This is a genomic window from Flavobacterium sp. WG21 (assembly GCF_000335775.1).
In the GTDB taxonomy this organism is placed as follows: domain Bacteria; phylum Bacteroidota; class Bacteroidia; order Flavobacteriales; family Flavobacteriaceae; genus Flavobacterium; species Flavobacterium tructae.
Map to the genome: position 1 here is coordinate 172,662 of NZ_AMYW01000005.1, position 57,671 is coordinate 230,332.

General features: G+C 36.8%; 38 protein-coding genes (2 of these 38 cut by a window edge). 26 read left to right on the forward strand and 12 right to left on the reverse strand.

The window, feature by feature from the left end; all coding sequences use genetic code 11:
- The 6 genes from C245_RS0106120 to C245_RS0106145 all read left to right on the forward strand — a co-directional run.
- A protein-coding gene (locus C245_RS0106120; RefSeq protein WP_017495702.1) for an efflux RND transporter periplasmic adaptor subunit crosses the window boundary here: on the forward strand, positions 1 to 842 show its 3' portion. Its footprint begins 289 nt before the window's first position; 842 of the gene's 1,131 nt are visible here — the last part of the coding sequence; the start codon falls outside the window, past its left edge; its stop codon occupies positions 840 to 842.
- 183 nt (positions 843 to 1,025) lie between these two features.
- Positions 1,026 to 3,014 (forward strand): GAF domain-containing hybrid sensor histidine kinase/response regulator, encoded by a 1,989-nt coding sequence (locus tag C245_RS0106125; RefSeq protein ID WP_017495703.1) that lies wholly within the window; start codon positions 1,026 to 1,028, stop codon positions 3,012 to 3,014.
- 88 nt (positions 3,015 to 3,102) lie between these two features.
- Positions 3,103 to 3,468, forward strand: a complete 366-nt coding sequence (locus C245_RS0106130; protein ID WP_017495704.1) for a response regulator transcription factor — start codon at positions 3,103 to 3,105, stop codon at positions 3,466 to 3,468.
- Positions 3,468 to 4,682, forward strand: coding sequence for a YaiO family outer membrane beta-barrel protein (locus tag C245_RS0106135; RefSeq protein WP_017495705.1), 1,215 nt, complete (start codon positions 3,468 to 3,470; stop codon positions 4,680 to 4,682). Before C245_RS0106130 ends, C245_RS0106135 begins: the two co-directional genes overlap by 1 nt.
- A 1-nt stretch (position 4,683) precedes the next feature.
- On the forward strand, positions 4,684 to 5,505 hold the full coding sequence (locus tag C245_RS0106140; protein WP_017495706.1) for a hypothetical protein: 822 nt from the start codon (positions 4,684 to 4,686) through the stop codon (positions 5,503 to 5,505).
- Positions 5,506 to 5,517: 12 nt separating this feature from the next.
- Positions 5,518 to 6,951: a glycosyltransferase family 2 protein gene (locus C245_RS0106145; RefSeq protein WP_017495707.1), complete on the forward strand. Its 1,434-nt coding sequence runs from the start codon at positions 5,518 to 5,520 to the stop codon at positions 6,949 to 6,951.
- Positions 6,952 to 7,381: 430 nt separating this feature from the next.
- Here C245_RS0106145 and C245_RS0106150 read toward each other — a convergent pair whose 3' ends face one another.
- The 6 genes from C245_RS0106150 to C245_RS24215 form a co-directional block, all read right to left on the reverse strand.
- The gene (locus C245_RS0106150) at positions 7,382 to 10,597 is read right to left on the reverse strand and encodes a TonB-dependent receptor (RefSeq protein ID WP_017495708.1); all 3,216 of its coding nucleotides are present in this window, start codon (positions 10,595 to 10,597) and stop codon (positions 7,382 to 7,384) included.
- 294 nt (positions 10,598 to 10,891) lie between these two features.
- Positions 10,892 to 12,193 (reverse strand): ATP-binding protein, encoded by a 1,302-nt coding sequence (locus C245_RS0106160; RefSeq protein ID WP_017495709.1) that lies wholly within the window; start codon positions 12,191 to 12,193, stop codon positions 10,892 to 10,894.
- A 208-nt stretch (positions 12,194 to 12,401) separates the two neighbouring features.
- Complete coding sequence (locus C245_RS0106165; protein ID WP_017495710.1) at positions 12,402 to 13,085, reverse strand: response regulator transcription factor; 684 nt, start codon at positions 13,083 to 13,085, stop codon at positions 12,402 to 12,404.
- 30 nt (positions 13,086 to 13,115) lie between these two features.
- A complete protein-coding gene (locus tag C245_RS0106170) occupies positions 13,116 to 14,033 on the reverse strand; it encodes a bestrophin family protein (RefSeq protein ID WP_017495711.1) in 918 nt (305 codons plus the stop codon).
- 368 nt (positions 14,034 to 14,401) lie between these two features.
- Positions 14,402 to 15,253 (reverse strand): outer membrane beta-barrel protein, encoded by an 852-nt coding sequence (locus C245_RS0106180; RefSeq protein ID WP_017495713.1) that lies wholly within the window; start codon positions 15,251 to 15,253, stop codon positions 14,402 to 14,404.
- Between the two features lie 53 nt (positions 15,254 to 15,306).
- Positions 15,307 to 21,399: a T9SS type A sorting domain-containing protein gene (locus C245_RS24215; RefSeq protein ID WP_157495785.1), complete on the reverse strand. Its 6,093-nt coding sequence runs from the start codon at positions 21,397 to 21,399 to the stop codon at positions 15,307 to 15,309.
- Between the two features lie 87 nt (positions 21,400 to 21,486).
- On the opposite strand from C245_RS24215, the gene C245_RS0106190 reads away from it, so the two are divergent.
- Positions 21,487 to 22,506: a hypothetical protein gene (locus tag C245_RS0106190; RefSeq protein WP_017495715.1), complete on the forward strand. Its 1,020-nt coding sequence runs from the start codon at positions 21,487 to 21,489 to the stop codon at positions 22,504 to 22,506.
- Position 22,507: 1 nt separating this feature from the next.
- Here the strand turns inward: C245_RS0106190 and C245_RS0106195 are convergent, their stop codons facing one another.
- Positions 22,508 to 23,062: a phage tail protein gene (locus tag C245_RS0106195; RefSeq protein WP_017495716.1), complete on the reverse strand. Its 555-nt coding sequence runs from the start codon at positions 23,060 to 23,062 to the stop codon at positions 22,508 to 22,510.
- Between the two features lie 757 nt (positions 23,063 to 23,819).
- Here C245_RS0106195 and C245_RS0106200 point away from each other — a divergent pair.
- The 11 genes from C245_RS0106200 (at position 23,820) to C245_RS0106245 (ending at position 38,433) form a co-directional block, all read left to right on the forward strand.
- On the forward strand, positions 23,820 to 24,377 hold the full coding sequence (locus C245_RS0106200) for an RNA polymerase sigma-70 factor (RefSeq protein ID WP_026109910.1): 558 nt from the start codon (positions 23,820 to 23,822) through the stop codon (positions 24,375 to 24,377).
- A gap of 114 nt (positions 24,378 to 24,491) precedes the next feature.
- Positions 24,492 to 25,412: a FecR family protein gene (locus C245_RS0106205; RefSeq protein WP_017495718.1), complete on the forward strand. Its 921-nt coding sequence runs from the start codon at positions 24,492 to 24,494 to the stop codon at positions 25,410 to 25,412.
- 188 nt (positions 25,413 to 25,600) lie between these two features.
- The gene (locus C245_RS0106210; protein WP_017495719.1) at positions 25,601 to 28,990 is read left to right on the forward strand and encodes a SusC/RagA family TonB-linked outer membrane protein; all 3,390 of its coding nucleotides are present in this window, start codon (positions 25,601 to 25,603) and stop codon (positions 28,988 to 28,990) included.
- Between the two features lie 20 nt (positions 28,991 to 29,010).
- Complete coding sequence (locus tag C245_RS0106215) at positions 29,011 to 30,546, forward strand: RagB/SusD family nutrient uptake outer membrane protein (protein WP_017495720.1); 1,536 nt, start codon at positions 29,011 to 29,013, stop codon at positions 30,544 to 30,546.
- 154 nt (positions 30,547 to 30,700) lie between these two features.
- Positions 30,701 to 32,527, forward strand: coding sequence for an alkaline phosphatase (locus C245_RS0106220; protein ID WP_026109911.1), 1,827 nt, complete (start codon positions 30,701 to 30,703; stop codon positions 32,525 to 32,527).
- Between the two features lie 399 nt (positions 32,528 to 32,926).
- Positions 32,927 to 33,448, forward strand: coding sequence for an RNA polymerase sigma factor (locus C245_RS0106225; protein ID WP_017495722.1), 522 nt, complete (start codon positions 32,927 to 32,929; stop codon positions 33,446 to 33,448).
- 46 nt (positions 33,449 to 33,494) lie between these two features.
- Positions 33,495 to 33,704, forward strand: a complete 210-nt coding sequence (locus C245_RS0106230; RefSeq protein WP_017495723.1) for a hypothetical protein — start codon at positions 33,495 to 33,497, stop codon at positions 33,702 to 33,704.
- A gap of 12 nt (positions 33,705 to 33,716) precedes the next feature.
- The gene (locus tag C245_RS0106235) at positions 33,717 to 34,559 is read left to right on the forward strand and encodes a FecR family protein (protein ID WP_017495724.1); all 843 of its coding nucleotides are present in this window, start codon (positions 33,717 to 33,719) and stop codon (positions 34,557 to 34,559) included.
- Between the two features lie 387 nt (positions 34,560 to 34,946).
- Positions 34,947 to 35,270, forward strand: coding sequence for a hypothetical protein (locus C245_RS24510; protein ID WP_232424333.1), 324 nt, complete (start codon positions 34,947 to 34,949; stop codon positions 35,268 to 35,270).
- Positions 35,271 to 35,323: 53 nt separating this feature from the next.
- Positions 35,324 to 37,558, forward strand: a complete 2,235-nt coding sequence (locus C245_RS22760; RefSeq protein WP_232424335.1) for a TonB-dependent receptor — start codon at positions 35,324 to 35,326, stop codon at positions 37,556 to 37,558.
- A 5-nt stretch (positions 37,559 to 37,563) separates the two neighbouring features.
- Positions 37,564 to 38,433, forward strand: a complete 870-nt coding sequence (locus C245_RS0106245) for a DUF4249 domain-containing protein (RefSeq protein WP_035746333.1) — start codon at positions 37,564 to 37,566, stop codon at positions 38,431 to 38,433.
- A 179-nt stretch (positions 38,434 to 38,612) separates the two neighbouring features.
- On the opposite strand, the gene C245_RS0106250 is transcribed toward C245_RS0106245, so the two are convergent.
- Both C245_RS0106250 and C245_RS0106255 read right to left on the reverse strand, forming a co-directional pair.
- A complete protein-coding gene (locus C245_RS0106250; RefSeq protein ID WP_017495726.1) occupies positions 38,613 to 39,041 on the reverse strand; it encodes an META domain-containing protein in 429 nt (142 codons plus the stop codon).
- A 142-nt stretch (positions 39,042 to 39,183) separates the two neighbouring features.
- A complete protein-coding gene (locus C245_RS0106255; RefSeq protein WP_017495727.1) occupies positions 39,184 to 39,969 on the reverse strand; it encodes a hypothetical protein in 786 nt (261 codons plus the stop codon).
- Positions 39,970 to 40,462: 493 nt separating this feature from the next.
- Here C245_RS0106255 and C245_RS0106265 point away from each other — a divergent pair, with 493 nt between their 5' ends.
- From C245_RS0106265 to C245_RS0106300, 8 genes are all read left to right on the forward strand, one after another.
- Positions 40,463 to 41,098, forward strand: coding sequence for a hypothetical protein (locus tag C245_RS0106265; protein WP_017495729.1), 636 nt, complete (start codon positions 40,463 to 40,465; stop codon positions 41,096 to 41,098).
- 217 nt (positions 41,099 to 41,315) lie between these two features.
- The gene (locus C245_RS0106270; protein WP_017495730.1) at positions 41,316 to 41,765 is read left to right on the forward strand and encodes a hypothetical protein; all 450 of its coding nucleotides are present in this window, start codon (positions 41,316 to 41,318) and stop codon (positions 41,763 to 41,765) included.
- 166 nt (positions 41,766 to 41,931) lie between these two features.
- Positions 41,932 to 43,479, forward strand: a complete 1,548-nt coding sequence (locus tag C245_RS0106275) for a peroxidase, FMP-type (protein WP_017495731.1) — start codon at positions 41,932 to 41,934, stop codon at positions 43,477 to 43,479.
- A 389-nt stretch (positions 43,480 to 43,868) separates the two neighbouring features.
- Positions 43,869 to 45,533, forward strand: coding sequence for a T9SS type A sorting domain-containing protein (locus tag C245_RS0106280; RefSeq protein ID WP_017495732.1), 1,665 nt, complete (start codon positions 43,869 to 43,871; stop codon positions 45,531 to 45,533).
- A 13-nt stretch (positions 45,534 to 45,546) separates the two neighbouring features.
- On the forward strand, positions 45,547 to 50,232 hold the full coding sequence (locus tag C245_RS0106285; RefSeq protein WP_017495733.1) for a DUF5977 domain-containing protein: 4,686 nt from the start codon (positions 45,547 to 45,549) through the stop codon (positions 50,230 to 50,232).
- 179 nt (positions 50,233 to 50,411) lie between these two features.
- On the forward strand, positions 50,412 to 53,987 hold the full coding sequence (locus C245_RS24515; protein WP_017495734.1) for a DUF6443 domain-containing protein: 3,576 nt from the start codon (positions 50,412 to 50,414) through the stop codon (positions 53,985 to 53,987).
- 11 nt (positions 53,988 to 53,998) lie between these two features.
- On the forward strand, positions 53,999 to 54,394 hold the full coding sequence (locus C245_RS0106295; RefSeq protein WP_017495735.1) for a hypothetical protein: 396 nt from the start codon (positions 53,999 to 54,001) through the stop codon (positions 54,392 to 54,394).
- Positions 54,395 to 54,609: 215 nt separating this feature from the next.
- On the forward strand, positions 54,610 to 55,029 hold the full coding sequence (locus C245_RS0106300; protein WP_035746320.1) for a hypothetical protein: 420 nt from the start codon (positions 54,610 to 54,612) through the stop codon (positions 55,027 to 55,029).
- Positions 55,030 to 55,166: 137 nt separating this feature from the next.
- On the opposite strand, the gene C245_RS0106305 is transcribed toward C245_RS0106300, so the two are convergent.
- From C245_RS0106305 to C245_RS0106320, 3 genes are all read right to left on the reverse strand, one after another.
- Positions 55,167 to 56,051: a DUF4238 domain-containing protein gene (locus C245_RS0106305; protein WP_017495737.1), complete on the reverse strand. Its 885-nt coding sequence runs from the start codon at positions 56,049 to 56,051 to the stop codon at positions 55,167 to 55,169.
- 332 nt (positions 56,052 to 56,383) lie between these two features.
- Positions 56,384 to 57,142, reverse strand: coding sequence for a phospholipase D family protein (locus tag C245_RS23625; RefSeq protein ID WP_017495739.1), 759 nt, complete (start codon positions 57,140 to 57,142; stop codon positions 56,384 to 56,386).
- 180 nt (positions 57,143 to 57,322) lie between these two features.
- A protein-coding gene (locus C245_RS0106320; protein ID WP_017495740.1) for an RES domain-containing protein crosses the window boundary here: on the reverse strand, positions 57,323 to 57,671 show its end. 509 nt of this gene lie beyond the right edge of the window; 349 of the gene's 858 nt are visible here — the last part of the coding sequence; the start codon falls outside the window, past its right edge — the gene reads right to left on this strand; its stop codon occupies positions 57,323 to 57,325.

Sequence of the window (57,671 nt, forward strand, 5' to 3'; positions counted from 1 at the left end):
TTAGAAAGGGACAAGTATTGGCGGTAGTCGAGGACATGCAATACATACAATTGCAACAGGATTATCTTACCGCGAAAGAAAAATTTCAGTTGGCCCAAAGTGAGTTTAACCGACAAAAGGAACTTAATGCCAAGAAGGCAAGTAGTGATAAGTTGTTTGAACAGACAGCAACTGAGATGCAGACACAACACATTTATATGTCATCGTTAGCCCAAAAGCTGGGGTTGTTAGGGATTAATGTCAAAAAACTCACCGCTTCAACGATAAGCAAAACGGTTGTGATTCGTTCACCAATAAATGGGTTGGTGGCTAAGATTAATGTGAATGTGGGAAAATACATTTCAGCAACCGACATGCTTTTTGAGCTGATTGAAATGAGGGATATTGTTTTGACCATGAATGTTTTTGAAAAAGACATACAGCAACTTTCGGTAGGGCAAATCGTTACGGCTTTTACCAATGCTAATCCGTCTAAAAAGTACAAGGCAAAAATTGCTTATATCAATCAAAGTCTTAATGATGATCGCGCGGCAGAGGTGATTTGTAAAGTGAATCAGTATGAAAGTTCATTGATACCTGGACTTTTTATTAATGCTGAGGCAGAATTTAATAATGAAAAAGCCATCACGGTTCCGGAAGATGCCGTGGTACGATGGCAGGGTAAATTTTTTGTTTTTTCGGTAAGTACAAACGGAATCTATAAGATGGTTCCGGTAGAAACCGGATCTTCCGCTAACGGATACCTACAGATAAAGTCACCAATTATAGATCAATCTTCGAAAATTGTAATCAAAAATGCTTATACACTTTTAATGAGTTTTATGAATAAAGGAGATCAGTAACACATAAGGCAGCTTTTTTTAAGCTGCCTTTTGTATTGTTTTGATTTAATTTAATTTAATATGTGATTGCCTATTAAATTCAGGTATTTGATTTTACGCATCATATTCAAACGATCGGTCGTAAAAAAAGAACATTTTATCTCAAATTATTTTTATATTTATACAAGTTTACCACTAGCTGCAATGAAAACTTCCAACTTTCCAATACCGGTCAACGAATCAGAGCGTTTAGCTGCTCTAAAACGTTACAATATACTTGACACACTACCTGATCATGCTTTTGATGATGCAACCAAATTAGTATCCTATATCTGTGATGTACCAATAGCTCATATTTCCTTTATAGACGAGAACAGACAGTGGTTTAAATCTGAAATTGGAATCGGCGTTTCTGAGGTGCCTCGCGAAATTTCTTTTTGCCAGTATACTATTTTAGAATCTAAAATGGTTGAAATAAATGATACTTTTTTAAATGAGAGATTTAAAGACGATGCTAATGTTACGGGTGGTTTTAAAGTTCGATTTTATGCCGGTATACCGCTGACAACGCCAGACGGTTATAATATTGGAACGTTATGCGCCATTGATCATGTTACAAAAGAACTGAATGAAGATCAGCGAAATGCACTCAGAATTGTAGCAAAACACGTAATCAGCCAGCTGGAATTGGCAACAAAGAATATTGAGCTTGACAGGCAGAAAAAGATTGCGGAGAAAGCCGTTCTGGCAAAGGACAGTTTTTTGGCTAATATGAGTCATGAAATCAGAACGCCTTTAAATGGGATCATTGGTTTTACCGATCTGCTTGCGCAGACGAAACTCGATACTGTTCAGCGGGACTATATCAACAGCGTGCAGATAGCAGGAGAAAATCTGCTTTTAATTGTTAATGATATTCTGGATTTGTCTAAAATGGAATCCGGTAATCTGACCATAGAAGCCATGCCTTTCAATTTAAAAAGCACTTTAAGGCATATTTATAATTTACTTAAAATAAAGGTTTCTAAAGAAGTGGAATTCAATCTTTTTCTGGATGCTGATATGCCGGAAATTGTTATTGGAGATGAAGGACGATTAAATCAGATATTGGTTAATTTAATAGGCAATGCACTTAAGTTTACTCATGAAGGAGAAGTGACGGTCTCGGTAAAAGTGATTGAAGAAACAGAGGATTATTACTCGCTTAAATTTTCCATTAAAGATACAGGTATTGGAATTCCTCCCGAAAAACTGAAAACTATTTTTGAACGTTTTACTCAGGCGGAGGACAGCACCACAAGAAGATTTGGAGGGACTGGTTTAGGACTTAATATTGTAAAACAATTAATTGAATTACAAGATGCTGAAATTAATGTAAAAAGTCAGGAGAACAGAGGTTCGGAATTTTTCTTTGTTATTAATTACAAAAAAGCAGATTATATTCAAGAAACTGATGAGGAAATATCAGGAGAAAGTTTGGGGAAACTAAAAATATTGCTTTGTGAAGACAATGTTCTAAACCAGAAACTGGCCAAAAGTGTCATTCATAATTTTGGTTTTGAATTGGAAATAGCAGAAAACGGAGAAGAAGGCATCGAGCTTTTATCGAAAAATGAATACGATTTGGTATTGATGGATCTTCAAATGCCGGTTAAAGACGGATATCAGACTACTGATTATATTCGAAATGAAATGAATTCGAGTATTCCGATTATTGCCATGACCGCACATTCGCTCGTAGGCGAACAAGAACGTTGTTATAATGTAGGGATGGATGGTTATGTACCGAAACCGTTCAAACAGCCGGTGCTTTTAGAAGCCATAAGAGCAGTAATGAATCCGGAGTATAAAGTAACGCGTAAGAGAAAAGTAAATTTATCTCTTATTGATGAGATGGCATGTGGTGATTTAAACTTCAGACAGGACATGATCAATCTTTTTATCGAAAAAATACCAAATGAAGAAGTTTTGCTTCAGGAAGCATTTAAAAATAATGATTTCATAAAAGTAAAAAACCTGACCCATAACATGAGATCCAGTTTAGACTTATTTATGTTGGATGATCTCAGTAATTGTTTAGCTGTAATCGAAGAAGAAGCCAGGACTGAAAAATTTACAAACGACGCAGCAGATAAGGTAAATATTTTTCATTGTGGCATAATTGAAGTAATTAAATATTTAAAAGAACTATGATAAAAGCGAAATATCACGTAGCTTTACAGTAGTTTTTAATTTTAGAATATAGAATTATCAATTCCCCCCAAAGACAAATTTTGAACCTATGAGAATAGTTTTAGCTGAAGATAATGATATCCTACGCAAATCATTATCATTTTTCTTAGAGTCGAAAGGATATAACGTTGACCAGTTTTCTGATGGTAAAGACGCACTCGGAGCTATTAAAAGCAATAGCTATGATCTGATCCTTACAGACATAAATATGCCCGGCATAAGCGGAATGGAAATTACGCAGTATGTGAGGCAAACTCTTAATTTAGATATTCCGGTAATTATACTTACTTCTTCAGGGGTTGAGCAAACAGAGCTTGATTCTTTTGACATCGGAGCAAACGAGTTTATTGCAAAACCTATAAGCCCTGCCGTACTTTTGGTAAGAATTAATAAATTACTAAATGTACGTGCTTAATGAGATGGGTATACTATCTGGCTGCCCTGTTGTTTGTCTCGATTACTGCTGCGGGACAGGAAATGAATATCGATGAAACTCTGACAAGTGCAAGGAGCGAAGCAGAGCAGGGTCGTTATGATAAAGCGCTATCACTAATTGATCCTTTGCTTAAAACATATCCTGAAAATGAAGATATAAAAACTTTCTCAGGACGTATTTACAGCTGGAAAAAAGAGTATAAAACAGCCATACAAACATTGTCCCCAATGGCAGACAGGGTCAACCCAAATCCGGATGCTCTGCTTGCCATTACAAATGTGTATTACTGGACAGAAGATTTTGAGAAATGCATATCCTATTGCGATCGTTATCTGGCAGTTGATGCTACGAATGTTGACGTCTTAAAAATAAAAGTGACCTGTCTTGAAAAACTGGACAGAGACAAAGAAGCACTGGAGATTATCGAAAAAGCATCCGTAAACGAAAATAGTACTCGGGCCTTTAAAGCGCTACGTACACTTATTGATCGTAAGACTAAAAATGCAGTTTCGGTTTCTTATTTAAACATTTCGACTTCAAACTCGGGGCAGGCGCCATTGCATTACGGTTATGTTGAGTATACACGCAAATTCAGTAAATCAGCTCTTGTAGGACGTGCTAATATGGGGCATATCGGGAACGATACTCAGGCATTGTTTGAGGTAGATTATTATCAGACTTTTGCCAAAAAAGATTATTTATATGTAAATGGGGGAGCTTCGACAGGCGAAACGATATTTCCTGTGGCAAAATTTGGTGCCGAATATTATTTCAGACCGCAAAAAAGATTTGACTATGCTTTGGGAGCGAGATACATGCATTTTGAAACCGATGATGTGACATTACTTACCGGACAAATTTCTTATAAAACCGGAGCAAACACAATTGCTTACAGACCTTATTATGATACAGGAAATGCGTTATTCTCTCATGTTTTAAGTTTTCAGCATACTAATGAAGAAAAAGAACGTGTCATAAGATTCGAAGTTCAATACGGAAATGTGCCGTATTTATATTTGTACAGCAATTTTGTACAGCCTTTAAAAGCGTATAGAGCAGGAGTGCAGTATCAGCACCGTTTGGGCAATTCATTTTTTGTACGTCCAATTTTTCTGTATGAATATGAAGAATATCTGCCAAACGAATACAGAAACAGGTTTAACGCTCAGATAATTATCACGAAACGATTTTAAGATGACTGATCTATGGGAATTTTATAAAAGAGGGACATGGGTTGAACCATTTTTAACCTTTTCAATAGGCCTTTTTGTATTGGCCTCGTTATTCTTTTACCTTTTAATTATTCAAAGCCGTAATAGAAAAATTAAAGAAGAAAGACGTAGAGAAAGATATGATGCATTTATTGATAAACTGTTGTTTTCTGTCGTTTTTGAAGATGTTTCTTTTTCTGACGTCTTGAAGAATAATGATTATAAGTTAATGGCCGAAAATAAGTTTTTCAGAGAAGTTATTACAGAATCTCTTATCAATCTTCATAAAAACTACCAGGGTGTTTATGCACAAAAGCTAGAACAGTTTTATCAAGATTCAGGACTTATAAATGATTCTTTGAAAAAACTGAAAAGTTTAAAATGGGATGTCAGAGGTAAGGGAATCACAGAACTGGCAGAAATGAATGTTTATGACGCTTTTGATACCCTAATAACATTCTCAAATGCCCGTAATAAAGTACTGCAGATTACAGCTATAAACGCCTGTATTAAACTGGCAGGAACAAAAGGTATTGTACACCTTACAGAACATACCAATCCTATTGACGACTGGACTCAGGTGAATATTATTCATGCCTTCAAAAAACATGATATCGGAGATACAAAAGGTATCGAACTTTTATTGGAATCGCAAAATACTACAGTGGTTACACTTGGTTTAAAACTTATTAAAGAACTTAAACTGACACAAAAGCTAATTTTTGTAGAACAATTAGCAGAAAGAACTTCAAATACATCAGTGAAATATGGAGCTCAGCATGTAGTGTTGGCATTAACCGTTTAAAAATCGCAGCTAATGACTTTTTTTAATCAAGAAATAGATTTTTTTGTCCATACTTATTTAATTCTGATATTGGCTTATGCGATATTGATTATGTCGTCTTATCTTATATTGGCCTATCTCTCCGCAAAGGAATTAAGAGATTATTTAAAAAGAAACAGTTTTATAGATTATGATATACTCTTAACGAGTGGATTGGCTCCTAAACTTTCTTTAATTGCTCCTGCATACAATGAAGGTTTTACTATTGAAGAAAATGTAAAATCACTACTTTCCTTAAACTATAATCAATATGAGGTAATTGTGGTGAATGATGGAAGTAAAGACAATTCGATGGAGTTGTTAATTCATACTTACGATCTTGTTCTTACAGAGCTTTCTTTTCATCAACAGATTGAAACAAAGAAAATCAGAGGACTTTATACTTCCAGAAATGCAGCTTTTAAAAAGCTGATTGTTGTGGATAAAGAAAATGGAGGGAAAGCCGATGCCCTTAATGCCGGACTGAATATTGCACAAAATCCATATGTAGTTTGTATTGATGTGGATTGTATTCTCGACAAAGATTCGCTTCTTAAACTGGCAAAACCATTTTTAGAGTCCAACGAACAGCGTATTATTGCAACGGGCGGCGTCGTTCGGATTGCAAATCAGTGTATTATTAAAAATGGACGTTTGATTGAAGTGAATGTTCCGGATGTAATGTTGTCCAGAATACAGGTTTTAGAGTATTTAAGAGCTTTTCTCTTAGGAAGAATGGCTTGGGAAAGATTAGACGGTTTGCTGCTTATCAGCGGGGCTTTTGGTGCTTTTGATAAAGAAATTGCTTTACTGTCCGGAGGTTACAGTACCAAAACTGTAGGGGAAGACATGGAACTGGTCGTAAGAATGCGCCGTTATATGCTCGAAAACAAATTGCCGTATTCAGTGCGATACATTCCCGACCCGCTTTGCTGGACAGAAGCTCCGGAAGATTTCAAAATATTTAAAAAACAACGCAGCCGCTGGATGCGAGGAACAATTGAAACCTTAAGTTTTCATAAAAAAATGTTCTTAAATCCTAAATATAAATTACTGGGAATGCTAAGTATTCCATACTGGACTTTGTTTGAATTTTTAGCTCCCGGTATTGAATTTACAGGTCTTGTTATTACTATTATATTTTTTGCATTTGGACTGCTCAATTGGCATTTTTTCTTTTTACTATTATTATTTGTGTATGCCTTTGCCATTTTCTTTTCGGTTATTGCTTTGTACAGCGAAGAAAGAACGTATCATAAATATCCAAAACAAACTGATTTTTTTAAACTTTTGATAGCTGCTTTTATCGAACCTTTTTATTTTCATCCTTTAGCGGTTTACGCTGCTTTGATAGGTTATAAAGAAAAAATTTTAGGTACAAAAGGCTGGGGAGATATGACCCGAAAAGGTTTTACAAAAAAAGAATAAAAAATAGAGTATATTCTTCTTGATCTGATGCTTAATGATTATTGGAATTATTTGCTTTTGCCCCTTCAGGGTAACGCGTGAGATTAACTTATTTCGTAGTGCGATACACTACGCTAATTTTTTTTAGACTTTCAGCCTATTTTTATGAGGATTTGAAAAATATCATTAAAAATTCCTAACCTTGCTCTGAAAGAGCATTAGCAATAACATAGTGCGGAGCGCTATGAATAAAAAAGAAGAAGCTATAAGCCCTGTAAGGGCGTAAAGCCTAATCTCAATTCATAAAATAGTACCAAAAGGCAAAATTTGGTTCGCTTAAATTTATGACCAATAGATTTGTCTTCGTAATGAAGTTCAGGTTCTTAAAAAAAATCCCCCAGTTTCAAAAGGGACTGAAACTGGGGGATAATAAAAAAATAAAACACAATCTTTAGAACGTATACCTCACTCCAAATTGTCCTTGGAATCTTGAGGCTAACTGATCTACAGTATAAGGTGATGTCGAAGGTTTCTGGAAGGTATAAGTTGGATCGCCAGTAGCAACTCCACCTAAGTTTCCTGATTTTGTTAACCCAAGATTTGCTGTTGAATTGTAGGTGTTCGGAACAAAGTAACTTCTTCCCCAATCTTTGTTAATCAGGTTTCCAACATTTGCTATGCTGAATGAAAGCTGTAAAGTACCTGCTTTAGCAATTTTGATTTCATCCATTAGTTTCAAATCAGCTTGTATGTTCCATGGTGTAGTGGCACCGTTTCTTTCCGTGAAGTTTCCTCTTCTGCTTTTTAAATAATCATTTCCATTAATAAAAGCTTCGTAATCTGCTACTTGCTGTGCTGCTGTAGCCGATGGAACTCCTGCTGCATTTACACCTATGTATTTCGCTGCTTCTGCTGCATCTTTGAAGATATAAGCTAATCCTGCTGCCTGACCCGTTCCTGCAATAGTGGAGTTTACAAATCCCCATGAAAACGGATTTCCGGATTGAGCATTGAAATATACATTTGCGGAGAACGTATTGTTATCGGCCATTTTTACGGCATATCCAACATTAGAAACAATTCTGTGCTTGATGTTGAAGTTGGATGTTGCTAACTGAGGATTATTTGGTGTTAACGACTGATTCATCTGGAAATTACTTTCCATCGAGTTACGAATTCCGTTAGTAATATCTTTAGAATTTCCGTAGGTATAAGCCACCATAAAGTTAAGACCAAAATCATACGTTTTTGAGATCATCTCCGTAATACTGTAGCGGTATCCTTTGTTAGTGTTTGATAATAAATACGCATTTGAAAAAGCAGGATTTATATTGGCTGCATAAATTGGCATCTGGTGATTGGTATCATAAGAAAAATAAGTTGGGTTATCAGTCTTATTCACTTGTTGAAATTCAAGATCACGGATTACTTTGGTATAAATACCTTCGGTGGTAAATTTATAACCGTTGATGATCTTATCGATTGCAAGCGAGTTTCTCAATACTGCTGGCATTTTAAATTTGTTATCCACTAAATCGGCCTGTACTTTTGGCGTTGCATCGTGATAACCGTTTAAACCGTTTGCAGCCAAAGGATCTCCAGCCGTAGCAACCTGTGCCGGGGTAAGGTTATTTTTGTCATAACTTCCGTAACCTACACCATCGTTGTAATAAGCATATCCCAGCCATGCAAATGGAATTCTTCCTGTAAATACTCCGGATCCGCCACGAATAACAAGTGTTTTGTCTTCGTCTACATTGTAAGTAAATCCAATTCTTGGAGAAACTAATGCTGTACTGAAAAAGTTGTTTTTAATCTGATTTAACGGAGTATAGGAGTAAGTGTTACCGTAATTTGGATCCGCCGGAGAGTTTTGTACCTGCGGGCTTAATTTTGGTTTATTAGGCAAGTCTGTATAATCAATTCTCACACCGGGAGTAACTTTAAGTTTGTTCCCAATTCTAATTTCATCCTGTACATAAACACTGTAAAGATTTACTTTGAATTGTGCGTAAGGATTGTTGAAGATTTGGTCTCTTGAAGAACCGTCGAATGGATAGGTTCCGCGAACACGGGTAGGAAGTTTGTTGTAGAAATCTGCCAGAGATTTGTAGGATACTCTTCCGTTCAGGGCATTTACGAACCCGTAATTGATGTCGTAGAACTCATTGTGTGTACCAAATAATAAGGTATGATTTCCGGTTTTGTAGGTAAGGTTATCTGTGATTTCGGCAGTATTTTGTTTCATGTTGAATACTGTTGCTTCACGATCATTCCCTAAAAAGATGGTTCCGCCGTTATATCCAATTTCAGTTTGTGGAAACATGATATTACCTGATTTTGGATCGCGATAATCTTTGATAGCCGAGTAACTTGCAATGAACGAGTTAGACCATTGGCTGTTAAAATGACTTTTAAGTTCTAAAACGGTGCTGATAGATTGGTTTTTTTGCGTGAAATCCATGCTGGAGAATCTGAAATTTGCCGCATCACGCTCTAAGTTGGAAGCTTGCGAGATCACGGTATTGTTTCGCAACGATAACGAATGTTTTTCGTTAATTTTCCAGTCTAATTTGTTGAAGAATTTTTGGCTTTTTGCAAAGTTGTTGTACCCACCAAAAGTTCCGGTGTCAAATCCGTAGTTTGTTTTTACGAAGTCTGAGATTTGCTGTGCGGTAGTGTTGTCTACCAATGAAGTCAGTTTTCCGTTAGAATCGGTTTGTCCTGCATTGTAAAATATAGGATCAGTTCTTTCGGCATATTCCATATTCGTAAAGAAGAACAATTTATCTTTTATGATCGGTAAACCCAATCGGAATCCAATTTGATAATCACCAAAAGAATTTGGCATTTTAGAACCGTCACCGGCATTGTTACGGCCTGTAATAGCGGCGTTTCTTCCGTAACTGTAAATCGATCCCGTAACATTGTTGGTACCACTTCTGGTAACAGCATTAACGCTTCCTCCTAAAAAGTTACCTAATTTAATATCGTAAGGAGCAATATAAACCTGAATATCCTGTATAGCATCAAGACTTATAGAATTAGAACGTGTACTGCTTCCCGGCATTCCTGAAGTTCCTGATTGTCCCCCTAAAGACGGACTAAAACCGATCGCATCATTGTTGATCGAACCGTCAATTGTGACGTTGTTGTATCTGAAATTGGTACCGGCAAAAGAGTTGTTGGAACTTTGAGGAACTAATTTTGTCACATCCTGAATCCCGCGATTGATTAACGGAAGACCATTGACCTGTTTTTCATTAATATTCGTTCCGTTATTTTTAGAAGAGGGTTTAGAACTTGTAATCACAACTTCTTCCAGTACATTGTTGTCTGCTTTGCCAACCACTATCACCGGCAGGTCATTATCGCCAAGTGCTAAGTGTATTTGTGCATTAGAGTAGTCTTTAGTAGCAGAACTTTTAATTTCTAATTCATAAGGTCCGCCGGCATTTAAATTTTCGAAACTAAATCTACCTTGTTTGTCAGTTACAGCTTTGTACACTGCATTAGTAGGTAAATGAGTTAAAGTAACATCTGCCCCCGTAAGCGGGCTTGTACCATCATTAACTTTTGCAGATAATGAAGAGGTGGTAATCTGAGCAAAAATGTTTCCCATAACAAGGAGCATTACAGCCGAAAAAATGAGTTTTAGTTTTGTCATTGATTTTTGAGTTTTTATTTGACAAAGAAACTCAGTTTGCTCCGATCGGATTTAACGCTTTTGTTAACTTAAAATGATAAAAATAGTTAGTGTTAATTTAAAATTATCAAGCTGTTAGGTTTGTTGAATCTTTTAGGTCTTTAAAATCAATGATTTGTGTAAAATGTTAAAAACAAACGGATTAGAGTTGTATTTAAAGTAGATTAAAGAAAGATTAGAGTGTTAAGTAAAGGTTACCAACTGCAAAAACAGACTGGATTAAGTGCTGCTACTATAGCAGAGAAACGAATCAGATTATGGAAATATTAAGGTAACAGAAGTACCTTTTCCAACTTCAGAATCTACTTTAACATTAATATGATGCAGTTTGAGTATCTGCATGGTAATGAAGAGACCTAAACCTTGTCCTTGTATATGGCGGGTATGGTCGCTTCTGAAAAAAAGATCAAAAATAGATTCTTTGTCCTGTTCTGAAATTCCGGAACCCTGATCTGTAATTTGTATTAAAAGTTTACTGTGCTCAGAGAAAGTTAAAATATTTACCGGTTTTGGAGATGAAAACTTAATTGCATTGTCTAAAATATTGTATAGGGCTATAAAAAGCATATGTTTATTGGCATGAACCGAAAGTAAATTTTCGCGATCGGCCAAAGCGCTTAGATCTACCGATACCTTAGATTCGGGGTATTCAATTGCTTTTTTCTCCAATACATTCCATAGTATTTCATCAATTCTTATGGTTTCCATTTGCTGAGGTTCAGACAGCTGAAGTCCTGATAGTACCAGAAGACCATCTAAGGTTGATTTTAAATGCAGCGTGTCTTTTTTAAGAGATTTTAAAATTTCTTCATATTGCTCGTTGGTTCTGGGTTGTTGGAGGGATACGTCAATATCACCAATGATGATGGTCAAGGGAGTTTTGAGCTCGTGTGAGGCGTTTTTTAGAAAATTTTTCTGCGTCATCACACCGGTTTCAAGTCTTTCTAAGAGATAATTGAAAGTGGTTACAAGTTCTTTAATTTCATCTTTCTCCTGAGCTTGCTGCACTTCTAATCTCGAATGCAGATTTTCGGTGGTGATGGTATTTACCTTTGCAATGACTTCTTTAAATGGACGGAAGGTTTGTTTGGCTAAAAATGTCCCCAAAAGATAGTTTAGAGGAATGCCTGCCAGGTAAAAAAGGATAAACATTAAGCCCAGAATCTCAAGCTGTCGGTTACCCGTGTGATTGATCCCAGAGACTACAATTATAAAATCGCCCTGATTGTCTTTGTAAAATAGACCTACAAACTGTCTGTTTTTTATGGTAAACGATTCAATTTTGTTTTTTACAATAGTATTCAGTTCATGGTCGCTAAGCTCAATATCAATTGAATCTTTTAAGTACAATTTTTTGGTTTTAGCATCGTAAACCCGAATGGATTCATTGTTGATTCGGTGATACTGAACTTCAATCTCATGATATCGTTCGTTTGTAAATTCTTTTAATTCATCCTTCTTAAAATAAAATAAAGCAGCAGTCAAGGCATGATCTTCCAGATTGTCATAGTAAAGATCTTTCATATGACTTCTGAAAAGCAGGAATGATCCGGTCATGAGTAATCCTACGATGAAAGCAAAAAGCAACGTAGAATTTACTGCTAATTTTTTTTTAGATTCATAACGCTTTAGGTCTGTTTTTAATATATGGGAACATAATTCAAAATAAGTGGGTATTTATTTCCTCTCGCAGATTTAGCAGATTCAGCAGATTTTTACTCTTTACTCTTTACTCTTTGTTCTATTTTCTCACCTCTTTACTCTTTCAACTCTTCTGCTTCAACATATACCCGGTTCCTTTTATCGTATGAATGAGTGGAGTAGGGAAGTTCTTGTCGACTTTATTTCGCAGGTAATTAATGTACACGTCAACAGTATTGGAGGTGCTGTCAAAGTCAATGTTCCAGACCGCCTGTGCAATGGCCACTCTTGATAAGGCCGTTTCGCGATTTTTCATAAAGAAAATCAGTAGTTTGAGTTCTCTTGACGAAAGGTTGAGCTCTTTGCCGTCTCTTGTAGCACTTTGTTCTTTCATATTGATTTCGATTCCGGCATAGGACTGAAAATCGAGAATTCCGGTACTGAATTCGGCACGACGAAGCTGTGCATTAATTCGGGCCAAAAGTTCTTCAAACAAAAAAGGTTTGGCGAGATAATCGTCGGCTCCGGATTGTAAACCTTTTACTTTTTCCTGTGGTGTATCGAGTGCACTTAAAATAAGTATGGGCACTATAATTTTTCTGCTTCGTAAAACTTCGCAAACTTCAAAGCCGGTAATGTCCGGAAGCATGATATCAAGAATAATGATATTGTACTCGTTTTCCATGACCTCTTTGATGGCTTCAAAACCTTTGGTAATGGTTTTAACTTCATACAAATGTTCTTCTAATCCTCTTGTGATAAATGATGCCACTCTGGGATCGTCTTCAACTAATAACACTCTGTTCATATTCGAAATATAATTGAGGTGTAATACCTCTTAAGTAATAAAGTAATTTTTATGATGCGTTACCGGATTTATTTTTTTATCGTTTAATTCTAATAAGGTGTTCTCGATCATTTCAGACATTGCATCAAGGGCAAGATCGTTAGGCTGTAAACCAAATGGATTTTCGAGTTCGTCTGCAATGGCTTCCAACGCTACAAAAGTATAGGCAATAAAAACAATGATAAACGGTGTAATCCAGCCCATAGTTTCGACAAAACCAAAAGACAATAAAAAGCAATAAATATAAACCGTTCTGTGTAGTAACACACTGTAGGTGTAGGGGATAGGTGTACCGGCAATTCGCTCGCAACCTCCAACAATATCGGACAGTTTATTTAGATTTTCTTCGAAAGCCAGCTGCGTAACACTGTCTATTTTATTTTCAGTTTTGGCGTCTTTTGCCCAAAGTCCCAATTCTCTTAAGATAAGTATGGGTTTATAGCGAGTTTCTTTTAATTGGTCAGCGAGCTCTTTGGGGAGTAATCGGTTCATATCGGCATCAGAATTGGTTTCCCGAAGCTGATGTTTGAGACTGTATACAAATGCAATAAGCAAATTAGTGAATTTTTCGCGTTTGGCATCGTATTCTTTGTCTGGGACAAGAGTGATGCTTTGTCGGGCAAGAGATCGGGTATCGTTGAGTAATGCACCCCAAAGTTTTCGTCCTTCCCAAAAACGATCGTAACTCACGCTGTTTCTGAAACCGAGGAAAATGGCCAGCGCAATTCCAAATAATGTAAAAATAGCAGGATTGATGTGTAGATTATACTGAAGGAGCCAGGGTTTAAAATAAACGACAACAAAGGAAAACAGCAGTAATAATAAAAGTCTAGGGAGAAGCTGTGGCAAAACGGAACCTCGCCATTCAAAGAGCATTTTAAACCAGGTATTCTTTTTCTTTATAATCATTGACGCTGATTAGATTTAATACCATAAAAGTAATTAAAAGTGCGGCCTCAAACAAAAAATGATAGAAATATATAAGGATTAAACGAGATCTGGCGTATAGATTGGAGTTTGATCTTTCGCCCTTACAGGGCTTTGATAGATGGTTTATTTATTTTATAGTGCGTTGCACTATACTTTTGCCTTTGGGCTTTCAGCCCATCTTTGAGGTTGACTATTACCCTGAAAGGGTAAAAGCAAACGGGTATTTTGCCTTTATTGATCAAACAGGTTTTAATTCATAAAAAAAAAGCCGATTTCCCCCAAGAAACCGACTTTTTTAATTTTTCCCGAGCGGGAAAAGTAGTTATTTAATATTTTTTATTTGATAATTAACGTAAAGCAAATCTCAGTTTAAGTCCGTATGAAACTAGTCTGACATTGTGTACGGATGGAGAATCTAATACGCTGTTGTATTGCAGCTGCACAGGAAGTTCCGGATTGTACTGTACCAGACTTTTGTCTCCATTTTTATTGTAGATGTTATTTAGACCATAATCGATATAAGCACCAAGATAGAATGAAGTTCTGTTTCCAATCTTTTGTTTTACACCTGTTTCAAAAGTAGCAGAGTAGGACACTTTAGTATCTAAATCCTGTTCGCTGGTTTTTACATCATTTGTACTTGCAAAACCGGCAAACGCAGGGTTAAATAATTCTACATTGTATTGCGGATAGTAACCGCTTGTAGTAAGGTTTTGAAAGGTACTCTGATAACATCCTTTAATCGCAAATCCTACTTTAGCACCCGCAGCAACATACAATTGGGTAGTTCCCGGAGTTTCAAATTGAATTGCGATTGGAACATTTATGTAACTCAGGCTTTGTTCTTCTCTGAAGTTAGTGGCTTTGTATCTAAACTGAAAGGTTTCATTTTCGGCATCTTTAGTAACATATTGTCCACTAAAAGAAGCGTACTTTGCATCAGAATTGTAGGATTGGTACTCAGCTCCAATTCCAATGCTTAAGCCTTCGTTTAAATAATAGGAGTATCTGATTCCTGCACTAATTCCGTTTCCGGGTACGATAGTACCACCGCCACTGTACTTTAAAAAAGAACCAGGTCCTGCGACGGAGATCGATATTTCCTGTTTTTTGTCCTGACTATAGCCCTGGAGGCATATCGCTAAAAACGCCGTAACTGTAGCTATAGATTTTATAGAGGTACTGATATATTTTTTCATCTTAAAGTTGTATTAGCCAGTACCCTTTTGAAGTGGTACTGGCATGATTTTGATTATTTTACAATTACTTTGAATGACTTTTTGATATTGCCTGACTCAATAACTACAAGAACCATATTACTTTCAGTACTTGCAGGTAATTGCACCTGTGTTTGAGCAGTAGATGATTTCATTGTTGTAAGTAGTTTACCTGTAACAGAGTAAAGACTTATTTGCATGTTTTCTAAATCACCTTCTGGTAAGTCAGCATCTACGGTAAGCATTTTTCCTGTTTCAACCGGATTTGGATACAATTTAACCTCAAGTGATTTCTGTGTCTTAATTTTAGAAGGACATGTTTGCAGCACTTTACCATCTTTAGTAGTCATTTTCACGCTATAGTCGGCTGTTAAATCCAATGTATTGGATTGAGCCTCACCTGCTGAAAAGTATTGATTAGTTCCAATTACTTGTCCGTTTTTAAACCATTGGTACGAAACAAACTCGTAACCTCCATTCGTTTGAGGGTTATTGTTTACGATAAGTACATTATTGAATTTTTGGTGTACAATATCATAGAATCCAAATGGTTTTTCTACAGTTATAGCATAAGTAGCGCTAGCACTTCCGTCTTGAGAAGTAATTGTTACATTTTGCGTATAAATTCCAGGTTTAGGTGTATTGATCGTAAAATTAGCTGCAGGAGTAAAGGTTGCATTGGTTGTATTGGTCAACGCTACATTTACATTGTTCTCACCACATGCCATCAGGTAATTAATAGTCTTAGCCGGATTTGGATAAACTTTAGTACCAACGGTAATTTGAGTAACGGTGATGTCATTGTTTTTGATCACCAAAAGCTGTGAAACATCCGGAGCAGGTAAGTAATTCGCATCACCAGCCTGAGCAGCAACAATTGTTATTTCTCCTGATCTTAGCATCGTAACTAAACCGGTTGTTGGAGCAACAGTAGCAGCAGGCAAAGCTGTGGTGTAAGTGTAGGTATAATTTACTGCTAAACCAGAATTGGCAGTAGCCCCCAGATTGAAAGTATTTGATCCTCCAAGTGTTTTGATTCCCAATATTGGAAAAGTAATTAGCTGTGCCGCTTTTTGAATAGTAAGCTGTGCAGTAAGCGTAATTGGAGAACAATTAGGTTCGCTTGCTGAAGGAGTTACTACCGCAGTTACCGTATACGTACCCGCATTTGTAGCTGAATTTCCTGTAGATCCAGGTGCTATTGTATAAGTAACCGTAGCTCCTGCAGGTAAATTAGCAACTTGTATTGCTTGTGGGTTTTTGTTGTAGGTTACTGTAGCATTGCTAAATGTTACCGCTTGAATAGACGAAGGAAGAACTTTAACGGTCTGATTTTGTGTGCTTGTGTTTCCACTAGCATCAGTATACGTCCAGGTTATTGTATAGGTTCCCGGTGTATTATAAGTTAAAGGATTCGTTGTGGTTGCAGTAATATTTCCACTACAATTATCCGTTGCAGTTGGAACCGGAATCTGAGCCGATAAAACAGCACAAGCGCCTGTAATTACCGGAAGAGTGGCCACATTTGGTACTGGTGGTGTTACATCAGGAGTAGTGGTTAAAGTTACTGATAGTGGTGCAGTACAACCATTAGCATCTGTAACTGTCAGGGTATAGGTTCCCGCTGTTAATCCGCTGATGTCTTTAGTTGTTGCTCCATTTGACCACAAGTAAGTGTATGCAGTTGTACCGCCAGTTATAGTAGTGGTAATCGCTCCATTACTTGCTCCATTGCAGGAAATGTTTGTTTGAGTTGCAATAGCAGCAGACAATATTGCCGGTTGGTTGATAACAATATTGGCAGTTTTGGTACATCCATTTCCGTCAGTAACTACTACTGAATAATTTCCTGATGGCAAACCACTTGCAGTTGCTGAATTTCCTCCGGTTGGAGACCAAGCGTAAGTATAGCTTCCTGTTCCACCTGTTACATTAACAGTAGCCGAACCGTTGCTTCCTCCGTTACAGCTAACATCTGTTCCTGTAATTGTAGTTGCGATTGCAGCTGGCTCTAAGATGTTATAAACTTGAGTTTTAGTACAACCACTACCATCTGTAATGGTTAAAGTGTATGTTCCTGCAGCAAGTCCGGTTGCTGTTGCTGCCGTACCTCCCGATGGAGACCATGAATAGGTATAGCTTCCGCCTCCACCACTTACTGTTGCTGAGGCCTGTCCGTTTTGTCCTCCGTTACAACTCACATTAGTTTGTGCAGGGACAACTGTTATAGCAGTTGGCTGAAATACAGTAACATTATTTACTGTTTTTGTACAAGAGTTAGCATCTGTAATGACAACATTATAGTTTCCGGCAACAAGACCAGTTATGGTTTGCGTAGTAGCTCCATTAGACCATAAATAGGTATAATTAGCTGTACCTCCGGTTGGTGTAACCGTTGCAGTACCGTCAGCTTGTCCAAAACAAGAAACTACTGTTGTAGTTGCAGTTCCGTTAAGAGCAGCAGGTTGACTAATAACAATATTATTTACGGTTTTAGAACATCCGTTAGCATCTGTAATGGTAACACTATAAGTTCCCGCTGGAAGTCCCGTTGCTGTTGCAGCTGTACCACCTGTTGGTGCCCATGAATAGGTGTAACCAGCTGTACCTCCGGTTGCTGTTACTGTTGCAGTACCATTAACACCTCCGAAACAAGAAACAGCAGTTGTAGTTGCAGTCCCGTCAAGAGCCGCAGCCGGTTGTCCAACAACAATATTACTTATTGTTTTTGAACACGCGTTAGCATCTGTAATGGTCACGCTATAAGTTCCCGCTGGAAGTCCTGTTGCTGTTGCAGCTGTACCTCCTGTTGGTGCCCATGAATAAGTGTATCCTGGAGTACCTCCGGTTGGAGTTACTGTTGCCGTACCATTGGTCCCTCCGAAACAAGAAACGGCTGTTGTAGTAGCAGTTCCGTCAAGAGCAGCGGCAGGCTGTCCTACTACAATATTATTGATAGTTTTTGAACATGAGTTCGCATCTGTAATGGTAACACTGTAAGTACCTGCTATAAGTCCGTTTATGGATTGAGTTGTTGATCCGTTAGACCATGCATAAGTATATCCTGCAGTTCCTCCGTTAGGAGTTACTGTTGCGGTACCATTGGCTCCTCCAAAACAAGAAACGGCAGTTGTAGCTATCGTTCCGTCTAGAGCTGCAGCAGGTTGTCCAACAACAATATTGCTTATTGTTTTTGCACAGGCGTTAGCGTCTGTAATAGTAACACTATAAGTTCCTGCGATAAGTCCGGTAATAGAAGCTGTTGTAGCTCCTGTAGACCATGCATAAGTATATCCTGCAGTACCTCCTGATGCTGTTATGGTAGCCGTACCGTTAGCTCCTCCAAAACAAGAAACAGCTGTTGTACTTGGGGTTCCGTCAAGAGCAGTAGCTGGTTGACCTACGACAATACCCGTTATCGTTCTGGTACATCCGGTAGCATCTGTAATGGTAACACTATAGTTTCCTGCGGTAAGTCCGGTTGCAGTGGCTGCTGTACCTCCTGTTGGAGACCATGAATAGGTATAGGCAGGAGTACCTCCGGTCGCAGTAACGGTTGCTGTACCGTTAGCTCCTCCAAAGCAAGAAGCAGCGGTTGTGGTGGTAGTTCCGTCAAGAACGTTTGATGGCTGTCCCACAACAATACCTGTTACTATTTTTGTACAGGCATTAGCATCTGTAATAGTAACACTATAAGTTCCGGCAGCAAGTCCTGTAGCCGTTGCTGCTGTACCTCCTGAAGGTGACCAAGAGTAAGTATAAGCCGGAGTACCTCCTGATGGTGTAACTGTTGCTGTACCATTGGTTCCTCCGAAACAAGAAACGGCTGTGGTAGTAGCAGTTCCGTCAAGAGCTGCAGCAGGCTGTCCCACAACAATACCTGTTACTATTTTTGTACAGGCATTAGCATCTGTAATCGTAACACTATAAGTTCCTGCTGTAAGTCCTGTTATAGTTTGCGTTGTAGCTCCGTTAGACCATGAATAGGTATATCCCGGAACACCTCCTGATGGTGTAACTGTTGCTGTACCGTTAGCTCCTCCAAAACAAGAAACGGCTGTTGTAGATATTGCTCCATTAATAGCTGTAGCAGTTCCTATCGTAATATTATTGATCGTACGCATACAAGAATTAGCATCAGTAATGGTAACACTATAAGTTCCTGCTGTAAGTCCTGATGCAGTTGCTGCGGTACCTCCCGATGGAGACCAAGAGTAAGTATAACCCGGAGTTCCTCCAAAAGCACTTACGGTTGCAGAACCGGTAGCTGCTCCAAAGCAAGAAACAGAAGTTGTACTTATAGATCCATTAAGTGATGCGGCCGGTTGTGCGACAACAATACCGGTAATGGTTTTAGAACATGCGTTATTATCAGTAATCGTTACACTGTAAGTTCCAGCCTGAAGCCCTGAAGCAGTTGCTGCAGTTCCTCCTGATGGGGACCATGAATACGTATAACCTGGAGTTCCTCCTGATGCAACAACAGTAGCTGTACCATTTGATCCTCCAAAACAAGAAACCGCTGTGGTGGAAGTAGTTCCATCAAGAACAGCTGCTGGTTGTCCGACAACAATACCCGTTATCGTTTTTGCACATGCGTTAGCGTCTGTAATAGTAACACTATAAGTTCCGGCAGTAAGTCCCGTAGCCGTTGCGGCTGTACCTCCTGATGGAGACCATGAATAGGTGTATGCAGGTGTACCTCCACTTGGAGTTACTGTTGCGGTACCGTTACTACCTCCAAAACAAGAAGCGGCTGTGGTGGTGGCGGTTCCGTCAAGAGCTGCAGCAGGCTGACCTATAACAATGTTGTTTATGGTTCTAGGGCATCCGTTGGCATCTGTAATGGTGACACTGTATGTTCCGGCTATACGGCCTGTTATAGTTTGCGTTGTAGCTCCGGTAGACCATAAGTAGGTGTATCCCGGTGTACCACCAGTCGGAGTTATTGTTGCCGTACCGTTGGATCCGCCAAAACAAGAAACAGCCGTTGTCGTAGGCAGTCCATTTAGTGCTGTTGGTTGCGTTATAGAGAAGTTTCTGGTAATTTGTGTCAATTCAGCATCGGTAATAGTTACGATGTATGCATTTGCAGACAGTCCGGTTGCCGATGATCCGGTACCTCCTGAAGGAGACCATGAGTAAGTATAGGGAGTAACTCCTCCAATTACAGTAACACTGGCAGCTCCGGTAGTTCCTCCGTTACAAGCCACATCTGTTTTTGAGGTAGAAGAAGTGCTTAAAGCAGCCGATGTAACAAATGTTGATTCGGCACCATAAGCTGTCCCGGCAGTATTTTTTGCATAAGCTCTGTAATGAATAGTAGAACCGGGAGTAAGGCCTGTTACGGTATTACTAAAAATTCCAGTTCCAGTTCCGATTTGAAATTTATTGTTTGCGATAGTTGGGCTTGCTGTTGTTGCCCAAACGATTCCTCTTTCTACGTTGACATCTCCGCCATCTGCAGTTACATTTCCTCCAATGATTGCTTTGGTTGAACCCACATTTGTAGCGGTTGTAGTAGTTACGGTTGCTAAACTTACGCCATCAACCCAAACAAAATTATCAACTGCAAAATAATCGTAATTGGCGCTTAGCTGAATTTCAAGCTGGTCAATGTTGATATTGGTAAAATTAGAAACTCCGTCAGTTGCGAAGTTAACAGGGATAAAACCATTTCCAGGTAAGGCAGTACCAATATTTGCTCCTGTAGTGTTTTTTACAATAGAGAATTGTGTTACACCGCCAAGTTTTCCGGTTAAAGTAACCGAACCCGGAGCACCATTAGAGGTACTATTAGGAGTCTGACCGGAAGTACCGGTAAGGTAAATCCATAAACTGTTCATTTTAAAGCTTCCTGAGGCAGCGGTAATGAATCCGGTTTGCCCTAAACTTTGTGATGCGTTACCATCTGCAACCTGTATGTAGTTGTTAGAACCGTTATAACCATAACCAGGTGAAGTAACCACCTGAAAAGAAACATAAGTATTGGTCAGGTTAAAAGTTTTACCATTGCTGGTAAAGCTAGGTTGGTTAATTGTCTGAGCTTCGAAGGTCTCTACTGTTTGTGCAGTCAATTGCTGCAGCGTAAAAAACAGTAGAATGAGTAATAAGTAGAGTTTTTTCATAATTAACTGATATTAGATTTATCATTTTGTATTCTTACATTTGTTTTTCCAGTTCAAACTTTAAAGCTTTAACTAAAATTGAGTATCATGTATAAACAAGAGCTTACGATTATTGTTCAATCTATCATTGCGTCAAATACTATTGATGAACACACCACATGTGCGCGAAATCTTTCAGAATTTTATGAAAAAATCGCAACCGTTAACCATTTTGAGAACAATGAAGTTCATGTTAAAGGCGGTGTTGCTTTGTCAAGCTCTGGTGCGGCAGACTGTGTTGACGATTATTTACGCACGGTTTATTTCATAAAAGGCGTTTATAAGGCTTTGACAAAATTGTGTATTGATTTTCCAGAGAGAAGTATTAATGTTCTTTATGCGGGTTGTGGCCCTTATGCAACTTTAATTCTTCCTTTACTTCCTTTGTTTAATAAAGATAGAATTAAAGCCATTTTACTAGATATCAATACTGCTTCTATAGCATCTGTACATCATATTTTATCGGTGACCGGTTTAAACGATTATTCATTAGAATTAATCGAAACAGATGCCATTACGTATACAAAACCGGAGGAGTTTGCAATTGATCTGGCCATCTCCGAAACGATGCATTATGCTCTTACCCGAGAGCCGCAAGTGGCGATTACGCGAAACATTGTTTCGCAGTTGTCTTCGCATGGAATTTTAATTCCCGAAGAAATCAAGATCGATTTGACTTATACATATTCCGATCATGAGCCATCCTTAAAAGATGCTAAATCAGAGGTTAAGGGCCGTAACGAAATACAGCCCTATCCTCATAGTGTATTTGTAGATAGATTATTTACAATAAGCAAAGAACTTTTTGGCAATACAAGTCAGGATTTAGAATTTAAAAGTGACTTTTATAAGCTGCCCGATGATTTTAGTAATCATCCCGATGTGTGTATTTTTACTGAAATCAGGATATTTGAAGACATCGAATTAAAAACTGCGGAGTCTTATATTACAAACCCTTTTTGTCTTGTTTCTATGTACAATCTTACAGAGTATTCTGAAATTCAGTTTTTATACGACTTCAGCGATATACCCAAATGGTCTTATAATGTAAAAAATGCTCTTAAATAGTTTAATTTCTGGAAGGGAAAATTCCTTCTAGGCAAATGATATAAGATAATGCTACATAAGGCTGCATTACTGAGATAGGCAGATTGCTACCTGTGGCACCAGTGGTTACATTGCTTAATAAATCGACACTTGGAGTTGCTGTTGCAAAGCCTAATGTAGGGGTGAAAACTCTCGATACAAGAGCGCCCGGTATCGCTATCGATGCTCCGGCTACCGGTGTTGAATCTGATGCATTTGTTGCACTCACAGAAATTTTACCTGGTCCTGCGTGAACGTGAGCAGGAAGGTTGCTTGTTAAAATTGAAACGTTTGGTGTACCTGCAGCTTGTCCAAGAACGTAAGTTCCTCCAGGTGAAGTTCCTTGTCCAATAGCTGTTGCACCTTGTAGATTTGGTAAAGCGAAAGTAGTCTGACCATTTCCTCCATAGGTTGTACCAAGGATTGAGAATAATGCCGTATTTTGTGCAATTGACAATATTTGTCCGTTACAAAAGGCCCAGCCTCTTGGGGCAAAATTTCCCGCAAAAAGTTTTACAACTCCAATGAATTCTTCCATAGTGTTTAGTGTTAATAGGTTAGTGTTTATATTTGTTTTTGATATTACTTGTGTTTTTGACTAAGAAATAAAAGGACAATTTTTATATTTAAACTAAGGTATAAAATATAAAACTCTCAAAAACAGGTGTTTCTACCTGTTTTTCTCTTCTAAAACAGGTTAAAACTAAGAATCTTAGGCACCGAAACTGAAAAATATGTCATGAGGACGGTTTTTATTGTCATGAAATATCCTTTTAGTGTCGGAAACACTAATTATAAGTGAGATAAATCACAGGGAGCAGAAAAATGAGCCACATCCTTATGTTTATTGGTGTTTTGAACGATTTTACGGTAGAAATATGATAGTTGTAGGAGGTATAGTACAACCCAGGTGTTCTGTTGACACATTATTGTCAAAATAGGAAGAAAAATTTCTACACTAAAAAAAACATTGTATCAAATTCACAATTGCTTGCAGTATCATTTGCTTTAACAAGTGACACTTTACAAAGCTGATACCTAACAAGATCTCCTATCAATATTGACGTAACATAAAGCATCAGATGTTAATATAATGTTTTATAATCAGGTTAGTTTATTAATGTAAACGTAACCTTCCAGACCTACCCTCAGCTTTAATTTTGAAGACATATTATAAACAACACAATTGTAGTATATGTCATTTTTTAAAATCAGAATACATCGCTGTATAAAGATTGGATCGAAAGTCTTATTTCGAACACTTCATTCGCCAAATCATTCAAAAACGGTGTCTCATGTATAAGAAGTTTACTGATGAGGAGCTTGTTGAGTTATTGAGACAAGGAAAAGATAAAGCGTTTGATGAATTGTATTTCCGATATCGGGATGAATTGGTTCGGTTTGTTTATGTGAGGATGAAGTCGGTTCCGGTTTCCGAAGAGATTGTTCAGGAAGTTTTTACAACGATTTGGGAAAGACGAAAGAGTTTGGTTATTCAAAAGAAATTTTCAGCTTATATCTACACCTCTGTTCGGTATACTACTTTAGATTATATAAAAATGCATACTATCACCGATCAATATGTTAGAGAGGTTATAGACAGAAACACCAATGATTGCGACGGCAGAAACACTACCGAAGATTCTATTTATTATGAAGAACTACAGGAAGCCGTTGATAAGGCTGCGTTATTGCTTCCTAAAAAATCCAAAGAAGTTTTTATTCTCAGCAGAATCAAACATTACACCAACAAAGAAATAGCCGAAGAACTTAATGTTTCGCACGAAACGGTAAAGTATCACATTGCCTACGCATTAAAGTTTATGCGAAACTACCTGGGCGAATTTAACTAATAGCAGATCGCTAAATTAAGGTTATGCATTTTTTCTTAACAAAAGCGTAACCTTAAGCGCCTACCTGAAATTACTATTTCTAAGACATACTATTAAAGAGATAAACAAATTATAATGCCTGAAAAATTACATCAAGATATAAAACTTTTTTTAGAAGGGAAGCCCTCTTTAAATGGGGAAGAATTATGGAATAACTGGTACGATCATCCTGAAGAAATATTCGACACGATAGCACTTATCACATCAGACCAATCGAAGTTAAAAAAGGAAATTCAAAATATAAAAAAAACGAATAAGGTTATTTCTCTTCCAAATAGAAATTGGGCGGTAGCAGCTTCTTTGTTATTTGCAGTTAGCTTGTCCTGTTTCCTTTATTTATCCTCGCTAAAAACCATTACCAGACAATATGCAACAAGAGCGGGAGAACACGCTAAAATAGTTTTAAGTGACGGAACTCAGATATGGCTTAATGCCGGAAGTCATGTAAAATATCCGGTTACTTTTAAAGGGGATACCAGAGAAATCTATTTAACCGGAGAAGCCTTTTTTGATGTAGCCAAAGATAAAAAGCATCCCTTTATCATTCATACCGATAAAATGGACACCAAAGTACTGGGAACGAGTTTTAACGTGCAGGCTTATCCGGATCAGACTACTCAGGAAGTTTCGGTGCTGACGGGAAGAGTGAATGTTAAATCAACCGTGACCGAAGAAAATGTATATGTAACCCCGGGGCAAAAAGTGGTTTTTAAATCACACAGTAACAAACTTCAGGCGTTTAAGGATATCCCAATGAATTCAATCTCACTATGGCGAAAGCATATTATTGTTTTTGAAGATGCCCCCTTACCGGAAGTCATTGCAACGATCAATCGAAATTATAACGTAACCGTTCAGATTGCAAACAAAAATTTAAACAACTTAAAAATTAGTGCTTATTTCAAAGAACTTCCGGCAGGACAGGTCGTTGCTTTGGTGTGCAATATTATCAATGCAGAGTACAAAATAGAATCGGGGACTTATGTCATCCGTTAAATTTTAGAAAATACAGCGGAGAGAAAAATAGTTCGCATAGCGCAATGCGGGTTAGCGGAGTTGAGAGAATTTTTAAGATCTCCAATTCTTGTTTCGATCAGCTGAAATACAATTCCATTAAAAATCAAATTAAAAAATCTACGTAGAAAACCGTTCCACAATCAAAAACAATTAAAAAAAACACAATCATGAATAAAAAGCAAATGCGGTATGTCGTAAAGGCTCAGAGCATTAAAAAATCGGTACTAACGAAGGCACTGCTTTTCGTGGCTCTATTTTTTATCGGATTAACCGTAAAAGCGGCCCGTTTTGATATCGGTAAAAGAGTGACTTTAAAAGTAGAAAATGAAAGTATAAAGAGTGTTTTTCAGAAGATTGAAAAACAAATCGACGTGCATTTTATGTACGAAACCAATCAGGTCAATACCAATCAAAAGATTAGTTTAAAATTGAATAATGTGCCTCTGGAACAAGCCTTGGATAAAATATGCAGCAATCTCTTGCTGAGATATGAAATGGTCAGCAACAATATTGTGATTAAAAAAAGCATAAAAGTTTCAGATGTCGGTCAGGGTAAAATAAGCATTTCGGGAACTGTTTTTGGCGGTGATGACGGAATGCCATTACCGGGTGTTGGAATCAAAGACAAAGATTCGGATGCAGCAGCTACAACAGATTTTGACGGAACATTTAAAATCGAAATCAATTCGTCTGCGGCAGTACTTGTTTTTTCTTATGTAGGTTATGTGACGCAGGAAGTAAAAGTGACACAATCGGATAAAAACATAAGTGTAAAGTTGGCAGCCGATATGAAACAACTGCAGGAAGTGGTTGTAATGGGATACGGAAGTGTAAAAAAGAATGAAGTTTTAGGATCAGTAGGAACCGTTTCGATGAAAGAAACATCAAGCAGAACCTATAATAGTGCCGCAGAATTATTACAAGGAACAGTGGCAGGTGTTACCGTAATTAATAATGGAGGTGATCCAACTGCCGAGCCTACAATCAATATCAGAGGTATCGGATCTTTGAACGCCGAAACACCACTGATTGTTTTAGACGGAATTATCTACAGCGGTTCTTTAAATACCTTGAATCCAAACGATATTGCTTCGATAAGCGTTTTAAAAGATGCGGCTTCCGCAGCAATTTATGGAGCAAGAGCTTCAGGAGGAGTTATTCTAATTACCTCTAAAAAAGGAGTTTCGGAACGCATTAATATCAATGTAAATTATCAGGGAGGTTTTCAAAACGTAGCTAAAAAGTTAGACGTTTTAAATGCAGCTGAATATGCCGATGCGATGAACACCGCCAGAGACAATGCAGGTATGCCGAGAATTCCGGCTTTTGATCCGGCATTTGAACCAACAGCCAGAACCACAAAGACCAATTGGATGGATGAAATTTTCCGTACCGGCGAAATTCAGGATTTGTCTATTTCGGTAAATGGTAAAACCGAGAAATCTAATTTCTTTATTTCCGGAAGTTACCGCAAAAACGAAGGAATATTGCTAAATACCTACGGAACCCGTTATACGGCCAGAGCCAATTCTTCTTTTAAACTGGCACCTAATTTTACAGTGGGCGAAAATCTGTCGTACTCTTTAACAGATGGTCAGGCAGCCAATACAACAAGTGGTTACACAGGAGCCATTTTAGCAGCGATTTTTTATCCGCCAAATGCCACGATCTATAGAGAAGACGGTTCAGGAAAGTTTGGAGGTGTTCCTGAAAAATATATTGGTTCTTATGGAGACGTAATCAATCCGGTGGCCTATTTAAAAAGACTGGACAACCGCAATCCGATTTCGACTGTTTTGATTAATCCTTATGCAGAATGGGAAATCGTATCAGGTTTAAAATTTAAATCGAACTGGGGGTATACCAGAATTCAGAACAACGCAACCGATTTTGCGGTAAAAATAACAGAGCCGGGTAAAATATTTGATTTTAACCGATTGACAAAATCTTCTGCTACCACAACTGACTTATTAAGCGAGCAGACGCTTTCTTACGAAAAATCACTAGGAAAGCACAATTTTAAAGCACTTGCCGGATATACCTATCAGCAAACCAAAAGAGATTTTTATACCGTGCAGGGAACAGGCTTTGATAATGAAGATCCATCACAGCGTTATTTATTAAATGCTAAGTTAGTTCAGCAGGTAGAAGCAGGAATGTCCGAAGAAATCATTTCTTCTTATGTAGGAAGGCTGAATTATGACTTTAATCAAAAGTACTTGATTTCAGGAATTATACGCCGTGACGGTACTTCAAAACTAACTTCAGACAACCGCTGGAAAGTATATCCTTCTGTTTCTGCCGGATGGTTGATTTCTGAAGAAGGATTCATGAAAAGCATAGACCCGTTAGTAAGCAACTTAAAATTACGTGCAAGCTGGGGACAGATTGGAAACTTAGGAAATCTTGGACCTTACCAGTTTAGTGTGCCTTTAACGCAGACACAAGCTTTAATTGGAAACAGTCCGGTAATCTCTTACGGTTATTCTGAGAGCGAATTGTCGAATCCTAATTTAAGATGGGAAAGTTCAGAACAAAGCAACGTAGGATTGGATTTTACTATGTTTAACAATGCTTTATCAGGATCTGTAGATGCTTACATTAAAACCAATAAAGACATGTTAGTTCGCGATCAGCTTCCGGGAGTTTCAGGAACTCCGTTAGGAAGAATCGTAAATTCGGGTAATGTTGAAAATAAAGGAATTGAAGCAAGTTTAACCTACCAGAAAACGCGTGGTGAATTCAAATTTGATGTAACAGCAAACGCAGCTTTTTTAAGCAATAAAATTGTTTCGATCAAAGACGATTTAACTTCCTTAGAGCCTTTAAATCTTAGCCGTGTTCGTAGTTTGCCTTTGGCTAATATTTATCAGGTAGGAAGTCCTGTTGGAGCATTTTACGGGTACTCTACAGACGGATTGTTTCAAAGTAATGCCGAAGCAAAAGCCTATGTAAATGATAAAGGAGTAGTATATCAGCCCAATGCAGTTGCCGGAGACATTAAATTTAAAGATGTAAATGGCGATGGTGTAATCAATAACAGTGACAGAGTAGTGCTTGGAAGTCCTTTTCCGAAAACGACCTTCAGTTTAAACACGAATTTCAGATACAAAGGATTTGATATGAACATCTTCCTTAGCGGAACAGCAGGAAACAAAGTTTTTAATGCCGTAAAATATACAGGTGTGAATGCTTCTTTCCCGGGTTATAATTTACTAGCCGATTCTAAAAATGCATGGTCGCCAACGAATACCAATACCAATATTCCAATTCTTTCGTCAACAGACAACAATAATAATTTCGGAAGAATCTCTGATTTTTATATTGAAGATGCTTCTTTCTTGAGATTAAGAAACGTTTCGATTGGATATACAGTAAAAGAACAATGGTTGCACGGAAAAGCGAAACTTAGATTTTTTATCTCTGGGCAAAACCTTTTTACCATCACCAAGTATTCAGGAATGGATCCGGAAGTGGGACTTAAGAATTTTGGTTTGGACTTAGGAAAATATCCTCTGTCCCGTATTTATATGACAGGTGTCAACGCAACTTTTTAAAAAAATATAACACAAGTAAAATGAAAAATTTAAGTCTTTTATTATGGAGTCTGGTGCTTTTAATGAGCATGTCGGCTTGCGAAAATGAACTTGATTTAGTACCTCAGGGAGCACCTTCAAGTGGTAATTTCTGGAAAACACCTGCTGACGCAAAAGCGGGGGTGAACGCGATTTATGCACTCTATTCGGATGATAACATGTACGGTCGTGGATTTTTCTGGCTGAACAATGCAAGTGATGATATCGGAACGAAACCAAGACAAAATGCGGAACGAATCAAAAATTTTATTGTAGACGGAGCTGAATCAGATACCAAAGACATTTGGAGACTTCACTATGAAGTGATGAAACGCTGTAATGATGTGATTCGCAATATCCCGAAAATCTCTTTAGACGATAAAACAAAAAACATGATGTTGGGAGAAGCGTACTTCAATCATGCTGTAATGCATCTGGAATTGGCCTATCACTATGGAGATGACCGTGCCGGGATTCCAATTCAGGACAGAGAAAATCCAACCAATGTATATGTGCCGCGTGCTAAAAACGTAGCGGAAAACTATGCCTATATCGCTGCTGATCTCATTAAAGCTGCCGATTTATTGCCTTATTTCAATGAACTTAGTTCAGACAATTACGGACGTGCACATAAAACTGCAGCATGGGGATACTTGGTGCGTACCTATTTGTATGCAAAAGACTGGGACAATGCGATCAAATATGCCAATATGATTGTCAGCAGTGGAAAACACAAATTACTGGATAATTTCGAAGATGTTTTTAAAATTAAAAACAACTGGTCGTCAGAGTACATTTGGTCTGTAACCTCGAGTGCCGAAAATACAAGCTTAGGATCTATTTTCCCTGGAGTATGTCTGGAAGATAAAGGCTGGGGAGTTTACAACGGCTGGGGGAATTTTTATCCTACTAAAGAATTGTTCGATACTTATGATCCTGCTGATAAAAGACGAAGTGCTACAATTCTTCAAAAAGGAGACAAGTTTATGTACTTCGGTGAATTAGTCACTTTTAATGAAGGAAAATATATTGTCAGTTCAAGTAACAGAACCGGTTATCAGTTTAAAAAATACATGGAGCCATTCGGTTATCCAAAAACTACTTCGGGCGGAATTGATATTCGTTATGTAAATGCAAACGGAGACAAGCCTTCTACCGCTTTAAATGTACCTCTTTTACGTTATGCGGATGTAATCCTGATGCTGGCTGAAGCAAAATTAATGAAAGGACTAAGTGCCGATGCCGAAATAAACATGATTCGCAATCGTGCCGGTTTAACAAGTATTGGAGGAGCCACACTAACGGATCTGAAAAGAGAAAGACGTTGTGAGCTGGCGGGAGAATGGACAGACCGCCATTTCGATTTAGTACGCTGGGGTGATGCTCAGGCGACTTATGCAAAACCTTTACACCATTACAACGGAACAGTGATTTATCCTGCCCGTAATTTTAATCCTGCTATTCACCATGTATGGCCAATACCGCCGGATGAGATTGCGGTGAGCAAAGGAGCCCTTTTCCAGAACAAAGGCTGGTAAGTAATAGTTTCATTTTGTTTGTTTTGTTTTTTTTACGCTGCAGGCTTAGTTGTGGAGCTTGCAGTTGTAAAGAAAAAAAGCAAGCAGTCTAGATATTTTGGCTAATCTTCTAATTATTGAAGACCATTTTAGAATTGAATTAATTTTATTTGTAATGAAAAAAATAATTATACTTTTTTGCCTTCATTTTTTTCTGTTGGCGCAGGCACAGGAATACAGTTCTGCTAATATTCATTCACACAATGATTATGCAGGTAAATTGCCTTTTTATGAAGCCTATTCCAATGAAGCCGGCGTTATCGAAGCAGATGTTTTTCTGAGGAATAATGAGCTTTTGGTAGCACATACTTCAGAGGGAATCAAAACGTACAATACACTGCGAAGTCTTTATTTAGATCCTTTGTCGAAGAAGATAAAAAACTTAGAAGGTAAAGTTTACCCTGAGAATAAGCCTTTAATTTTAATGATTGATATAAAATCAGAAGCTGATGCCACACTTAAAGGTATCGTGCAACAGCTAAAAACGTATCCGGATTTGATTTCAAACAAAAATCTAAAAGTAGTTATTTCAGGAAACAGACCTGAACCATCAAACTGGAATCAATATCCTGAGTTTATCTATTTTGACGGAAGAAGAAATGAAACGTATTCTTCGGAGCAATTGTCACGTATCGAAATGATTAGCGAAGATTTAAAAGAACTTACCGTTTGGAACGGAAAAGGAGTAATGACACAAGCTGATTTAGAAAAAGTACAGTCGGTCATTAAAAAAGTTCATGCTCAGAATAAAAAAATCAGGTTCTGGTCGACATCCGATAATGTGAATACCTGGATGACTCTAATGAATTTAAAAGTCGATTATATTGGTACTGATAATGTACCGGCATTGACACAGTTCATTCAGAAGATAAAAAGTACTTTTTACCAGAATACATCATTTTATCAGGCCTATAAACCTAAGAATGCAGCTTTATTTTCTAAAAACAGCCGTCCGAAAAATGTAATTCTGCTTATTGGCGACGGAATGGGGCTTACTCAGATTTACGCCGGTTATACAGCCAATAAAGGACAATTGAACCTTTTTAATATTCCGACTCAGGGATTGTCGATCACTAAATCGTCAGACAGTTATATCACCGATTCGGCCGCAGGAGCTACGGCAATGGTAACAGGTCATAAAACCAATAACCGATTTATCAGTGTCGATGAAAATGGAAAAGGGTTAGAATTAATCACCCAGCAACTGGCAAAGAAAAAGTACAAAACGGCTATTATTTCGGCTGGAAATATTACAGATGCCACTCCGGCAGCTTTTTACGCGCATCAATCTGAAAGAACTTTAAGCGAACCAATTGCTGCAGATTTTCTTGCTAATCCGTCTGATATTTTGATTGGAGGAGGCACAAAAGAATTTAATAACAGAAAAGACGGTAGAGATCTGTCTAAAATAATAACCGAGAAAGGTTATACTTTTTCAGATCAGTTTAAAAGTCTGGACACCATTAAAAATTCACGTTTTGTAGTGGTAGATGATGCTTCGGTGGTTTCGATGAAAGAGGGAAGAGGAGACTTTTTAGCGAAATCTTTGGCAAAGACAACGACGGTTTTTTCAAAAACAAAAAATCCATTTTTTGTAATGGCCGAAGGTGCGCAAATTGATTATGGCGGACATAAAAATGACCTGGAATACGTGGTCCGTGAAATGCTTGATTTTGATAAACTGGTAGGACAAGCCATGGAATTTGTCGATCAGAATCAGGAAACACTTTTAATCGTAACGGCAGATCACGAAACCGGAGGACTTTCCTTAATTGATGGCAGCATCGAAAAAGGATATGTACAGGGAAGTTTTAGTACAAACGATCACACAGCGGTGCCTGTCCCGGTTTTTGCCTACGGACCCGGAGCTGCCAATTTTATGGGAGTCTATCAAAACACAGAAATCTATTCTAAAATACTCGAAGCACTTTTAATCAAATAACAGATACTACTTTTGTTTGATAGTGGAGATACACTAAAAGCAGCGACAAAATGTTTTGTCGCTGCTTTTTTATTTTTAACAAGTGTAAACGTCACGTTTGTTAAAAATGAAATTTTGAGAAAAAACAATATTCGTATCAGGATAGTAAAGTCTTGATTTTACAAGGCTTGGCTTCTGTTGGAATTTAATTATAAGAAAAATAAGATTAAAATATAAGATCGTAAATTAGCATTTCTTTAGGATTAATTTCTTTTTCTGTTAAAAACTTTTACAAGAAAATTGCTGTTCTTTGTATCTTAATATTGCTTAAGAAAAAGATTAAATAAGTCTTAAGTGATTCGCTTAATACCACAATATTATTTTAGACATCGAGTTTAGACTAATTATCATATTTGCGTTATGGATAACAGGAAGTTTATTTTAAGTTTAAAAAAGGGTAATGAGGCCGCTTTCAGGCAAGCATACCTTAATTACTACGATAAACTTATAAACATTGCCAAACGCTTTAATTTTACAGTACTTACCCCACAGGATTTTGTTCAGGAGACTTTTTTACGAGTATACAATAAAAGAGAATTACTTCATGAAGATGTTTTATTCGACAAGCAATTGTTTGTGATCTGCAAAAACATTATCCTTAATCATCTCAACAGAGAAAATAAAATAGTACAACTCGAGCCTTCGCATGTTGTGATGGAAAATGTGGATAACGATCATGAAATTTTTGAAGAAAGACAGGAAATATTAAATAATTTAATAAATGAGCTTCCTGAGCAACAGCAAAAAATTTATACTTTACATAAACTGGAAAACCTTAGTTATAAGGAGATTGCAGCTTTAACGGATCTTTCTGAAAAGACCATAGCCAATCATATTTATCTCGCCAGTAAATTTATTCGAAAAAAAGTCGAAAACCATTAGGAACTTTTTTGTTCTCGTTTGTTATCTATAAAAATGAGAACATAAAATGAATATTGAAACTTATAAAACGGACGTTACCACAAAGGAAGAAGCAAAATTTGTTGTAGCGCTGCTTCAATTTGTTATTTCTGATTGTATCATGAATTTTGATGTAGAAGACAAAAATCATGTTCTGACAATCGAAACCAACAGAGAGATTAAGGATATGGTGTACGGTGTTTTTAATAAGCAAGGATTTTATTGTCAGAAACTTTAACGCCCCAAAGATATGAATGATAAAAAAGTAGAAGAAGAATTAAAGAAGATTTGGGATAATGTTCCCATTTCGCATTCTGATGAAGAAAAAGAGGCTTCGTGGGAAGCATTTCAATCCAAAGCTTTTCCTCCAAAAAAACAAAAATTTAAAGCATGGCATTATGCGGCAGCGGCAGCCGTTTTACTTTTTGCGTTTATCGGAACGGGACTTTTCATTAATGAAGAGCAGCACCAGCAGGAAATTAAATTGACTTCAAACGTAATTGAAAATACGACTTCAATTGTAAAAACGATTTTTTTACCGGATAGTTCCAAAGTGGAGTTAAGTCCTGATTCCAGAATCGAGTATGCCGATAATTTTAAGACTAATCGTAAAATTGAAATTAAGGGAGAAGCTCACTTTCAGGTAACAAAAGACAAAAAACATCCTTTTCAGGTTTTTTGCAATGAAACGACAACCACTGTTTTAGGAACTTCTTTCTTAGTAAAAGGATACACTCAAAAGGAAGTCTCAGTCGAGCTTTTTGAAGGAAGCGTTGAGATGAGCGTAAAAGACCAGACTCAAAAATGGATACTCGTACCCGGTGAAAAATTTACCTATGCCAATAATACGGTTGAGGTATCTGAATTTGAAAGATTTACCGATTTTGAAAATGAAAAGTTAACCGTTCTTGCTGCCTACATTAAAACAAACTATGGTTACACGGTGAAATTTCCAAAGGAATATTACGATCAGCACATTACCTTGAGAATCAATAAAAAAGAAGATTTACAAATAATTATCCAGTTAATATCCGAAATGTATAACCTAAATTTTGAAATAAATGAAAAATTGAAAGAAGTTACTTTTCAATAGAAAAGAAAAAGGATGCACTAGCCGCGAAACTAAACATCCTTCTCATGGTCAGGATAATAAGAATTATCCAGTTTAATAATGTTCAAAAATATAAAATTTTATGAAACATATCATTTCAGCATGTTTTTGTTATACATTGAAATTCCCAAAGGAATATTATGACCATCGTATTACCATACGAATTAATAAAAAAGAGGATTTTAAAAGAACAATTCAATTAATATCTAAAATGTATAACCTAAACTTTGAAATAAATGAAGAATTAAAAGTAATTACTTTTCAATAGAAAAGAAAAAAGGATGCACTAGCCGCGAAACTAAACATCCTCCTCATGATCAGGATAGCAGGAAACTATCACATTTAATAATATCAAAAATACAAAATTTCATGAAGCATATAATTTCAGCGTGCTTTTTTTTATTCAGCTGGGGAGTGTTTTCTCAAAACGTAACCATAACTGTTGATAAATCAGTAACACTAAAAGAATTCTTTAAGCAAATTGAAAGCCAGAGTGATTTCAAATTTGCACATACAGACCAAATCAATACCAATCAAAAGTATTTTACCGAAACAAAGACTTATAAAAATATTAGCGTAAAAGAATTGGTTAATGAACTTAATAAAAGTGCAGCGGTTCAGTTTTCTATCGTTGGCAATAATATTTTTGTAAAGCAAAAAGTAACCAAGGCACCTAAAAAAAAAATAAGCTGAGCGGTCAGGTTTTCGACGAGAACAAGCAGCCGGTTATTGGAGCAAATATTTTCATAAAAGAACTTTCTACCGGTGCTACAACAGATGCAGACGGGAAATTTTCGATAACACTGGACAAAGGAAATTACACCGTATTGATCAGTTATTTGGGCTTGAAAAACAACGAAAAACAAATTGTAGTTTCTGACGATTCAAGAATCAATTTTTATATGGATTCCGACAGTCATGAGCTGGAGCAGGTAGTCGTAACCACCAATAAGGCAGTGGATGTTAAAAATACTCAAATGAGTGTAAACAAACTTTCGATGGCCGAGATCAAACGAATTCCTGTAGCCATGGGAGAAGCCGATCCATTAAAATCGATATTAACATTACCCGGAGTGACCAACGCCGGAGAACTTTCGTCTGGTTTTAATGTTCGTGGTGGTGCAGCCGATCAAAATCTGATTTTGGTAGATGGCGGTCCGGTTTATGCTGATTCTCATATGTTTGGTTTTTTCTCGATTTTTAATCCTGATATTGTGAATGGATTAGATTTATACAAAGGAGGAATTCCTTCTAAATATGGAGGACGAGTTTCTTCTGTTCTGGATATCACACAGCAAACCGGGGATTTTGAAAAGTACAAAGTTAACGGAGGTATCGGTTTAATCTCAAGCCGCTTGTTGGTGCAGGGACCTATTCAAAAAGAAAAAGGATCTTTTATCATTGCAGGACGTGCTTCGTATGCCCATTTATTCATGAAACTGGCTGATAGTAAGAATTCCGTGATGTTTTATGATTTAAATGCGAAGTTCAATTATCGTTTAGGAGCCAACAATACACTGTCTTTTTCAGGGTATTTTGGAAACGACCTTTTTAATCTGAATAATCTTTTTAACAGTACTTACGGAAATACAATGGGTATTTTAAGCTGGAAGCATAAGTTTTCTGAGAATTTAAATACCAACTTGTCCGTTTATTTTAGTGATTATAAGTTTAATCTGGATCTGGATAGAGAAGGTTTTAAATGGAACAATAATATTCAGACTTATGGGCTTAAATATGGCTGGAGTCAGACTGTATCAGAAAAATTAAAATTGAATTACGGAATAGAAGGGCAGTATTACGATTTTAATCCCGGAACCGTAAAGCCTACCAATACAACTTCGCAGTTTAATTACAAACAGTTGGATAAAAAGTATGCTTTTGAGTCTTCTGTTTATCTGGACTTTGAGCATCAGTTTACAGAGAAACTGAACCTTCGATACGGGCTTCGTTACAGTATGTTTTACCGTTTAGGAGGGGAAGAAATCAATACCTATGAAGATGGGAAAGCAGTAGTTTACAATCCGTTGTATAAAATTTACGAAGAAGGAACTCCAACGGGGAGTATCACTTATAAAAAAGGAGCAACCATCAGTAAGTTTGATAATTTCGAACCGCGTGCTGCAGTATCGTATGCTTTTAATGAGACTACTTCGGTAAAAGCGAGTTACAACCGAATGGCACAGTACATTCACATGTTGTCGAATACGCAGTTTCCTTTGCCAACCACGATTTGGACACCAAGCGGTCCTTTTACAAAACCGCAGCTTTTGGATCAGTTTGCGGTAGGTTATTTTCAGAACTTTAAAGATAATGAATACTCTTTCGAAGGAGAGTTGTTCTACAAAAAAATCAAAAACCGTATTGATTATATAGACGGAGCCGATATTTTGGCCAATAACAATATAGAACAGGTGATTTTGAATGGTAAAGCAAGATCTTATGGTATGGAATTAATGTTGCGAAAAAATACGGGAGCATTAACCGGTTGGGTTTCTTATACCTTATCCAGAGCTGAACAAAAAACACCTGGAAGAACACCGGAAGAACCAGGAGTTGCAAATGGTAAATGGTACTTATCAGGCTACGATAAACTGCACAATTTGAGTGTTGTGGGGAATTATGAATACAATAAAAAATGGTCTTTTAATGCCAATTTCAGTTTGCAGTCAGGCCAGCCAGTAACCTATGCCAATGGGTATTATGAGTTTGGAGGTATTAATGTTCCAAACTTCTCCTTAAGAAATGAAAACAGATTGCCACTTTTCCACCATCTGGATCTGGCAGCAACTTATACGCCAAAGCCGGATAAAAAGAAAGGATGGCAGAGCTACTGGGTATTTAGTCTTTATAATGTTTACAACCGAAAAAATGCAGCTGCGATGACTTTTGCAACAAATGAAGACACAGGGATGAATGAGACTAAAAGGCTTTCTATTTTTGGAGTAGTACCGGGAGTTTCTTATAATTTTAAATTTTAATGAATATGCAAAGGATTGATATAAAAACGATAAAGAAGAATTCAATAGCTATTTTAGGTTTTGTTTTGGTACTGTTTTTCTCCTCTTGTGATGATGTGGTAAAACTTGATTTAGAAACCGGAGAAACGAGAATCGTAGTAGACGCCGAGATTATCTGGAAAAAAGGAACGTCCGGCAGTGAGCAGGTCATCAAGGTGAGTAAAACAGCTCCTTATTACAACGATAAAACTCCAAAAGTCTCAGGAGCTAAAGTAAAAGTGACCAATAGCAAAGGAGATGTCTTTACTTTTAATGAAACAGGACCGGGACTTTATGTATGTACTAATTTTGTACCTGTTATCAACATGGATTATGTGCTTTCTGTAGAAGCAGAAGGGCAAACTTTTACGGCTGCCGAAAAGTTAATTTCAGTAGCACCTATTGATAGAATAGAACAGAAACGCGTTCCCGATGTAGCCGGAGACGATCTGTATGAGATATCATTTTATTTTAAAGACCCGGCGGATCAGGCCAATTTTTATCTTACAGATTATAAAAGTGATGTTTTTCGTCTTCCTTCATACACGCTGTTAGATGATGAATTGTTTAATGGAAATGAAATATATCCAAGATTCTCACATCCCGATTTGAAACCGGGAAAAAGTCTTTCGGTTATAAATCGAGGTATTTCTAAGAATTTTTACAACTATATGAGTTTGATTTTAGAGATATATGGAGGAAGTCCTTTTTCTATTCCTCCCGGAAATATAAGAGGTAATATTGTAAACACGACAAATGCCAATAATTTTGCTTTTGGTTATTTCAGGCTTTGTGAAGCAGATACCTTTTCCTATACCGTACAAGAGAACGATAATATTGTCTATCCGGGAAAGTAAAAATTTTAATTGAAGGTTGATTTGTGACTACATCTGACATATAAATAGTTATGTCAGATGTTTTTTTATGCCGTAATTTGAAGGTATAAAAAAAGGACTTTAATAAAATCCTTTTTTTAAAATCCGATAAAAGTGTAGCTGTTTTAATTAAGATTTGGATGAATCAAGAAGTTACTGAACTACTTTCTTTTAAAACGCATCATCGGAACATCGTTAAGCAATAAGTTTAGTTTGCCTTCTTTATCAATAGAATAAGAGGAGATTTTTCGGATCATTTCAGTAAAAGTCTGCTCACCGCCACCTTCGCAAAACATCATCGTGGTAGGTCCCTGTTCGCCAAAGCTGATCGTTTTCCCCTTTAAAGTATAAGGAGCACTGTACCCATTACAGCCCGCATTTCCAAAAACCTGACCGGTATTCTGGTCAAACTTGATAAAAGGTTTTTTGTTGGGATACAAACCCTCAAAAGCAATTCTTGGACCCGAAATATATTCCAGCTCCCAGGTAGTGTCAAAAAGAGCAGTATTTTTTGTAGTATCCTTTGTAGCGTTACAGGAAGTAAAAAATAGAGCAATTGCAGCAAGCAGTAGTGTTACGTAGTTTTTCATATGTTTTTTTGAGATAAAATTAACAAGTTTCAGGTTATGATAATCATTTTTAGGATAGAACTTAGTTTAAAAAATTAAAGCTTTATCAAAAAGCAATATTTTGAAAAAACATTCGGAATCATGATTGTATTTACTTTGCCTGTTAAACTCTTCTTGGATCTCCTTTTAAATAAGTTTTGCTAAATTTAAAATATTCGGTTGAAGTTCTTTCTCCTGCTTTCCCGTCAATTCTAATAACACTTCCTGCACTATTAAGAAGTTTTTGAAGCTCGACAGCTTCGTTTGTAACCTTTCCGGAATAATACATCGTTTTGTTTCCCTGCGCTATGATTTGTTCTACAATATGCGTGTTGGGCAGTGTAATTAGGTGCTGTTCCATCATACGGCGAAACAGAACAGCGGCACCACATTGTTTGGAGACCGCATTGGGATCATATTTACCGTCCTGAACATATTTGCCTTTAGTGTACTGATTGGAATAACTCCATAAATAAGGTGAGTTAATTCCCTGCTTGTAATATCCCAATCCGTTAAATAATTCAAGTCGGTATAGAATTCCGGCAATGCTCCAGTCTGTCCATGAATTTAACTTGTCGTAAATCAAGGCATCATTTGCGCTCACTTCCCAGGTAAAAGGAGGATTTCCTGCTTTCGGACGGCCTGCAGGAACGTTAACCGTACGCTTAGTAAGCGGGTCGCCATTGTGCAAATGAGTAGTAAAGTTCAGACTTCCTTCCATACAATGTATAATAGAAATCATGTACCACGGAATATTTAAAGGATCACCAACAGATTGATACCTGCTTTTGTTTGAAACTATTTTAGCGACCAATGCATCAATTTCAGGATATCTGGCTTCTTTTATGATGCAGGATGCAAACAACTTTTCGTAATTGCTTTTTTTGTCAGGGGGTACTGTTGTTGCCATAATTATAGTTGGTTAGAGTTGAGTTCGATTCAACGGATTAGTTGGATTTAGATAGTATAAAGTTAGCTAAAAAACACTATTTTTGTTTTAACATGTTTAAAAACAGGTGTTTATACTTGTTTGCGGAAAGATGATCAGGATCATTTTTGATAAAAAAGAAAGAGAAGTAGTTGCAATTGAAAAAAGAAACGGATATCGAACGTTGATAGAAGGTATTGCGTCGTTTTTTATAAGAGTACAAAAGGGGTGAAAGTTATAAATTTAGAGTTAAAGCCATCAGAAACAAAAAACAAGTCTGTTTCATTTTTCAGAAAACAGAAAAGTTTTAAGTTAATGCAATCGTAACCCTTTCAAAAGGATTTACTTAGAGTATTCGCAACATTTTTTGATAAAAACTAAGAAGTAAAAAACAATTTTACGTTGATTTTTATAGATTTGTAGAATCAATATATGCCCAAAAATGGATTGGGATTAATTATAAAATACTAAGACAATGAAAGCGGTTACTTCACTATTTTTATTTTTAATATTTGTCTACTCAAATTCTTATTCACAGTTAAGCTCAGATAAAATATTCGAAAGTTTTAAACAGGGAGAACGGACCAATTGTTCGTCGATTGCCTTTATTAAAGCCTCTTTAAATGTCTACGGATTAGACAATCTTTTTGTAAACGAAAAGACAGGTGAAAACACTCATAGAATCACTTTAAAAAATAATGCGTCATTCAATCTGCAAGAAGATGAAATCAGTAAAGCTAAAGTATCAGCCGGCTTTATCTATATTAAGGACAATCCCGAAAGTGAAAAAATTACCGATTATGCGATACTGACCTATGCCGTAATGGCAAAATACAAACAAATTATTGATAAGGTCGATACTTTTGATAAAGCATTAGAAGATTTAGAAGATGGTTCCGTATATACACCTACCATTTACAAATATTTAGGATTCAAAGAAGGCAAACAAGTATTAAAGTTAAAACGACAATCCGGAAGCGAATATTGCGGAGTTGTGGCGTGGTCTACTGCACATGCGGTTTTTGTTTGTGAAGATTTCATGGACTATTATGGCAATAAAAAAAGCATCTGGATCAAGTATCCGGGACGTTTTAGAGTCATTAAATCCTAAGCAGACGCAAAGATTTACTGAGAAATATGGGCATTTCCATCAAAAAACGAACAAGCATTAAATTCCGGAAATGTGCTCTCCAGTACCTCAGAATTGTCTTATAGATTGACATAAAATAAAATGTTAATTTTTTTAAAAAAAAAGGAATCATTAAAGTTGCGGCTTAAGTTAATTTGTATACTTTTGTGTTCCTCAAACAACCAATTACATTAGTAAAATGAAAAGTAAAATAATTCTAGTAAGTTTCTTTTTCTTTTTTGCAACTGGAGCTATTTCAGCACAGGCAAAAAATGCTCCAAGAAGTATAATCAGTACAACAGCAATTATCCGCAAATACCATGATCAAAAAGAATTGAGCGGTATGCAAAAAGGGGAGCTTTTGGAATTATACATCGAGCGTATTAAAGTTTTAGTAAAAACACTTCCTTATATCGCTTTGGTTACTAAACCAGGTGTTACTATGGCAGACTTAGGTATTCCGGACGATAGTGAGCACAAAAAAGTGTTAGACGGTCAGGCAGAAGGAACAACAGTATTTTTAGATACTACTGTAGAGTTTCAAAGAAAAATGATGCCTTACTCAGATAAAGGAAATTTAATTGCTGCAATTTTATTCTACGAAAGCACATTGAAATCATTACATGAGTTCAACGATATCATGAACTAAGAATAGCAGGATCTTATTCCTATAAAAAATAGAAACCTCCAAAGTCATTTGATTTTGGAGGTTTTTTTGTTTTTGCAGTATAAAACGGGTATTAATACTGGTAAGCAATCACCATAAATTAGGTTACTTTGATTGTACAAGTTATTAACGCTAAAAAAAGTTTATCATGTTAAAACGTAAAAACCCTGATGAAGAAGGGAATTTAAATCAGCTGACCACTGGTTTCGCTCAACAGGCAAATGAGGCCATAGTCGAAGCACTTCAGGAAGAGAATGGTGTATTGGATCAATTGATGTCCGGATATCAAAAAGTTCTAATTGAAGATCCGATCAGACCTTTTTATGAAGAAGACCTTCAAAAAATTGTAAAAAATGTAGATTATGGCATTTTACAGGTATTAGAAGGTACCTGGGTGAGCTACAATAATAACAGTGACAATCAGAGCCAGAAAAAACTCATCGGCAGTGGTATACATACCACCATCATGCCTTCGCCGGGAACCAACGCAGGAACCATTCCCGGAAAATACAGTTTTGAGTGCGAAGAATACATCGAAAAACTTACTTTTAATCTGGTACCGGGTGGCGTTCGAAACCGTGGCGGTGCAAACGAGCAATTTTGCGGAGCAGTGAAGTACGAACAAAGCATTAAAAGTGTAAACCGTGTAAATGGTCAGGACGCTTTGCAATACACCCCAATTCACGAGGAGAACGGGATGTACTTGTGGCTGAGTGATGTCTTTAACTATGCGGCAACAGAAAAAACGATTAGTGAAGACCGTGGTATTCATGCCATATCACCCAACAATCCAAATAAAGATTTATACAAAAGCGGTTATCAGGATGAAACCCTGTTTTTAATCAAGGACGATCAGGGAAACAAAGAATATGTAACGCTGGAAAACTTAAACGGAAGAAAATATTACGAGATTATCGCTTCAAAAGAACTTAAAGCGGGAGCGGGGCAGACCGGACCTTATTTTATACCCGATTATTCGATTTCGAGAAGTGGTGTAATTCCGCACGGAAGTACAATTACATTGCTGGGAGATTTAAAGCCAAATAAATCAGGTTATTTGATTAATGGTGCTCCACAGTACCCGGAAGGGTTTGCGGCCTGGGACTATAAACATCTTGCTATTTCGCAAACAATGGGAGGAGCAGATGCCAGCAATGAGCCTATAAATCTGGATGCACCTCCACCACCTTGGGTATTTGAGACATTGGATGATAAAAACGATGAACGTGAAAATAAAATCTATACTCAGCGAATATTAGCCCATCATTTATATCCTTATTCGGTACGGCCTGATTTACGTCTTCGTGATACGCTTAAAAGTGATGTGGTAAAAAACCATGTAGTGATCGAGATGTCCTCTAAAAATAAAACCGGAGCACAGGGAGGGATATTAAATGTTCCGTTTGTCAATCGTTTTGTTCCTACGGTCGAAATGAACATGAGAATGTGGATTGAAACTGTTGTCGAAAACAAAAAAGAAATTCTTCAGTTGCAATACGAACAGGTCATATTTTTCGAGTTTGATTTCGGAGATGATGGCGGTACTACGAGTTGGCCACACATACAAGTCAATACACTGCGTAAAATGGAAGATGTATCACCTGATCAGAAACGATTAATAGAAGAACAATTCCCGGGAACTTATAAAATGGGATCCTCCGGGGAGGCTTCCGGCTGTCCGCATCATAAAGAGTAAATTTATGTAAATTTCAACAAGCAGTAAATAATTTAAGAGATAGTGTAGTGCTGTAGAGCGTTACGGTTTAAAAAGTGCAATGATTTTTGATCATTGCACTTTTTTTGTGGGATAAAAAGACCTTAAAGCGCTATAAAATTTTCCTGTTGTTTAGAATTTAGTAGTTAACACGTAAAATTTTTCTTGTTAGATCACCGAGTGTTACCTAAATGTAGCTATTTGGTACATTATGCTGCCAGTTGTTGATTTTGCTGGTAATAGTTTATTTTATTGTGATAATTTTTGAATAAATATTAATGGAATGTGGAAAGCCGTAAAGATTGTAATAGATAGTGTATTAGTTTTGGCCCCGCAATACAATTTTCGAAAAGACTAAACCAGCATATTTTATGAAAAAACGTTACCTGTTACTTTTTTTGATCTTCCCCTTCTTTATGCATTCTCAGGACATCCTTTGGGAAAAATCATATGGAGGGCAGCATGCCGATTATTTGTTTGACGCACAGCCCACAGCCGATTATGGTTTTATTCTGGCAGGCAGCTCTTTGTCTAATAAAACCGGAAATAAAGACGATGACAATCATGGGGATCTGGATTATTGGATCTGGAAAATGAGTGAAAAAGGAGAGCTGGTCTGGCAAAAAAGTATAGGCGGAAGCGGATTTGATTTGCTTCAGAGTATTAAAAATACAAAAGACGGAGGCTTCATTTTGGCAGGAACTTCAGATTCGGGGAGAGGTTTTCAAAAGAATGAAAAATGCAAAGGCCTTACTGATTTTTGGGTCATCAAATTAGATGCTTCGGGTAGCGAACAATGGCAAAGAACTATTGGCGGTAAAGGAAAAGACGAACTCTTATGTGCTTTTCAAACTAGAGACGGAGGCTATATGTTAGGAGGCTCCTCAAGTTCGGATTATTCCGGGAATGCACTCGCTGCTACAAACGGAATGCCTAAACCCACCACAAAAGCAGATCAGTTTAATAAATTAGAGAAATGCCGTGGTAACATGGACTACTGGATTGTTAAACTGGACAAACAAGGAGATGTCGAATGGCAAAAGACCTATGGAGGAGCCTATACCGATGTGCTGAGAAGCATGGAACAAACCTCAGATAACGGCTATATTTTGGCAGGCTATTCTAATTCTCCTGTTTCAGGTGACAAAACTGAGAACAACAAAGGAGTCGGAGATTACTGGGTACTTAAAATAACAGATACCGGTGAAATTCAATGGCAAAATACTTATGGAGCCGAAGGAGACGATCAGCCTTATGTCATTCATCAGACTGCCGATGGCGGTTATATTGCCGGAGGAAATTCCAACAGTAAAAATGCTCTGACCACTATGGGCGGTATTGTAGGGAATGGAACTGATTATTGGATACTGAAACTCGATAAAGACGGAGGCGTTGTATGGAGTAAAACCTATGATTTCGGAAAAACAGACATCCTCACTTCTCTGGTAGAAAACAACGACCAAAGTTATCTCATAGGCGGTTATGCGCAAAGCGAAAGCAGACGTCCTCGCGAAGGGATTGTGGCCAAAGCACTTAACTCCGTCAGTAAAGAAAAAGAAGGCATCAACGATTACATCGCGATGAAAATTGACGATAAAGGAGAAGAAATCTGGAACAAAACCGTAGGCAGTGCCGGCGAAGATATCCTCAGGAAGTTAATCGAGACCAGAGACGGAGGGTATCTGATGGCAGGAACTTCAAATTCGGCTGCCTCAAGAGATAAAAACGGTAGTATGGGAGGTAATGATTTTTGGGTAGTAAAGCTCAAAGACAAAACCAAAGTGGAAAAAGTAAAATCCAGTATTGAGGCTATTCCTAATCCTGCTTCAAGCTATACCAACATCATCATTGGCTATGATTTTAAAGAAGGTACTGCCACTCTGATCGACATCACCGGACGTACCTTACAGGAGTTCGATATTAATAGCAGAACCGTACCGGTTAATTTGAGCGGATACTCAGAAGGAATCTATATTATCAAAGTCAGAACAGATGTGAAAACAGAATCTGTAAAAGTGATTAAATCAATAAAATAAGTTAAAATAAAAGATGTACAATTTAAAAATAAAAAGCTGTCTGTTTTTTTTGCTCTTTTCATTCGAAATATTTGCACAAAATAACGCTCAGTCTGCGCCACAAATTATACCACCTTCACCAACCGCTTATGAATTGGGTAGGTACGGTCAGGCCGATGTAGGAACCTTTACCGGTACTCCCAACATAAGTGTACCCCTATACACTTACAAAACTAAAAATATTGCAATTCCTATTAGTTTGAATTATAATTCAAACGGTATACAGGTAGACCAGATGGAGACCAATGTGGGTCTGGGATGGAATCTGAATACCGGAGGAATTATTAATCGAATAGTGAGAGGGAAGGATGACGATGAACGAACAGCTTCCATTTCTGAAGATATGTATTGTTCTGATAACTTTTTTGCCTACATAGAGAATAACCAGTTTGATGATACACAGCCTGATATGTACTCCTATAATTTTCAGGGACAATCCGGACAGTTTGTTTTTGACAATAATGGTAAAGCAGTATTAGTTTCGCAGAATAATTTAAAGATTGAAAAACTGGGAACCAGTATTAAATCCGGTTTTAAGATAACAACAGAGGACGGGGTTGAGTATCAATTTGCCAGTACAGAATATAGTACATGGGAAAACGTAGAAGCTCCGCAGACTGTTGCTACAGGATGGTATTTGACTAAGATCATTCATCCCGAAGGTGATGTCGTTAACTTTACCTATAAAGATTCTAATTATAGTTTTATCTCCAACATTAGTGAGTCATTCGGAATAAAGATAAGTGAAGGGTTAAATTGTTTAAGTCACCCTTTTCAGGGTTCATCAAATCGTAGTGAAAACCATTTGAATGTGATGGGGAAAACAATAGAAAGCATCAGTAGTACTGAATCTCAGTATGGCAGCGTGTCTTTTCAATTAAAAGGGAATCCGAACCTGATAGGGAATTTTTTAATAGAAGGAATTCAGGTCTTTGATGCAGGAAAACTAAATGTAATTGAAAAAGCTGATTTTAAATATCTTTTTACAGTCGATAAAAGGATTTTTCTAACAGAATGTATTTTTAAAGATCCTTCAAAGAAGTATGGTTTTGAATATGATGATCCTAATGGTCTGGTTGCCCGCTTATCCGATCAGAGAGACTTGTGGGGATACTACAACGGTAAATCGGGCACTTATCCCGATGCTGTTATTCATAAAAATCTTTATCCACAAACTGATCTTGTAAAAAATGCGCTTATGGGGAGATCATATGGAGATAAACGCCCTTATGTGGACTTTGCTAAAAAGGGAATATTAAAAAGAGTGGTATACCCTACTAAAGGCTACAATGATTTTGAATACGAAGCTAATTCTGTATGGGGAACCGTCATAAGTGATTGTGAAATTGAACTAAAAAATATCCCGTTTTATAACCCGCTTTATGATCGGGAGCAAAAAACAGGAGAATTTGTTTTTGAAAGTAAAGCAGATCATGAGACCGAAATACTGGCAAGAGTTTTCTATAATGATTATGAATTCACGGAGGGTACATTTCCGGTGGGAGAATTATGGCTTACTGTTAAAGTTGAAAATTTAACTAACCCACAGCTTAGCTCTTTACCGATTACTGCTGATGAGCATAATAAACCTAAAAAATTGCCCTATACGTTTCTTAAAAACAATACCTATAAAATATCTGTTACATTCTCTCCTGATGCTAAAACCACAGGGCAGGTAAATTTCACTTATTGTAAAGGCGGCGGAGTGGAATCTAAAGCCAACATTCCTGTAGCAGGATTAAGAATTGCAAAAATTACCAGTTTCGATACGGCATCTAACAAAGCCGATGTTAAACATTATTATTATGGTAAAAAAGAAAGCCGTTTTACTTCAACCGGAGTAGAAGGGATTCCGATAAACTTGACAAGCTTTAGTGAACAGAGGGCATTTTGTGATAAAAATACAGGCCTTCCAAATTATTGGAATATTGAGACATGGGCTAAATTTATAAATATTAATGCCAATAGTATTTATCCTTTGTACCGATCAATGGGAAATAATTCTACCACTTATGAATATGTAACAGTGAGCCACGGAGGACCAAATTTTGAAAATGGAGGTGAAGAGTTTCAGTACTATATCTCTGCGGATGTTCCTCCTTATCTGTGTCTTGACAGTTATCTAACCTCTGCTCCCTGGGTTAATTTGAGCTGGAAAAATGGTTTGCTGCATATAAAAAAGGTTTTCAATAAAAACTTAGATGATTTAAACATAGTTGAAAACCAATATAAACTCGAGGATCAATACACGCGTAAAATACCCGGAGTGGCTACTGAGATCAAATACAATGCGTTATATCATTTGACTAGTCCAAATTATAAAAATATTGAACATTTGAACATCAGTAAGTATACGACCAATTCGTACTGGTTTTATCTGGAATCTGAATCAAATACGCAATATGATGTGAAGGGTTCAAATCCCGTAACTACCATAACGACATATAAATACAATAATCCATCTCATTTAAAATTAAGTTCACAAAGCACTACAGTTTCTAAACAAGAGGTAGCGGATACTAAAGCGACTACTGAGATCAAATATTTTTATCCTTCAGATCCTGAAATGGTATCAGAACCCTTCAGAAATGAGTTAATGGCTAAGAATATGATTGGAAAAGTTTTGGATACACAAGTTTTTAAACAAGAGGTTAAACTATCCGAACAAAAGATCGTTTATGACAAAAGCGCAGCAACCGGTAATTTATTGTTGCCTAGATCTGTTTACGCAAATAAGGGAGCATCTTCTATCGATTTGAGTTTAGATAAAAAGATGACCTATGATCAGTATGATGACAAAGGAAATATTCTACAATATACTTTAGAGAGCGGTATACCGGTATCGATTATTTGGGGATATAATAAAACACAGCCTATTGCCAAAATCGAAAATGTGGCATACAACCTGATTCCGTCCGGAACAATAGCAAGTTTGCAAACACTCTCTAATGCCGATATTGATAATTGTTTGTCAGATAATTGTACAGAACAAAAATTAAGAGAGGAATTAAAGACAGTTAGAAGTTCATTGCCAAATGCTTTTATTTCGTCCTACACTTATAATCCACTGGTTGGTGTAACCAGTGTAACAGATCCAAAAGGAATTCCTTCATACTATGAATACGATTCCTTTGGCAGATTAAAATTTGTAAAAGATCAGGATTTAAATATACTACAAAAATATTGTTACAATTATAAAGGGCAGCAGACGGATTGTAGCGATAATACTTCAACGAGTGATTACCTCTATAAAAGTGTGGCCAGAAGTGGATCGTTTAGAAAAGATAATTGCAGTTTGGGAGGAGTGGGATCAGATGTTCTGTATAGTCTTGCTGCAGGTGCTGTAACATCGACTGTTTCACAGGAAGATGCTGATGCAAATGCATTATTGAAGTTTAATAGTGAAGGACGTGCCAATGCCAATGCTAAAGGAGACTGTACATTTAAGAGCGCAGCCATAGCGCCTCAGGCTTTCCAAAAAAGTAATTGTACAGTTGGCGGCTTGGGTTCTTATGTAAATTACAGTTTACCTGTAGGAGCAGTAACGTTAATTAATACATCACAGGCTGATGTTGATGGTAAAGCGTGGACTATGTTTCAAGACGAAGGTAAGGCCAATGCGAATGCTAAAGGAGACTGTACATTTCAGAGCGCAGCCATAGCGCCTCAGGCTTTCCAAAAAAATAATTGTTCAGTTGGCGGCTTGGGTTCTTATGTAAATTACAGTTTACCTGTAGGAGCAGTAACGTTAATTAATGCATCACAGGCTGATGTTGATGGTAAAGCGTGGACTAAGTTTCAAGATGAAGGTAGGGCCAATGCCAATGCTAAAGGCGATTGTACATTTCAGAGTGCAGCTATAGCGCCTCAGGCTTTCCAAAAAAGTAATTGTACAGTTGGCGGCTTAGGTTCTTATGTAAATTACAGTTTACCTGTAGGAGCAGTGACGTTAATTAATACATCACAGGCTGATGTTGATGGAAAGGCGTGGACTAAGTTTCAAGATGAAGGTAGGGCGAATGCTAATGCTTATGGAGATTGTGCATTTCAAAGTGCGGCTATAGCAGCTCAGCCTTTTCAGAAAAGCGATTGTTCGTTTGGAGGAGTAGGTTCTTTTGTTAATTATAGTCTGCCTCTGGGAGCAGTAACGTTAAATAATACATCACAGGCGGATGTTGACGATAAGGCAAGAACCAGGTTTCAAAACGAAGGTCGGGCCAATGCCAATGTCAATGGCTATTGTATTTTTAGAAGTAGAGCTATAAGCGGTTCTTTCCAGAAAGCCCCTTGTGTTAGTGGTGCAATTGGAACCTATGTAGGGTATGCTTTACCTGAAGGAACAGTAATATCAAACACCTCTCAGGCTCATGCGGATAGTGCAGCTTTGGAAATACTCAACGCAGAAGGAAAAGCTAATGCTAATGCCAATGGTCAATGTTTGTTTTATAATGTTTATACCCAACGATCTATAAGAAGATCGTATTGCCCTGCAGGGATGAATGGAACAGTAGTGATTTATAGTGTTCCTGCACAGAAATACAGTTCACAATACTCTCAGGCCGATGCAGATCGACAAGCCGACGAAGAGATTGACAGACACGGACAAGGTTATGCCGATAGAAATGGAGAATGTAATGAAGGTGCTATAGAAGAACAATAACACAAACAGCTATTAATGATAGGTGTATAAGGTTAATTAAAAAGACAATCAGATTAATCGCTACACATATAAATATTGAACTCAAATTACCAATCCGAATTGTAATTTTTTGTTTTACTATTTAGTCTGTAAAAAAAATATAAAGGATGATAAATTTTCAAACCATAAAATGTATTAATATGAAAAAATATTTCTTCATATTGGCATTGTTGTCATGGACAAGTTGGAGCGTAAAAGCGCAGACCCTCAGCGATGATAACTTTGTATACACGCTTGCTCCCAAAAAACCGATTAAGGCCGCAAAACTAAATACGCTGACCAAAGACGAAATGAGTCAGAATGTGACTTATTTTGACGGACTGGGCCGTCCGATACAAACCATTGCCATTGGTCAGGGAACAGCCGGAAAAGACATTATAACCCCTATGGGATATGATCGTTTTGGGCGACAAGCCATAGAATATCTGCCTTATGCAGCTGCCAATGGGAGCAGTAGTTATCCCAGAATTGACTCAACTACAGTCATAACTACTTTAAAAGGAATTTACGGTACCAGCAAATACGACAATACTCCAAATCCTTTTTCTGAAAAGTCGTTTGAACGTTCCCCTTTGAATCGCGTGGTCAAACAAGCCGCACCGGGAACTTCATGGGGGTTAGGGAGCGACCATGAAATTAAATTGGATTATGGAACCAATATTTCTGCCGATGCTGTAAAATCATACAAAGCCATCGCAACCTGGGAAGCCAGTAAGGGTTTATACGAAATCAGTCTTTCAGACTTAGGAACCTATCCTGTTAAGGAGTTGTACAAAACGATAACTTACGACGAGAATACGACTGCAAATCCAGGTGAATCTTCGGGGTCAACCGTTGAATTTAAAAACAAAGAAGAACAAGTCATTTTAAAAAGAACCTATGAGTCAGGAAACCGACACGATACCTATTATGTCTATGATGTATATGGCAATTTGACTTATGTACTGCCGCCAAAAGTATCGGGTGCAGTTAGTGACGAGGTTTTAAACGGTTTGTGTTACCAGTACAAATACGACAACCGCAATCGTTTGGTAGAGAAAAAATTGCCCGGAAAACAATGGGAGTATATTGTCTATGACAAACTGGATCGCCCTGTGGCAACAGGACCTGCTTTTTCGCCTTTTAAAGACGAAACCACCGAAGGCTGGCTCATTACCAAATACGATGCCTTTAGCAGACCTGTTTATACGGGCTGGAGCGGTCAGCCTTTGGGATCGAGCATAAGAAAAACATTGCAGGACGAACAAAATACGGCTACTGTTTTGTTTGAAACCAAACAGACCTCAGGAACCATAGACAATATTTCGGTATATTACAGTAACACTATTGCGCCAACTGGTTTTAAGCTCTTGACCGTAACGTATTACGATGACTATGCTTATCCCAATGCTCCTGCCAAACCTACTGCTATTGAAGCGCAACCCGTTTTAGACAATAGTAAAGGTCTGGTAACCGGAAGCTGGACAAGAGCTCTGACTACGGCATCAGCTACACTAGGAGAAACCGCCACCACTTTTTACGACAGTAAAGCCCGAGCCATAAGTACCCGAATCCAAAATCATCTGGGAGGTTATACTAATACTAACAGTAGTTTAGATTTTACAGGAAAATCACTCTATACCGTCACCAAACACAAACGTACGGCAGGAGACACAGAACTCAACATAAAAGAAGAATTCACCTATTCGCCTCAGGACCGTTTACTAACCCATACGCATCAAATCAACGGCGGAACCGTTGAAGTTTTGGCAAACAATACTTATGATGATTTGGGACAATTGAGTGTAAAAGATGTGGGGAACAGTGCCGCAAATCCTCTACAGAAAGTACAGTATACCTACAACATCAGAGGGTGGCTCACCGGAATCAATAAGGTGGAAAATCTGCAGCAAGACACCGACCCGTTAGATCTGTTTGCCTTTAAGATTAATTATGACAAAGTAGAAGCAAATGCAAACTATGCAAAAGTACTTTATAACGGAAATATTGCCGAAACCATTTGGAGAACTAAAACCGATCCGGGAAAGCGTTTTTACGGATATCGATACGATCAATTGAATCGTTTGTCGGAGGCGACTTATCAAACTCCGGATTTAGCCGATAATAAAAATTATTTTGGTGAAAGTATGGATTATGATAAAAACGGAAATATTACCAAACTACAGCGACAATATATGGCCGGTGTGTCATCAAATCCTTATGTAGGTGATATGGATATTTTGGGGTATTTCTACGAGACCAATTCCAATCGATTGATGAAAGTGACAGATACTAGCAATCAACTACAAGGATTTAAAGATGATAGTAACGGATTTAATGATTCGGCAGATGATTATGCCTATGATCTAAATGGAAATTTGATCAAAGACGAAAACAAAAACATCACTGAGATACTTTACAACCAGCTTAATTTACCCAAGAAAATTGCATTTGGAACAACAGGGTCAATTGAGTATATTTACAACGCAACGGGGCAAAAACTGGAAAAAACTGTAAAAGAGGCCAGCAGTATTACTCATACGGAGTATCTAACAGGTTTCCAGTATAGCTATGTTATTAGTAATGATGGCTACGTACCGGATGATCCCGGAAACACAGATCCCCCTATTGATGGTACAGATCCTGTAATAGATCCCCCGGTAGAATCGAATCGTTCTGGTCAACAGTTGGCAAGTCTGAATGTGCCATCACAACCAATGTTGCAGTTTTTCCCTACGGCAGAGGGGTATTATGATGACATATATAAAAAATATGTGTACCAATACAAAGATCATTTAGGTAACATAAGATTGAGCTATGCTAAAAATCCAGTAACGCAAGTTCTTGAAATTATTGAAGAAAATAATTATTATCCTTTTGGGTTAAAACACACAGGGTATAATGATTATGTACCTAGTAATAATAAGTATAAGTATAACGGAAAAGAGCTGCAAGACGAACTGGGGCTTGGGATGTATGATTATGGAAGCAGACTTTACGACCCAGCAAGAGCGGGTTGGAGTAATATTGACCCGTTAGCAGAGAAAATGAGAAGATACAGTCCATATAACTATGCGTTTGATAATCCGATGAGATTTACTGACCCTGATGGAATGGCTCCAAATGATGTTATAATTAAAGGACAAGGAGCAGATAAAACATTAGCGCAATTACAAAAGTCCACAAGTTTAAAATTGACAATGGATGATAAAGGAAAAGTAACTGCAACAGGCGAAGCAAAAACTAAAGCAGATAAAGAATTAAAAGCAGCTACAACAGATAAAAATGTAACAGTTAATTTAAATTCAACATTAGGTCCTCAAATTATGGATGGTAGTGGCGATTATTTATCCAGTTCAGGTTCTTTTGATGGAAGTACTGTCAATGGAGACGGAACTGCTACTGCGAACCAAACTGTTAATCCAGATTATGCTAAAGCAGTTGATGAATTTGAAGGAACTCCTGAAGGAACAGGTGTTTTACACGAAACTCTAGAAGGATATCAAGAAGGAAAAAGAGCTCAAGAAACGCAAACCCCTTCTGGACCAGCAATACCAGGAACAGATGGTTATAAAAATTATGATGCAGCTCATAACAAAGCAGATGCAATAGACCCTAGGCATGTTAGAACTGCTGATTCATTTACTGGTAAAAACCCTAGGACTGGTGAACAAGCAAGAGTGCTACAGAAACCTAACGGACAAACAATGGTATTATATAAACTTCCAAAAAAATAATAAAAACGATTATGAAAAATATATTTTTAATATTTCTTTTTACACTTTCTTTCTCTTCATATTGTCAAGATTTTAGTGGTGTTTATTCCGTTACTAAAATTATAACCTCAGATGACGGTGACAAAATATTGTTTATTAAGAATGATAAAATCAAAGGAATAATTGTGATGGATAACGATGATTTAAAAGTTAATTCATCATTTACAAAAATCAAAAAAGGCAAAGATTATTATTTTAATCTTGAAGTTGATGCTAAAAAGTACCGAGGACAAAATGACGGTTATGCAATAATATCATCAAGCGGAAAAATAAAACGAATTTGGGACGTTAAAAAAGACGGAGCAATGCCATTTATATTTACGGCAAAAAACTTAAAAGGTTTGTATGTAAAGAATAAAAGAGAATAAACTTTCCATTTCTTTTAGAAGAATCTCAACATTTGAAACAAATCAAAAAAGAGTAGTTAGTTATTGAATTCGAAAAATAAAACCTAATACTAGACAACAATCGAGTATTAGGTTTTTTGTTTTAAAAAACTTTATAAGTAATGCAAATCAGTATAATTACGTAGTGATTTAAATGAGTTTGTCGCTATATTTGAGAAATAACAAATGAGTCATAAATGAAACTATTCTTATTTTCAATATTTTCCATTTTAATGTTGAATTGCTCAGACATTAAAAAAGATAATCAAAGTGAGAAATATTTAGATTTTTTTTATTTCAAAGGGAATAAACTTTTTCCTTTTAGACTTAATTGTAAATCTATTCGAAGTGAAATGTTTAGAGATGATGTAAAATATAAAAAAATAGAAGATAGAGAGTACATCAAGAGATTCATAAAGGAATATGAAAAATTGAAAACTGAAAAAAAACAAAATGAGATAGATGTGCGTATGCAAATAATTTTTCATAATGGTAAAATCACAGATACCATTTGCATGGGAAGTCATTTTGGTATTAAAATTAATGGAGTAAAGAAAAATGACTCTAAGTCTTTTTTAAATTTAATTCAAGAAAAAATGTATGAATCAGAAAAATAGATAAGGTGACTAGTAAGAAAGAAATATAGCTTTGGCTATAAAAAGTAGTTTTAAATTATTAATCAAAATAAAAGCCTAACAATTGGATGATATCTTGTCGTTAGGTTTTTTGTTTTTTGAAAAGGTAATATATTAAATTATGCTAAATCGCTGTTGGCAGTAGCATCGTTAAGTCCCATTTTTGTCGGCTCATAATGATTACAAAAAATCAAATATTCGTCGAAATCTCTACCAATTTTCATGCTAATTTTTTCAAATAATTCAAAAGGAATTTCATTGATTTTATCAACTTTAAGTTGTCTTAATGGATTATCTTTCTTTTCAGATTCAGGATGATACATGAAAAGACAAAAATCTTTTGATAATGGAAAATAAATTTCTGTTTCTACTGGAATAATCCAATCATAAACTTCTTGGTTATCTAAGTGAATTGGACTATCTGTTGTAATCCAACCTTTTTCATCACAATCCTTTATGATAACTTTTTTAAAATTTCTAAAAACATTTAAGAGATGATTCATTAATGTTCCCAACGCTAGATTTAATTGAAAATCTTTTCCGAAGTGATCCAAAACTAATTTATTTTCTTCTGTGTCATTTGAAAACATAGTTATTTCATTAATAAGTTTGTTTCTCGTTTCATCATCATTTAGTAAATCATTGATAAATCTTCTAAAAGGATTTGTTCTGCACAAAAGATTTGCAACAAAATGATTTAAAACGTCTTTATCTTTAGGAGTTAATCTCTTTTGATTATGAAGATTTGAAATTACAGTTCGATAAAAACTTTCTACCTCACTGCTTAAATTTTCAAAATGTCTTTTTATCTCGAAATCATCAATTGGCAAATCAAAAATATTAGTTTCTGTAGTAAAGTTTCTGATGAGAACATTTTCGGTTTTCTCGTTTCCCATTTTGTAAACTGAAAGCCAATATTCATCATCGATTTTATAGCCAAATTGCTTTAAGTAAACTTGTGATACTTTATGTTGTTTTTGGTTGATTGGTTCTTCTTTTTTCATTCACGTGTCATTTTGCACATTTCTGAGACATTACTGCCAACGATCCGCGGCTTTGCGCAGTGGCGGCAATTTACCGCTTTGTTGTAAAGATATGTAAATTTCCGGCTAAGGAAAATAAAACCAGATATTGTGAGAAACCGCTGTTGTGAGCAGTGTTTATTTTTTTGACTTTTCAATCGATGGTTTTAGTTTTTTAAAAACCTCATTTAAACCAAGGAAAAATTTAGAGTAGAATTCATCACTTTTATCTATGTCCCACAATTCATGGTGATTTAATGGATAAAGATAAATGGCTGATTTATGATAAGTCCAATACATTCTAAAACAGTAGACTACTTCAAAATCACCTTTATTTTTTTTGTATTCAAAACATTAAATATCTCTTCGCAACGTTTTTCATCAAAGTTTAAATAAATAAGAGATCTTCTTCCCTCAATAACCAAATCTACCTTATCCAAAAAATTTTCACATTTGGGGTACCAATCCTCTCCAGATTGAAATGGGACAAATTTTTTATTTTTTGAATACTTATTATACAAATTACATTTCTCTAATATTAAGTCATAATTAGTTTTTGCAATCTGAATTTCGAATCCTTTTTCTTTTGTTTTTTGACCTTCTTTTTCTACCTCAGAACCATTAATTATACTTTTCATTTCAAGTATAGCATCTTGAAAAAAACCGTCGTCATCTTGCCCAGTTTTATAATCACTCAAACCATTTCTTTCTTCGTCTGTGCGACGAAAAAGAACTCCCATTTCTCGATTATTACGCTGAGAATAATCATAAAGATTTAAACTGGTAATAATAAGGTAAATTTCGTTGAAATAACATTTACTATGTAGATTCGGATGAGATAAGAGATTTAGATTTTTAAACTTAATGAGTTTCTTTCTCTCAAAATCGCTTAGTTTACCTTCTTTGTAAACAATCGTAATAACCACTCCACGATTGTCAGCTTTTTCTAATTCCTCAAGCAATAAAGTATTTGTTTGTATGTAAGGGCTTATCAAAACTACTTCATCTTGAGCTGTTTCAATTATTTTGATAAGTTGTTCTCTTAATTTGTCAGTATTTAAGAATTCTGCCATTTATTATGATAATTTTTCGTTTTAGGATTTTAGCATTGCTCACAACGTTTCGCCGCTTTGCCCAGTCGCGGAAGAAAGCGAGCTAAATTCCTTCTGCCAAGATAATTATTTTTCGTGAAGAAAATCATGAAGGAACCAGAAAACCGCGATTAGGAGAAACGGGTGTTGGCAGCTGTGTATTTATTTTGACCAAAGAATTATGTTATCATTTCCTTGATGAAATTCAGATTCTATAAACTCAGTTTCAACATATTTTTTATTGCCAGCATATTCCATTTTTCGTCTGTTTGCAACTAAAAATTTTAATTTTTTGTTTGCTACTTCGGGTTTCAAAGCAAAGTTAAAACCTTTGTGAGTTACAACTGTACTTGGATAAAGTATACCATCAGCATTTCTAACGGAATCAAAAATATAATTTGTAAAAGCAGATGTGATTTTATAATGGTTTGAATTCCCTGCCATAGCCTGTGAAAACTCTCTTGATAAAAATTGCATTAATTGACTTACAGCTTGTGCACTTTCATCAGCT

Bases quoted from the DNA above. Each gene is read 5' to 3' on its own strand.
- C245_RS0106125 (WP_017495703.1), top strand. From the start codon at position 1,026: ATGAAAACTTCCAACTTTCCAATACCGGTCAACGAATCAGAGCGTTTA.
- C245_RS0106130 (WP_017495704.1), top strand. From the start codon at position 3,103: ATGAGAATAGTTTTAGCTGAAGATAATGATATCCTACGCAAATCATTA.
- C245_RS0106135 (WP_017495705.1), top strand. From the start codon at position 3,468: ATGAGATGGGTATACTATCTGGCTGCCCTGTTGTTTGTCTCGATTACT.
- C245_RS0106140 (WP_017495706.1), top strand. From the start codon at position 4,684: ATGACTGATCTATGGGAATTTTATAAAAGAGGGACATGGGTTGAACCA.
- C245_RS0106145 (WP_017495707.1), top strand. From the start codon at position 5,518: ATGACTTTTTTTAATCAAGAAATAGATTTTTTTGTCCATACTTATTTA.
- C245_RS0106150 (WP_017495708.1), bottom strand. From the start codon at position 10,597: ATGACAAAACTAAAACTCATTTTTTCGGCTGTAATGCTCCTTGTTATG.
- C245_RS0106160 (WP_017495709.1), bottom strand. From the start codon at position 12,193: ATGACCGGATCATTCCTGCTTTTCAGAAGTCATATGAAAGATCTTTAC.
- C245_RS0106165 (WP_017495710.1), bottom strand. From the start codon at position 13,085: ATGAACAGAGTGTTATTAGTTGAAGACGATCCCAGAGTGGCATCATTT.
- C245_RS0106170 (WP_017495711.1), bottom strand. From the start codon at position 14,033: ATGATTATAAAGAAAAAGAATACCTGGTTTAAAATGCTCTTTGAATGG.
- C245_RS0106180 (WP_017495713.1), bottom strand. From the start codon at position 15,253: ATGAAAAAATATATCAGTACCTCTATAAAATCTATAGCTACAGTTACG.
- C245_RS24215 (WP_157495785.1), bottom strand. From the start codon at position 21,399: ATGAAAAAACTCTACTTATTACTCATTCTACTGTTTTTTACGCTGCAG.
- C245_RS0106190 (WP_017495715.1), top strand. From the start codon at position 21,487: ATGTATAAACAAGAGCTTACGATTATTGTTCAATCTATCATTGCGTCA.
- C245_RS0106195 (WP_017495716.1), bottom strand. From the start codon at position 23,062: ATGGAAGAATTCATTGGAGTTGTAAAACTTTTTGCGGGAAATTTTGCC.
- C245_RS0106200 (WP_026109910.1), top strand. From the start codon at position 23,820: ATGTATAAGAAGTTTACTGATGAGGAGCTTGTTGAGTTATTGAGACAA.
- C245_RS0106205 (WP_017495718.1), top strand. From the start codon at position 24,492: ATGCCTGAAAAATTACATCAAGATATAAAACTTTTTTTAGAAGGGAAG.
- C245_RS0106210 (WP_017495719.1), top strand. From the start codon at position 25,601: ATGAATAAAAAGCAAATGCGGTATGTCGTAAAGGCTCAGAGCATTAAA.
- C245_RS0106215 (WP_017495720.1), top strand. From the start codon at position 29,011: ATGAAAAATTTAAGTCTTTTATTATGGAGTCTGGTGCTTTTAATGAGC.
- C245_RS0106220 (WP_026109911.1), top strand. From the start codon at position 30,701: ATGAAAAAAATAATTATACTTTTTTGCCTTCATTTTTTTCTGTTGGCG.
- C245_RS0106225 (WP_017495722.1), top strand. From the start codon at position 32,927: ATGGATAACAGGAAGTTTATTTTAAGTTTAAAAAAGGGTAATGAGGCC.
- C245_RS0106230 (WP_017495723.1), top strand. From the start codon at position 33,495: ATGAATATTGAAACTTATAAAACGGACGTTACCACAAAGGAAGAAGCA.
- C245_RS0106235 (WP_017495724.1), top strand. From the start codon at position 33,717: ATGAATGATAAAAAAGTAGAAGAAGAATTAAAGAAGATTTGGGATAAT.
- C245_RS24510 (WP_232424333.1), top strand. From the start codon at position 34,947: ATGAAGCATATAATTTCAGCGTGCTTTTTTTTATTCAGCTGGGGAGTG.
- C245_RS0106245 (WP_035746333.1), top strand. From the start codon at position 37,564: ATGCAAAGGATTGATATAAAAACGATAAAGAAGAATTCAATAGCTATT.
- C245_RS0106250 (WP_017495726.1), bottom strand. From the start codon at position 39,041: ATGAAAAACTACGTAACACTACTGCTTGCTGCAATTGCTCTATTTTTT.
- C245_RS0106255 (WP_017495727.1), bottom strand. From the start codon at position 39,969: ATGGCAACAACAGTACCCCCTGACAAAAAAAGCAATTACGAAAAGTTG.
- C245_RS0106265 (WP_017495729.1), top strand. From the start codon at position 40,463: ATGAAAGCGGTTACTTCACTATTTTTATTTTTAATATTTGTCTACTCA.
- C245_RS0106270 (WP_017495730.1), top strand. From the start codon at position 41,316: ATGAAAAGTAAAATAATTCTAGTAAGTTTCTTTTTCTTTTTTGCAACT.
- C245_RS0106275 (WP_017495731.1), top strand. From the start codon at position 41,932: ATGTTAAAACGTAAAAACCCTGATGAAGAAGGGAATTTAAATCAGCTG.
- C245_RS0106280 (WP_017495732.1), top strand. From the start codon at position 43,869: ATGAAAAAACGTTACCTGTTACTTTTTTTGATCTTCCCCTTCTTTATG.
- C245_RS0106285 (WP_017495733.1), top strand. From the start codon at position 45,547: ATGTACAATTTAAAAATAAAAAGCTGTCTGTTTTTTTTGCTCTTTTCA.
- C245_RS24515 (WP_017495734.1), top strand. From the start codon at position 50,412: ATGAAAAAATATTTCTTCATATTGGCATTGTTGTCATGGACAAGTTGG.
- C245_RS0106295 (WP_017495735.1), top strand. From the start codon at position 53,999: ATGAAAAATATATTTTTAATATTTCTTTTTACACTTTCTTTCTCTTCA.
- C245_RS0106300 (WP_035746320.1), top strand. From the start codon at position 54,610: ATGAAACTATTCTTATTTTCAATATTTTCCATTTTAATGTTGAATTGC.
- C245_RS0106305 (WP_017495737.1), bottom strand. From the start codon at position 56,051: ATGAAAAAAGAAGAACCAATCAACCAAAAACAACATAAAGTATCACAA.
- C245_RS23625 (WP_017495739.1), bottom strand. From the start codon at position 57,142: ATGGCAGAATTCTTAAATACTGACAAATTAAGAGAACAACTTATCAAA.